This is a genomic window from Methylobacterium sp. Leaf88, assembly GCF_001422795.1.
Lineage (GTDB): Bacteria > Pseudomonadota > Alphaproteobacteria > Rhizobiales > Beijerinckiaceae > Methylobacterium.
Genome location: NZ_LMMK01000045.1, coordinates 125,285 through 182,087, shown reverse-complemented (window position 1 = coordinate 182,087; position 56,803 = coordinate 125,285). Strand labels below are relative to the sequence as shown.

General features: G+C 71.1%; 47 protein-coding genes (1 of these 47 only partly in view). 33 read left to right on the top strand and 14 right to left on the bottom strand.

Features of this window, described 5'->3' with window-relative positions; genetic code table 11:
• Nucleotides 1–884: the 5' portion of an EamA family transporter gene (locus ASF20_RS17345; RefSeq protein WP_056276145.1), read on the bottom strand. The gene continues 7 nt to the left of window position 1, outside the view; the window shows 884 of its 891 coding nt (coding positions 1–884); its start codon is at nucleotides 882–884; the stop codon falls past the left edge of the window.
• A 254-nt stretch (nucleotides 885–1,138) separates the two neighbouring features.
• Between ASF20_RS17345 and ASF20_RS17340 the strand changes: the two genes are divergently transcribed.
• Complete coding sequence (locus ASF20_RS17340; protein WP_056276142.1) at nucleotides 1,139–1,699, top strand: c-type cytochrome, methanol metabolism-related; 561 nt, start codon at nucleotides 1,139–1,141, stop codon at nucleotides 1,697–1,699.
• Between the two features lie 91 nt (nucleotides 1,700–1,790).
• Here ASF20_RS17340 and phbB read toward each other — a convergent pair whose 3' ends face one another.
• Entirely contained in the window at nucleotides 1,791–2,519 is a 729-nt protein-coding gene (gene phbB / locus ASF20_RS17335) for an acetoacetyl-CoA reductase (RefSeq protein ID WP_056276139.1), read from the bottom strand.
• A gap of 134 nt (nucleotides 2,520–2,653) precedes the next feature.
• Complete coding sequence (locus tag ASF20_RS17330; RefSeq protein ID WP_056276136.1) at nucleotides 2,654–3,835, bottom strand: acetyl-CoA C-acetyltransferase; 1,182 nt, start codon at nucleotides 3,833–3,835, stop codon at nucleotides 2,654–2,656.
• 317 nt (nucleotides 3,836–4,152) lie between these two features.
• Between ASF20_RS17330 and phaR the strand changes: the two genes are divergently transcribed.
• Nucleotides 4,153–4,776, top strand: a complete 624-nt coding sequence (gene phaR / locus ASF20_RS17325) for a polyhydroxyalkanoate synthesis repressor PhaR (protein WP_056211634.1) — start codon at nucleotides 4,153–4,155, stop codon at nucleotides 4,774–4,776.
• 157 nt (nucleotides 4,777–4,933) lie between these two features.
• Entirely contained in the window at nucleotides 4,934–5,182 is a 249-nt protein-coding gene (locus ASF20_RS17320; protein ID WP_056276131.1) for a hypothetical protein, read from the top strand.
• Between the two features lie 130 nt (nucleotides 5,183–5,312).
• Here ASF20_RS17320 and rpmF read toward each other — a convergent pair whose 3' ends face one another.
• Nucleotides 5,313–5,501 (bottom strand): 50S ribosomal protein L32, encoded by a 189-nt coding sequence (gene rpmF / locus ASF20_RS17315; protein WP_055946842.1) that lies wholly within the window; start codon nucleotides 5,499–5,501, stop codon nucleotides 5,313–5,315.
• A 388-nt stretch (nucleotides 5,502–5,889) separates the two neighbouring features.
• Here rpmF and ASF20_RS17310 point away from each other — a divergent pair, with 388 nt between their 5' ends.
• The 9 genes from ASF20_RS17310 (at nucleotide 5,890) to ASF20_RS17270 (ending at nucleotide 13,433) form a co-directional block, all read left to right on the top strand.
• Entirely contained in the window at nucleotides 5,890–6,252 is a 363-nt protein-coding gene (locus tag ASF20_RS17310; protein WP_056276128.1) for a helix-hairpin-helix domain-containing protein, read from the top strand.
• 166 nt (nucleotides 6,253–6,418) lie between these two features.
• Nucleotides 6,419–7,045: a ribonuclease D gene (locus ASF20_RS17305; RefSeq protein ID WP_056276125.1), complete on the top strand. Its 627-nt coding sequence runs from the start codon at nucleotides 6,419–6,421 to the stop codon at nucleotides 7,043–7,045.
• Nucleotides 7,046–7,287: 242 nt separating this feature from the next.
• On the top strand, nucleotides 7,288–8,085 hold the full coding sequence (locus ASF20_RS17300; RefSeq protein WP_056211642.1) for a hypothetical protein: 798 nt from the start codon (nucleotides 7,288–7,290) through the stop codon (nucleotides 8,083–8,085).
• Nucleotides 8,082–8,855 (top strand): LptA/OstA family protein, encoded by a 774-nt coding sequence (locus ASF20_RS17295; protein ID WP_244476468.1) that lies wholly within the window; start codon nucleotides 8,082–8,084, stop codon nucleotides 8,853–8,855. The genes ASF20_RS17300 and ASF20_RS17295 overlap by 4 nt, the downstream gene beginning before the upstream one ends.
• Nucleotides 8,856–8,938: 83 nt before the next feature.
• Nucleotides 8,939–9,727 carry an LPS export ABC transporter ATP-binding protein gene (gene lptB, locus ASF20_RS17290; protein ID WP_244476482.1) on the top strand — a complete coding sequence of 263 codons (789 nt, stop codon included), beginning with the start codon at nucleotides 8,939–8,941 and terminating at the stop codon, nucleotides 9,725–9,727.
• 368 nt (nucleotides 9,728–10,095) lie between these two features.
• Nucleotides 10,096–11,658 carry an RNA polymerase factor sigma-54 gene (gene rpoN / locus ASF20_RS17285; RefSeq protein WP_082487469.1) on the top strand — a complete coding sequence of 521 codons (1,563 nt, stop codon included), beginning with the start codon at nucleotides 10,096–10,098 and terminating at the stop codon, nucleotides 11,656–11,658.
• Between the two features lie 236 nt (nucleotides 11,659–11,894).
• Nucleotides 11,895–12,506: a ribosome-associated translation inhibitor RaiA gene (gene raiA, locus ASF20_RS17280; protein ID WP_056276123.1), complete on the top strand. Its 612-nt coding sequence runs from the start codon at nucleotides 11,895–11,897 to the stop codon at nucleotides 12,504–12,506.
• Between the two features lie 118 nt (nucleotides 12,507–12,624).
• The gene (gene ptsN / locus ASF20_RS17275; protein WP_055946855.1) at nucleotides 12,625–13,092 is read left to right on the top strand and encodes a PTS IIA-like nitrogen regulatory protein PtsN; all 468 of its coding nucleotides are present in this window, start codon (nucleotides 12,625–12,627) and stop codon (nucleotides 13,090–13,092) included.
• A complete protein-coding gene (locus ASF20_RS17270) occupies nucleotides 13,089–13,433 on the top strand; it encodes a hypothetical protein (protein ID WP_056276120.1) in 345 nt (114 codons plus the stop codon). Before ptsN ends, ASF20_RS17270 begins: the two co-directional genes overlap by 4 nt.
• A gap of 27 nt (nucleotides 13,434–13,460) precedes the next feature.
• Here ASF20_RS17270 and ASF20_RS17265 read toward each other — a convergent pair whose 3' ends face one another.
• The 3 genes from ASF20_RS17265 to ftsE form a co-directional block, all read right to left on the bottom strand.
• The gene (locus tag ASF20_RS17265) at nucleotides 13,461–14,270 is read right to left on the bottom strand and encodes a YdcF family protein (RefSeq protein WP_244472687.1); all 810 of its coding nucleotides are present in this window, start codon (nucleotides 14,268–14,270) and stop codon (nucleotides 13,461–13,463) included.
• A gap of 142 nt (nucleotides 14,271–14,412) precedes the next feature.
• Nucleotides 14,413–15,426, bottom strand: coding sequence for an ABC transporter permease (locus ASF20_RS17260; RefSeq protein WP_082487473.1), 1,014 nt, complete (start codon nucleotides 15,424–15,426; stop codon nucleotides 14,413–14,415).
• Nucleotides 15,426–16,124, bottom strand: coding sequence for a cell division ATP-binding protein FtsE (gene ftsE / locus ASF20_RS17255; protein WP_156394047.1), 699 nt, complete (start codon nucleotides 16,122–16,124; stop codon nucleotides 15,426–15,428). Before ftsE ends, ASF20_RS17260 begins: the two co-directional genes overlap by 1 nt.
• 225 nt (nucleotides 16,125–16,349) lie before the next feature.
• On the opposite strand from ftsE, the gene ASF20_RS17250 reads away from it, so the two are divergent.
• The 5 genes from ASF20_RS17250 to ASF20_RS24230 all read left to right on the top strand — a co-directional run bounded on the left by ASF20_RS17250 (nucleotide 16,350) and on the right by ASF20_RS24230 (nucleotide 19,638).
• Complete coding sequence (locus tag ASF20_RS17250) at nucleotides 16,350–17,156, top strand: zinc-ribbon domain-containing protein (protein WP_056276117.1); 807 nt, start codon at nucleotides 16,350–16,352, stop codon at nucleotides 17,154–17,156.
• Between the two features lie 12 nt (nucleotides 17,157–17,168).
• Nucleotides 17,169–17,738: a hypoxanthine phosphoribosyltransferase gene (hpt, locus tag ASF20_RS17245; protein ID WP_056211657.1), complete on the top strand. Its 570-nt coding sequence runs from the start codon at nucleotides 17,169–17,171 to the stop codon at nucleotides 17,736–17,738.
• 158 nt (nucleotides 17,739–17,896) lie between these two features.
• Nucleotides 17,897–18,262 (top strand): response regulator, encoded by a 366-nt coding sequence (locus ASF20_RS17240; protein WP_055946868.1) that lies wholly within the window; start codon nucleotides 17,897–17,899, stop codon nucleotides 18,260–18,262.
• A gap of 40 nt (nucleotides 18,263–18,302) precedes the next feature.
• A complete protein-coding gene (locus ASF20_RS17235; RefSeq protein WP_056276115.1) occupies nucleotides 18,303–19,352 on the top strand; it encodes a cysteine synthase A in 1,050 nt (349 codons plus the stop codon).
• Between the two features lie 130 nt (nucleotides 19,353–19,482).
• Nucleotides 19,483–19,638, top strand: a complete 156-nt coding sequence (locus ASF20_RS24230; RefSeq protein ID WP_156389751.1) for a DUF3309 domain-containing protein — start codon at nucleotides 19,483–19,485, stop codon at nucleotides 19,636–19,638.
• Between the two features lie 9 nt (nucleotides 19,639–19,647).
• Here the strand turns inward: ASF20_RS24230 and ASF20_RS17230 are convergent, their stop codons facing one another.
• Nucleotides 19,648–20,994 (bottom strand): serine protease, encoded by a 1,347-nt coding sequence (locus ASF20_RS17230; protein ID WP_082501413.1) that lies wholly within the window; start codon nucleotides 20,992–20,994, stop codon nucleotides 19,648–19,650.
• A 300-nt stretch (nucleotides 20,995–21,294) separates the two neighbouring features.
• On the opposite strand from ASF20_RS17230, the gene ASF20_RS17225 reads away from it, so the two are divergent.
• From ASF20_RS17225 to ASF20_RS17210, 4 genes are all read left to right on the top strand, one after another.
• On the top strand, nucleotides 21,295–26,670 hold the full coding sequence (locus ASF20_RS17225) for an alpha-2-macroglobulin (protein WP_082501412.1): 5,376 nt from the start codon (nucleotides 21,295–21,297) through the stop codon (nucleotides 26,668–26,670).
• A gap of 208 nt (nucleotides 26,671–26,878) precedes the next feature.
• Complete coding sequence (gene pbpC / locus ASF20_RS17220; protein WP_244476481.1) at nucleotides 26,879–28,897, top strand: penicillin-binding protein 1C; 2,019 nt, start codon at nucleotides 26,879–26,881, stop codon at nucleotides 28,895–28,897.
• A 164-nt stretch (nucleotides 28,898–29,061) separates the two neighbouring features.
• On the top strand, nucleotides 29,062–30,912 hold the full coding sequence (locus ASF20_RS17215) for a KUP/HAK/KT family potassium transporter (RefSeq protein WP_156389770.1): 1,851 nt from the start codon (nucleotides 29,062–29,064) through the stop codon (nucleotides 30,910–30,912).
• A gap of 132 nt (nucleotides 30,913–31,044) precedes the next feature.
• Complete coding sequence (locus tag ASF20_RS17210) at nucleotides 31,045–32,196, top strand: histidine kinase dimerization/phosphoacceptor domain -containing protein (RefSeq protein ID WP_056211660.1); 1,152 nt, start codon at nucleotides 31,045–31,047, stop codon at nucleotides 32,194–32,196.
• A 36-nt stretch (nucleotides 32,197–32,232) separates the two neighbouring features.
• Here the strand turns inward: ASF20_RS17210 and ASF20_RS17205 are convergent, their stop codons facing one another.
• Together ASF20_RS17205 and ASF20_RS17200 are read right to left on the bottom strand one after the other, a co-directional pair.
• Complete coding sequence (locus ASF20_RS17205) at nucleotides 32,233–33,777, bottom strand: sodium:proton antiporter (RefSeq protein WP_056211663.1); 1,545 nt, start codon at nucleotides 33,775–33,777, stop codon at nucleotides 32,233–32,235.
• A 66-nt stretch (nucleotides 33,778–33,843) separates the two neighbouring features.
• Complete coding sequence (locus ASF20_RS17200) at nucleotides 33,844–34,353, bottom strand: OsmC family protein (RefSeq protein ID WP_056211665.1); 510 nt, start codon at nucleotides 34,351–34,353, stop codon at nucleotides 33,844–33,846.
• A gap of 216 nt (nucleotides 34,354–34,569) precedes the next feature.
• Between ASF20_RS17200 and ASF20_RS17195 the strand changes: the two genes are divergently transcribed.
• From ASF20_RS17195 to ASF20_RS17185, 3 genes are all read left to right on the top strand, one after another.
• Nucleotides 34,570–35,403 (top strand): cell envelope integrity EipB family protein, encoded by an 834-nt coding sequence (locus ASF20_RS17195; protein WP_056276113.1) that lies wholly within the window; start codon nucleotides 34,570–34,572, stop codon nucleotides 35,401–35,403.
• Between the two features lie 186 nt (nucleotides 35,404–35,589).
• Nucleotides 35,590–36,165 carry a PilZ domain-containing protein gene (locus ASF20_RS17190; protein WP_056211668.1) on the top strand — a complete coding sequence of 192 codons (576 nt, stop codon included), beginning with the start codon at nucleotides 35,590–35,592 and terminating at the stop codon, nucleotides 36,163–36,165.
• Nucleotides 36,166–36,470: 305 nt separating this feature from the next.
• The gene (locus ASF20_RS17185) at nucleotides 36,471–38,990 is read left to right on the top strand and encodes an EAL domain-containing protein (RefSeq protein ID WP_082501440.1); all 2,520 of its coding nucleotides are present in this window, start codon (nucleotides 36,471–36,473) and stop codon (nucleotides 38,988–38,990) included.
• A gap of 7 nt (nucleotides 38,991–38,997) precedes the next feature.
• Here ASF20_RS17185 and ASF20_RS17180 read toward each other — a convergent pair whose 3' ends face one another.
• Nucleotides 38,998–40,302, bottom strand: a complete 1,305-nt coding sequence (locus tag ASF20_RS17180) for an NAD(P)/FAD-dependent oxidoreductase (protein ID WP_056276108.1) — start codon at nucleotides 40,300–40,302, stop codon at nucleotides 38,998–39,000.
• A 292-nt stretch (nucleotides 40,303–40,594) separates the two neighbouring features.
• On the opposite strand from ASF20_RS17180, the gene ASF20_RS17175 reads away from it, so the two are divergent.
• The 4 genes from ASF20_RS17175 to ASF20_RS17160 all read left to right on the top strand — a co-directional run bounded on the left by ASF20_RS17175 (nucleotide 40,595) and on the right by ASF20_RS17160 (nucleotide 46,096).
• Nucleotides 40,595–41,311 (top strand): sulfate transporter family protein, encoded by a 717-nt coding sequence (locus ASF20_RS17175; protein ID WP_056211675.1) that lies wholly within the window; start codon nucleotides 40,595–40,597, stop codon nucleotides 41,309–41,311.
• A gap of 159 nt (nucleotides 41,312–41,470) precedes the next feature.
• Nucleotides 41,471–42,610, top strand: coding sequence for a complex I NDUFA9 subunit family protein (locus tag ASF20_RS17170; protein ID WP_056276105.1), 1,140 nt, complete (start codon nucleotides 41,471–41,473; stop codon nucleotides 42,608–42,610).
• Between the two features lie 57 nt (nucleotides 42,611–42,667).
• Nucleotides 42,668–44,050, top strand: coding sequence for a glutamate--tRNA ligase (gltX, locus tag ASF20_RS17165; RefSeq protein WP_056276102.1), 1,383 nt, complete (start codon nucleotides 42,668–42,670; stop codon nucleotides 44,048–44,050).
• A 117-nt stretch (nucleotides 44,051–44,167) separates the two neighbouring features.
• On the top strand, nucleotides 44,168–46,096 hold the full coding sequence (locus tag ASF20_RS17160; protein ID WP_056276100.1) for an ABC transporter ATP-binding protein/permease: 1,929 nt from the start codon (nucleotides 44,168–44,170) through the stop codon (nucleotides 46,094–46,096).
• Nucleotides 46,097–46,107: 11 nt separating this feature from the next.
• Here ASF20_RS17160 and ASF20_RS17155 read toward each other — a convergent pair whose 3' ends face one another.
• Nucleotides 46,108–47,964, bottom strand: coding sequence for a LysM peptidoglycan-binding domain-containing protein (locus ASF20_RS17155; protein WP_056276098.1), 1,857 nt, complete (start codon nucleotides 47,962–47,964; stop codon nucleotides 46,108–46,110).
• A 221-nt stretch (nucleotides 47,965–48,185) separates the two neighbouring features.
• Here ASF20_RS17155 and ASF20_RS17150 point away from each other — a divergent pair, with 221 nt between their 5' ends.
• Entirely contained in the window at nucleotides 48,186–48,788 is a 603-nt protein-coding gene (locus ASF20_RS17150; protein ID WP_056211684.1) for a TIGR00730 family Rossman fold protein, read from the top strand.
• A gap of 28 nt (nucleotides 48,789–48,816) precedes the next feature.
• Here the strand turns inward: ASF20_RS17150 and cysS are convergent, their stop codons facing one another.
• A complete protein-coding gene (gene cysS / locus ASF20_RS17145; RefSeq protein ID WP_056276096.1) occupies nucleotides 48,817–50,196 on the bottom strand; it encodes a cysteine--tRNA ligase in 1,380 nt (459 codons plus the stop codon).
• 329 nt (nucleotides 50,197–50,525) lie between these two features.
• Between cysS and ASF20_RS17140 the strand changes: the two genes are divergently transcribed.
• Nucleotides 50,526–50,864 (top strand): hypothetical protein, encoded by a 339-nt coding sequence (locus ASF20_RS17140; RefSeq protein ID WP_056276093.1) that lies wholly within the window; start codon nucleotides 50,526–50,528, stop codon nucleotides 50,862–50,864.
• A gap of 79 nt (nucleotides 50,865–50,943) precedes the next feature.
• Here ASF20_RS17140 and ASF20_RS17135 read toward each other — a convergent pair whose 3' ends face one another.
• Complete coding sequence (locus ASF20_RS17135) at nucleotides 50,944–51,459, bottom strand: CreA family protein (RefSeq protein WP_156389772.1); 516 nt, start codon at nucleotides 51,457–51,459, stop codon at nucleotides 50,944–50,946.
• A gap of 166 nt (nucleotides 51,460–51,625) precedes the next feature.
• Here ASF20_RS17135 and ASF20_RS17130 point away from each other — a divergent pair, with 166 nt between their 5' ends.
• The 3 genes from ASF20_RS17130 to ASF20_RS23570 all read left to right on the top strand — a co-directional run.
• The gene (locus ASF20_RS17130) at nucleotides 51,626–52,636 is read left to right on the top strand and encodes a DUF2865 domain-containing protein (RefSeq protein WP_056276647.1); all 1,011 of its coding nucleotides are present in this window, start codon (nucleotides 51,626–51,628) and stop codon (nucleotides 52,634–52,636) included.
• A gap of 93 nt (nucleotides 52,637–52,729) precedes the next feature.
• Nucleotides 52,730–55,003 (top strand): OmpA family protein, encoded by a 2,274-nt coding sequence (locus ASF20_RS17125; protein ID WP_056276091.1) that lies wholly within the window; start codon nucleotides 52,730–52,732, stop codon nucleotides 55,001–55,003.
• Between the two features lie 639 nt (nucleotides 55,004–55,642).
• The coding region (locus tag ASF20_RS23570; protein ID WP_244476467.1) for an MCP four helix bundle domain-containing protein at nucleotides 55,643–56,803 on the top strand (1,161 nt) is incomplete at its 3' end.

The window sequence follows — 56,803 nt, the reverse complement described above, 5'->3', positions numbered from 1 at the left end:
CTGTTGCGGAGGCGCTCGCGCGCCCCGGCCCGGGAGGCCCGCACCGCCACCCCGGCGCCGAGGACGATGAGGAGGCAGGCGAACGCCAGGGCCGGGCTCGGCTCGGCATAGCCGGCGAGCACCAGGGTCAGGGTCGACAGGATCGGGGCGGCGTAGGCCGCGACCCCGAGAAGGCGCAGGTCGCCCCGCTTCACCCCAATGTCCCAGAGATAGAACGCGGCGCCTACCGGCCCCAGGCCGAGGGCGACGACCGCCCCCCACTGCACCGTGCCCGCCGGCCACAGCGTCGTCTCGAAGGCGCGATGGCAGGCGAAGCTAAGAGCCGCTGTGGCGAGGCAGAAGCCCGCCACCGCATCGGTCGGCACCGCCCCGACCCGGGACGAGAGCACGGAATAGCCCGACCAGACGAAGGCGGCCGCCAGGGCCGCGAGATAGCCGGGCAGGGCTCCGGCGGCGAAGTCGATCCCGCCGCGGCCGGCGAACAGCACCATGACGCCGGCGAGTCCGAGGGCGGCCCCGCCGAGATGGCCGGCGTGCAGGCCCGCCGCCCCGGGAAGCCGGGCCGACAGCAGCACGATCAGGAGGGGCCAAAGATAATTAAGCAGGCCCGCCTCCGCCGGTGGGGCGAGGCGCAGGGCGGCGAAGTACAGGGCGTGGTATCCGAACAGGCCGCCGACGCCGAGAAGCCAGACCGGCCAGGGCTGGCGCAGGGTTCGGAGCCCCTCGCGCCTCAGGGGCCAGCTCGTGCAGCCCACCAGGCCGCCCACCGCGAAGGTCATGGCGGCGAGCTGGAACGGCGGTATCGCACCGGACAATGCGGTCAGCAGCGCGAGTTGCGACCACAGCAGGATCGCGCCGAAACCGAGGAGGGTCGGGGTGGGCATGGGGGGACCGAAGCGGATGGCAGGGGGCTCCTGTCCCATGGAGACCCGCCGGATGGCAACCGGGGACGATCCCGGATCCGACACGAGGCGCACCGACGCGCGGACCAGGGGCGATACGGACCGGTATCGCGGCGCGACGCACCCGATGGCGAGGCGCTGGCGCGCATGATCTCACAACTAGAGGATGTTTTCCCTTGCGGACGGTTGTTTCAGGGCGTTTCTACCCTCGTCGCCCCAGACCCGGAGTCTTCAGGATGCGTCGGTCCCGTTCGTCCACTGCTACGCTGTTCGCCTCGACCCTGCTCGTCCTCGGTGCCAGTCCCGGCCGGGCGGATCCGACCCCGCCCTCGCCCGATCCGACCCTGAAGAGCGAGGGGCCGACCCAACCGGCCAAGGTCGACGACGGAAGTTACGTCGACAAGGACGGCACGCCGACCTACCACGTGACCCAGGGCGGCAAGATGGTCGATTGGCCGGCCATGTCCGGTTACGTGCGATACAATGCCAACTGCATCGTCTGCCACGGCCCCGACGGGGCCGGTTCGACCTATGCGCCATCGCTGGTCGAGGCCCTGAAGCGCGACGATTACGCGACCTTCGTGGGCATCGTCGCGGGCGGCAAGAAGGACGTCAATTCCGCGCAGCAGCTGGTGATGCCGGCCTTCGGCGACAACCGGAACGTGATGTGCTACATCGACGACGTCTACGTCTACCTGCGGGCGCGGGCAGACGGCGTCATCGGTCGCGGCCGGCCGGCCGAGCACGAACCGAAATCCGAATCGTTCAAGAAGCGCGAGGACGCCTGCATGGGCTGAAGCGCATCCTCGGATGGAGCGGTATCCCCCGAGAGGGACCCAATCCCGCCGCAGCGGGGGCGACGCGCGCCGCCCTCGCTGGTTCTAGAGATCAGGCGATGTACTGGGCGCCGTTGATCGTCAGAGTCGAGCCGGTGATGAAGCCGGAATCGTCGGCGGCGAGATACTCCACCGCGCGGGCGATCTCCTCGGCCTCGCCGAGGCGACCCACCGGGATCGTCGAGATGATCTTGTTGCGCACGTCCTCCGGCACCGCCATGACCATGTCGGTGGCGATGTAACCCGGCGCGATCACGTTGACGGTGATGCCCTTCGAGGCGCTCTCCTGGGCCAGGGCCTTGGCGAAGCCGATCACGCCGGCCTTGGCGGCCGAGTAGTTGGTCTGGCCGACCTGGCCCTTCTGGCCGTTGATCGACGAGATCAGGATGATGCGGCCGAAGCCCCGGTTGCGCATGCCCTCGATCACCGGCCGGGTGACCGTGAAGGCGGAGTCGAGGTTGGTCTTGATGACCGCCTGCCACTTCTCGAAGGTCATCTTGTGGAACAGGCCGTCACGGGTGATGCCGGCATTGTTGACCAGGATGTCGACCGGGCCGACCTCGGCCTCGACCGCCTTAATGCCGGCCTCGCAGGCCGCGTAGTCGCCGACGTCGAACTTGAAGACCGGGATGCCGGTCTCGTCCTTGAAGGCATTGGCCGCCTCGTCGTTGCCACCGTAATTGGCCGCGACCTTGTAGCCCTTGGCCTTCAGGCCCTTCGCGATGGCGGCGCCGATGCCGCGGGTGCCGCCGGTGACGAGGGCGACGCGTTCCTGAGCCATGGTTTCCTCCGAGATCTGGTTTCTTGTGATTGTCTTTGGCCGGTCGCGCTTTAGCGGAGGGTCCACGTCGGGCGCGACCGATTTAAATTTGCGGCGCCGTCAAGAATTCATGCGGCGCCCCTCAGGGCTCAGGCTCAGACGCGCTCGACGCAGAGGGCGACGCCCATGCCGCCGCCGATGCACAGGGTGGCGAGGCCGCGCTTGGCGTCACGGCGCTTCAGCTCGTGCAGGAGGGTGACGAGGACGCGGGCGCCCGAGGCCCCGATCGGGTGGCCGATGGCGATGGCGCCGCCATTGACATTCACCTTGTCGGTGTCCCAGCCCATGTCCTTGTTCACGGCGAGCGCCTGGGCGGCGAAGGCCTCGTTGGCCTCGATCAGGTCGAGGTCGGAAGCCTTCCAGCCGGCCTTGTCCAGGGCCTTGCGCGAGGCCGGGATCGGGCCGGTGCCCATCACCTTGGGGTCGACGCCGGCCGTGGCCCAGGAGACGATCCGGGCCAGGGGCTTGATGCCCCGGCGCTCGGCCTCGGAAGCCGACATCAGCACGATGGCGGCCGCGCCGTCGTTGAGGCCGGAGGCGTTGGCGGCGGTGACGGTGCCGTCCTTGGCGAAGGCGGGCTTGAGCTTGGCCATGGCCTCGACGGTGGCACCGTCGCGGATGTACTCGTCGGTATCGACCACGACGTCGCCCTTGCGGCCCGGCACGGTGACGGCGGCGATCTCCTCCTTGAAGCGGCCCTCCTTGCGGGCGGCCTCGGCCTTATTCTGCGAGGCGGTGGCGAACTGGTCCTGCTGCTCGCGGGTCAGCTGGAAGGCCTGTGCCACGTTCTCAGCCGTCTGGCCCATGTGGTAGCCGTTGAAGGCGTCCCAGAGGCCGTCCTTGATCATGGTGTCGACGAGCTTGACGTCGCCCATCTTCTGGCCGCCGCGCAGGTACTGCGCGTGGGGGGAGAGCGACATCGATTCCTGGCCGCCGGCCACGATCACGGTGGCGTCGCCGTTGGCAATCTGCTGCATGCCGATGGCGACCGTGCGCAGGCCCGAGCCGCAGACCTGATTGACGCCCCAGGCGGTGGCCTTCTCGGGGATGCCAGCCTTGATGGCGGCTTGGCGGGCGGGGTTCTGGCCGGCGCCGGCGGTGAGGACCTGGCCGAAGATCACCTCGTCCACGTCGTCGGCCGGGACGCCGGCGCGCTCGAGGGCGGCCTTGATCGCCACGGCGCCGAGATCGTGCGCGGGGACGGTGTTGAATACGCCGCCGAATGAACCCACCGCGGTGCGCGCCGCACCGACGATGACGATATCTTCTGCTGCCATGGTGACGTTCTCCTCATTCCGGCGGGCGCTCCCTTGACGCTCTGAATGCAATCGAGCGTGGGCGCCTTTGTGCCGTTCCCTCGGATGAAAGCCGTCGACCCTGCGAAGTCAAGGCATCCGAAGGTTGTTTGCGGCCCCGCCCGTGACAGGACGCGCTCCCTTGCGTGGTATTCCGCGGGATGGGCGATAAATTGCTGTTTTCGTCGGCACAGGAACGTCTTAAGGTGCACTTGTGCGGCGCGGGATCGAGCAGCGGTCCTTGGCGCCGCGGTAAGAAGATCGCGCGGCTACGAACGCGCCGGGAGAGGCCCCCAGAAATGGCGGATAACGGTAAGTCCACCCACACCGTCATCAAGAAATACGCCAACCGGCGCCTCTATCACACCGGGACGTCGACCTACGTCACCCTCGAGGACTTGGCGACGATGGTGCAGAACGGCGAGGACTTCCTCGTCTACGACGCGCGCTCGGGCGACGACATCACCCGGTCGGTGCTGACGCAGATCATCTTCGAGCAGGAGAACAAGGCCGGCGAGGACAACCTGCTGCCGGTGGCTTTCCTGCGCCAGCTGATCCGCTTCTACGGTGACAGCATGCGCACCATGGTTCCGAGCTTCCTGGAATTCTCGATGGCGAACTTCGCCCGGGACCAGGAGGGCCTGCGCGAGAAGATGACGCAGAGCTTCGCGCCTACCGCGTTCCAGAGTGCGATGGAGGAGCAGGTCCGGGCGAACATGAGCTTCTTCGGCGACGCAATGAAGATGTTCACCACCTTCGGCACCGGCCCGCTCTCCGGCATGGGGGCGCATCCCTCCTCGGCGGGCAAGTCCGCCGGCGTTCCCGCCCCGGTCCAGCACGGCCCGGCCGGAAGCGACCTCGACGACCTCAAGCGCCAGATGGCCGAGATGCAGTCTCGCCTCGAGGACCTGGCCAAGAAGTAGGTCCGCGGCGTCGGTGGAAATCTCCCGTGTGCGGGAATCGCCCGAGACCCTCAACGAGTAACCTTGCTGCGCGAGAGGCGCCGGATCAAAGGTTGACGAACCGTTAACGTGGGCCAATTCTGTTCCTGCGGGCCATCCGGGCGCGGGGAGCGGGGGCATGGAGCGTGCCGAGACGGAGCGGGACGACCCGGGAGGCGCACCGCCTGAAGCGGTTTCCCTCGCGCGCCATGACCTCGTGGTCATTTCCGGCGGCGGGGCGTCCGGGTTTCGGCCGGTTCCGGCCCGCCCCCTGTCCGGCTTCCTGGCCCAGCTCATCGTCAGCACCGAGCCGACCCTGCGGCCGTCCCGCATCGAGCGCACGCGCTCGGCCGCGGCGCGCTACGCCGAGGCTGCGCGCCGCGCCTGACGGACGCTGACATCACCCTCGGATGGTGGCGATCGGCCAACGAAAAAAGCCGGGCCCCTGCGGGGCCTCGGCTCGGAATCTCGGGCGTGCGGTGCCGTCCGGGGCGGCCGTACGGCGCCCCCGCGAGGACTCAGGCCTCGGTCGACTTCACCTTGAGGACCTGGCGGCCCCGGTACATGCCGGTCTTGAGATCGATGTGGTGGGGACGACGCAGCTCGCCCGAATCCTTGTCGGTGACGTAGGTCGGGGCCTTGAGAGCGTCGGCGGAGCGGCGCATGCCGCGACGCGAGGGGGAGGTCTTTCGCTTCGGAACGGCCATCGGAAGAGTCCTGCTACGGCAAAAAAGGCACCGTGGGCGCGACTTCCAGGGAAGGCCGCCTCGGTACCGTGGTCAAACGGAGATTCGCTGGCGGCTCTATAACGCCACCCGCAGGTTCTGGCTAGAGCGTCCCGCGCAGGAGGTTCGAAGAGGCGGGGCCGACAGGTCCGGCGCGGATCGGGCCTCGGCGCGGCAAGGATCCCCGGCCCTCGCCGTGCCGGCCAGGATCCCGCCCTGGACCCGCGGAGGATTCGCTCCCCGCCGCACGGCATCAATCCCGGCGCGGAGACGCGCGAGGACTTTAATCTGCGGTTCAAGTTGGAACTTCTACTCAGGGGACAGGCTCGCCGCCGCATTACGCGGAGGGCGATGCTTTCGGGAGACATCCATGTCCTCATCCCTGCTGCGTACCCTCGCCGTTCTGACCTGCATCGCCGCCGGCCCCGCTCTGGCCCAGGCGCCGAGCCCGGCCGCCCCCACGCCCTCGACGGCTCCCAAGACCGTGGCGCCGACCGCGCCCGCGGCGCCCAAGGCGCCGACGGTCGAGCCGGCCGCGAAGACGGCCCTGGTCGACATCAACAGCGCCACCGCCGCCGAGCTCGACGCCCTGCCGGGCATCGGTGCCGCCCGCGCCGCCGCGATCATCAAGGGGCGCCCCTATCGAGGAAAGGACGAGCTTCTGTCCAAGAAGATCATCCCGCAGAACGCCTATGACGGCATCAAGGACAAGGTCATCGCCAAGCAGAAATAAGGCTGTGCCAGCAGACGTCAGGCCTGACGCGGCGCGCGGGGTGTCCCTGCGCGCCGCGCGGTCTGCCACCCTTGCGGGGGTCCGGGCCGGGTGATAGGCGCCGGGGATCACACGAGAAACGCCGTTCGTGGCCCGTCGTCGATCCCAGCGCGAAAACTCCCCGTCCATGCCGCCGCCCCCCGCCATCCGCCTGCATCGCGGCGACCTGCCCGCCGATTACGTCGCCGGCCCTGCCATCGCCATCGACACCGAGACCCTCGGGCTCAACCCGCATCGCGACCGCCTCTGCGTCGTGCAGATCTCGCGTGGCGACGGCGCTGCCGACGTGGTCCAGATCATCCCTGGCGGACCGGCTCCCGAGACGCTGATGCGCGTGCTGGCCGATCCGGCCACCCTGAAGATCTTCCACTTCGCGCGCTTCGACCTCGCGGTGCTGTTCCAGGGCCTCGGGGTCATGCCGGCGCCGGTCTACTGCACCAAGGTGGCCTCGAAGCTGGCTCGCACCTACACCGACCGGCACGGGCTGAAGGACGTGGTCCGGGAACTCGTGGGCATCGACCTTTCCAAGCAGCAGCAATCCTCGGATTGGGGCGCCGATACCCTGAGCCAGGCCCAGGTCGATTACGCCGCCTCCGATGTGCTCTACCTGCATGCCGCGCGCGCGCGGCTCGACGCGATGCTGGAGCGGGAGGGCCGCACGGATCTCGCGCGGAACTGCTTCGACTTCCTTCCGACCCGCGCCCGGCTCGACCTCGCCGGCTGGCCGGACACCGACATCTTCGCGCATGCCTAGGGGCGGCCTCCCTCGCATGGGCCCCCGTCACGCCAGCCTTCCTGTCCCCGGCCTCCGTGCGCCGTCGCACATCCCCGCGCCCGCGCCTGCGCCATTCCGCCCTCGGGTGAACCGGAGGCTTGATGCTTTCTCAAGCTTCCCGTCATAACTTCGCCACTGCCCCCGGCCATCCGGCGGTCGACCCAGCCGTGGCGCGCTCCTCGCGTGCGCCGCCGCCGCCGGGGCACGATGTTGGAAAGATCATGCACCTGGGCGCGGCGATCGAGACGGGGCAGACGAGCGACGGCCGCGTCGATGCGCGCCGGACCCGCGCCCATGCGCGGGCGCGCAACCACAGCAGCCACGTGCGCGCCCTGCGCCGGCTGATCCCCCTCGCTGCCGGAACCGCCGTCATCGCACTCGCGGTCGTGACCCTGTTCAATCCCTTCGGAGCCGGCCTCCCCGACGTGTCGGTGGGCCAGCTCAGCCTGTCGGGCAGCAGGGTGAAGATGGAGAATCCCCGCCTGTCCGGCTTTCGGAAGGGCGACCGGGGCTACGAGGTCACCGCCATCGCCGCTTTCCAGGACGTTCGCAAGCCGAGCGTGATCGAATTGCAGGCCATGAAGGGCCAGCTCAACACCGACGACAAGGGCGGCCTCGTCCACCTCGAAGCCGCCTCCGGCGTGTTCGATTCCGCGCGCGAATCCCTGAACCTCGACCGCGACATCCGGCTCTGGACGGACAAGGGGGAGGAGGTCCGCCTGAAGACGGCCGCCGTCGACTTCAAGGCCGGCAGCGTCCGGTCGAGCGAGACTGTCGCCGTCTCCATGCCGAGCGGCACCATCGTGGCCGACACCCTGGAGGTGATCGACAGCGGCCACGTCATCTCCTTCGTCGGCAACGTCCATACGGTCCTGCACGGTCGGGATCCGTCGGGAGGGGATCCGCAGGACAAGTCCGAGGCCGGGGCCGACAAGGCTCAGGTCGCCGGGCTGACCGACAAGCCGACGCGCATCCGGACCACGGCGGCCGAGCCCGAGGACGGGGAGCGCCGCCGGTGACGCGGCCCACGGTGAAGGACGTCGTCCCGCATCGGTGCCTGACGGCCCTCGTTCTCGCGCTGGCGAGCGTGATCGCGGCCGGGCCCGCCGCGGCACAGACCGCGCCCGCGGCCCCGCGCAAGGAGAAGGCCGCTTCGCCCCTGGGCAACCTCGGCGGCGGCGGCAAGGAGCCGATCAAGATCGACGCCGATCGTCTCGACGTGTTCGACCGCGAGAACAAGGCCGTCTTCGCCGGCAACGTCGTCGCCGTGCAGGGCGACAGCACGATCCGCTGCTCCAGCATGACGGTGCGCTACAAGCGCGGCAAGGACAAGAAAGAGTCAGCGGCGGGCGGCGAGCCGGCCAGCCAGGCGGAGCGGGCCGCCGGCCTGAACGAGAACGGCATCCAGCGCGTGGAATGTGCCGGCCCGGTTACCGTGGTGCAGAAGGACCAGATCGCCACCGGCGACAACGCCGTGTTCGATCAGGAGGCCAAGCGCATCGTGGTCACCGGCAACGTCATCCTGAGCCAGTGCCAGAACGTCACCCGCGGCTCCCGCCTCGTCTACGACATGAACACCGGCCGGGCGAACATGGACCCGGTGGCGGGCGGGCGCGTCTCCGCCCTCCTCGTGCCGCAGAAGGAGGACGGGGCCAAGGGCAAGGGCTGCACGCCGGCGTCCATCGCCGGACGCGCGGCCAAGCCGCCGGCCGACAAGCCCGCAGCGGACAAGCCCACCGAAGCCTCCGCCGAGAAGCCTGCCGGCAAGACCCGGGCCCAGACGAATTGAGTGCCGCAGCGCCGGCGCCCGCCCTGGCGGAGCGCTCCTCCGATCGTGCCGGCGCGCCGCCTGCGCCCTCCCTGCTCCGGCGGTTGTTCGGAGGGCGCGCCCGTCGTCGCGCGGCCGAGGCGGCCGCCATCGTCGAGGAGGGCGGCGGGCCGGGCATCCTCTGCGTGCGCGGCCTGCGCAAGAGTTACGGCGCCCGCACCGTCGTGCACGAGGCCGGCCTCACTGTGCGCAACGGCGAGGCGGTCGGTCTCCTCGGCCCCAACGGCGCCGGCAAGACCACCATCTTCTACATGATCACCGGCCTCGTCACGGCCGATCGCGGGACCATCACCCTCGACGGCCTGCCGATCACCCAACTGCCGATGTACCAGCGGGCCCGCCTCGGCATCGGCTACCTGCCGCAGGAGGCCTCGATCTTCCGTGGCCTCACTGTGGAGGACAACATCCGTGCGGTGCTCGAGGTGGCCGAGCCCGACCGCAAGGAGCGCGCCCGCAAGCTCGAATCGCTGCTCGATGAGTTCGATATCGCGCGCCTGCGCAAGTCGCCGTCCATCGCCCTCTCCGGAGGCGAGCGCCGTCGCTGCGAGATCGCCCGGGCGCTCGCTTCCTCGCCAAGCTTCATGCTTCTCGACGAGCCCTTCGCGGGGATCGACCCCATCGCGGTCGGCGACATCCAAGACCTGGTGAAGCACCTGAAGCAGCGCGGGATCGGCGTGCTCATCACCGACCACAACGTGCGCGAGACCCTTGGGCTCATCGATCGCGCCTACATCGCCCATTCGGGTCGCATCCTCACCGAGGGAACGCCCGAGGAGATCGTGGCCAATCCGGAGGCCCGCCGCCTCTATCTCGGCGAGGATTTCCGCCTCTAGGGGCCGGTCTCGTTCGAACCCTGCAGCGTCAGCTCTGCATCCGGGTCACAGCCCACGGATTTTTTCAGCCGGCGTCCAGTACGATCCGAACCGCACGCCAATGGTGCAATGCGGGAATTTTGGCTGATTTTCCAAGCTTTTGTTAGCGTCCAAGATGCGACGCAGGGGTCTCCGCGGGAGTGCCCGCCCCCGTGCTGCTTTCATGGCCTGCTCAATTTGCGTGCAAGCCCGGTCCGCCACGCTTTGACGCGGGATCGGGTTGGCGTTAGACCTGGGGGCAGACGACAGGAAGCAAGATTTGTGCCGAGGTTCGGTTCACGGCGACGTGGGCCGCTGATCCGAGGTGCGACTCACCCGGGGCGACAACCATGAGTCTGCTGCAACGGCTGGAAATGCGCCAGGGCCAAGCCCTGGTGATGACGCCTCAGCTTCTCCAGGCGATCAAGCTCCTCCAGCTCTCCCAGCTCGACCTCGCCGCCTACGTCGATGCCGAACTCGAGCGCAATCCGTTGCTGGAGCGCGCCGACGGCGAGAGCGAGATCGAGCGCGCGCCGGCCGAGACACCTTCCGAATCCTCGGTCGATCGCGACGGGGACGGCGAGGGGGGCGACTACGACGGGAGCGACGAGCCCTGGATCGCCACCACGCTGACGGCGAGCGGCGCAGACATGGAGAGCGCCCTCGACACGCGCCTCGACAACGTGTTCTCGGACGAGAACCCGACCCATGCCCGCGAGGCGGCTTCCGGGGACATGCTCTCGCTGACGCCGGCGCCCTACGGCAATACCGGCGGCAGCTTCGACGGCGAGGCCCCGGACTTCGAGGCGAGCCTCACCGCCGAGGTTTCCCTGCGCGAGCATCTCGGCGCCCAGCTCGACCTCGCCACCCGCGATCCCCTGGACCGGCTGATCGGCGGCTTCCTCATCGATGCCGTCGACGATGCCGGTTACCTGCGCGAATCGATCGACGCGGTGGCCGAGCGCCTCGGCGCCTCCCTCGACCGGGTCGCCCGGGTGCTGAAGCTTGTCCAGAGCTTCGAGCCCGCTGGCATCGCCGCGCGCGACCTCGCCGAGTGCCTCGCCCTGCAACTGCGCGACCGAGACCGGTTCGATCCGGCCATGCAGGCCCTGGTGTCGCGCCTCGACCTCGTGGCCAAGCGCGATTTCGCGGCGCTGCGCCGGCTCTGCGGCGTCGACGACGAGGATCTCGTCGACATGCTGGCCGAGCTGCGCCGGCTCGATCCGAAACCCGGCCGCGCCTTCGGAACCCGTGCCGTCGAGGTGCTGATCCCCGACGTGTTCGTGCGCGCGGCGCCCGACGGCTCGTGGCTGGTGGAGCTCAACGCCGAGGCCCTGCCGCGGGTGCTGGTCAATCAGAGCTACTATGCCCGCGTCTCCCGCGGCGCGGCGGCCGAAGGCGACAAGGCCTTCCTGTCGGAATGCCTGCAGACCGCCAACTGGCTCACCCGCAGCCTGGAGCAGCGGGCCCGCACCATCCTCAAGGTCGCCTCCGAGATCGTGCGCCAGCAGGACGCCTTCTTCCTGCACGGCGTCGCTCACCTGCGCCCGCTCAACCTGAAGACCGTGGCCGAGGCGATCGGCATGCATGAATCCACCGTCTCGCGGGTCACCTCGAACAAGTCGATCGGCACCAGCCGCGGCACGCTGGAGATGAAGTACTTCTTCACCGCCGCGATCCCGGGCGCCGCCGGCACCGCCTCGCATTCGTCCGAGGCCGTCCGCCACCGCATCAAGCAGCTCGTCGACGGCGAGGCGCCGAGCGACGTGCTCTCCGACGACGCCCTGGTGCAGCGCCTGCGTGACGAGGGCATCGACATCGCACGCCGCACCGTCGCCAAGTATCGGGAATCCCTGCGCATTCCCTCCTCGATCGAGCGCCGTCGCGAGCATTTCGCCTATGCGGGGCGGTGAGACCCCTCGGCGGGGCGTCCCCTTCGGCGACGAACGGGGCGGGCCGGCAAGATCCACAGCGGCCCGCCTTCCGCAGCCCCAGGGGCTCGCGCGAGGCCAGGGGCCGGGCTGCGAATGACGGATCGGCGGCCGGGACAAGGCCTCGGCCCGGCCTCGCGTTGACTTCTCCGAGAGAGGCTCCTTAACTCAGGTTGCGCCTTACCCAGGGCGTGTCCACAACGAAAATCGGAGGGATCATGGGGTCATTGCGCGTGACGGGCCACGGCCTGGACCTTGGCGAAGCCCTTCGGGGGCGGGTCGAGGAGCGAATGGCTGCCACGCTCTCGAAATATCTCGACAGCCACATGAGCGGGACCTGCTCCGGCCACGTCACCCTCCGGCGGGACGGGACCGCCTACCGCACCGATTGCGTGCTCCACCTCGTCTCCGGCCTGACCCTGGAGGCCTCCGGCGCCGCCCACGACGCCCATGCGAGCTTCGAGCAGACGGCGGACCGCCTGGAAAAGCGCCTTCGGCGCTACAAGCACAGGCTGAAGGACCATGGCGCGGCCGGCCATGACGGCGCGACGGTGCAAGCGGCCTACGCGGTGTTCGCCGCCCCGAGCGAGGCCGACGCCATCGACCTCGACGAGGATGGCGACGACGGGGAGGCGGCGCATCCGCCGGTGGTGGCGGAGAGCACCAAGACCCTGAAGCGCCACTCGGTCAGCGAGGCGGTCACCGCCCTCGACCTCACGGGCGCGCCGGTCATCGTGTTCGTTCACGCTGGCACCGGACGCATCAACGTCGTATACCGCCGCACGGACGGGGCCATCGGCTGGGTCGATCCGGCCGAGACAGCCTCGTAGGCGCGGGTCGGGAACAGAGCCTGAACCCGCTCGATTGAGTTCAAGGGCCGCCTGGGTGGCCCGACCTTTCATGGAGTGGCGGCCGGATCGGCCGCCGCCGACGGGGCGACGGTCCTTCATGCCAGTGCTGGAATTCCTCTCTCCGGATTCCGTGGTGCCGTCCCTGCGTGTCCGCGCCAAGAAATCGATGCTGCAGGAGCTCAGCGCGCACGCGGTGCGTCAGCTTCCGGCCCTGGACGAGCGCGAGGTGTTCGAGACCCTGCTGCAGCGCGAGCGCCTGGGGTCCACCGGCATCGGCGACGGCGTCGCCATCCCGCATGGCAAGCTGCCCGGCCTCGACCGGCTGTTCGGCCTCGTCGCCCGGCTGGAGAAGCCGGTGGATTTCGATGCCCTCGACGGCCAACCCGTCGACATCGCCTTCCTGCTCCTGGCCCCCGAGGGCGCCGGTGCCGACCACCTGAAGGCCCTGGCCCAGGTCGCACGCCTTCTGCGCGAGCCCGGCATCCTCGAGCGCATCCGCGCCGCCCGCGACGCCAGTGCCCTCTACGCGCTGCTCACTCACACCTCGGCCTCGCAGGCCGCATGATCATGCGAATCCTGCCCTGCGCGCCCGTGGTGGTCGCGCTCCTGCTCGCCGCCGCGCCTGCCCGCACACAACAGCGTGGCGCCACCGATACCGCTTGCGCCCGCGATGTCCTCGTGGCGAATTCCATGCAGCGACAGGCGATCGACCAGCTCGAACAGGCCGGCAGCGAGGCGGCCGACCAGTGTCGCGTCTGGCGCCGGCACGTGGAGACCATGCGCCGAGTAGCCAGCGTCTATGGCCGCTGCCTCTCGGGGGCCGAGCGCACGGATCGTCTCAACCAGGTCCAGATATCCGAGAAGGAATTCGCCGGGATGATCCGGAGCCAGTGCAAGGGGTTGTGAGGCCTCGGGCTCCAGGCGGGGCTCGACCTATTCCTGACCGCGCAGCAGCAGCGGTTCGGCGACCATCTTGATCGGCTTGCCGCGTCCGATCAGGATGGCGGCCCGTGAACGCTCCGGATCGTGCTCGAAGCGGGTCCGGACCCAGGCCACGAGGAATTTCAGGTATTCCGAGGCAAGCAGCTTGGCGGAGGAGGGGTGATGCCACCAGCGGTCGGCATCGAAGCCCTCCGCGATCACCGGATGAGGCACGACGCGGTCGGCACCCATGAGGGCGTGGTCGAGTTCCACCATCGTGCGGGGCATGTGGTAGTTCGAGGTCACCACCGTCACCGTGCTGAAGCGGTGCTGGCGCATCCAGCGCCGGGTCTCGATGGCGTTGCCGATGGTGTTGCGCGCCCGATAGTCGAGGTCGACGCAGCAGTCGATCCAGTGGCGCTGCGTCGGGTTGAGGCGGGCGATCTCGTCGCGACTGGTGCGCTCGTTGACGCCGGTGATCAGCAGGCGCCGGCCATAGCCGTTGGCCAGGAGGTCGATGGCGTCGCCGATGCGCTGCGCCCCGCCCGTGAGCGCCACGATGCCGTCGGCCCGACCCTGCGGCACGCGCTCGTCCCGCTCCAGGCAGGCCACGAATGTCAGGAAGCCGCAGAAGAGTGCGACGGTGCCGGTGGCCGCGAGGCCGATGGTGGCCTTGGCGGTCGGGCCGAGCCCACTTCGCGCCCTGGTTCCAGGAGCGGCCGAATCCGGCTGCCGGCGTGCCGGGGCGGGCGCGCGGGATGCGGCGTCGGTCCAGGCCCATCCGAAAGCCTCGGAGGGCCTCATGGTGCCGCTGGCTGACATCCGCCTCGTCATTCCCCCAGAGAGTAGCCCCGATTGGGGCGTTCACGAGGCAAGTATCTCCGCCCGGAAAGGTTCATGGAGGGTTAACGGGATCGTCGGCTTCGGTGACAGGGCGTGCGCGCCTGTCGCCGGCCCACGCCCCTCAGGCCAGGAACCGTCGCACGGTGAGACGCGAGACGATACCGGTCACCACCGATGCGATCACGCCGATGAGGAGCACGGCGGCGTAGCCGCGCCAGCCGATATGGAAGGTGCCGAACAGGGCCTCGATCTCCTCGCCGGCCGGGCCGGAGCGCCAGTTGCGCGCCACCAGCCCGGCCAGCGCGAAGGCCGCGATGGCCGCCCCCGAGCCGATGATGCCGCCGCGCAGGCCGAGGCCGAAGAACCGGCGCTGGAAGGCCCGGGCGATGAAGTCGTCGTTGGCGCCGACGAAGTGCAGGACCTCCACCACCTCCCGGTTGCCCGCCATGGCGCCGCGGGTCGCGAAGACCACGGCGAGGCCCGTCGCCACCAGCACCAGCAGGACGATGCCGATCCCGACGCCCACGAAGGTGTTGGCCGCCGTGGAGAGCCGGCGCAGCCAGAGGGCGTGGTCGTCGAGGCTCGCCACCCCGGGCAGCGCCTCGCTGAGGGAACTGCGCAGCGGCTTGAGGTCCGGGGACGTCTCCGCGAGCTTCAGGGTCACGAGCCGTGGCACCGGCAGGTCCGAGAGGTCGAGGCCGCTGCCGAGCCAGGGCTCGAGCAGCCGCTCGGCATCGGCCTTCGAGAACACCCGCACGGCGGCGATGCCGGGGGTGGCCTTGGCGAGGCCCTCGGCGCGGGCGACGTCGGCATCGATGTCGCGCCCGGGGCTCGGACGCACCTGGATCGTCACCTCCTGGGCCACCGTGTCCTGCCATTGGACGGCGCTGGAGGCCACGATCTCGGCCGCTCCCGCGCAGAGCGCGGCGAGGAAGGTCAGGATCGCGATGACGGCGGCCAGGGCCCGGCTCGCCGCCGAGTCGGTCGGCACCAGGGGAGCATTGCGGCGCAGGGTCGGGGGCAGGGGGGCGGTCCGCGATTCGGGCGGCGCCGGCGGCTTCACCGGTGGCCGGTCGTCGGTGCGGGGCGGCGCACGGTGCGCCGGCGCGGGGGACGGAGTGTCGGTCTCGTCCATCATGCCTCGACCGTCAGGCGCCCTTCGCCGAGGACGAAGCGCCGGGCATCGACGAGGTCCATCAGGGCGAAGTCGTGGGTGGCGATGAGCACCGAGGTGCCCAGCCGGTTGAGCTCGATGAACAATCGCAGCAGGCGGCGGCCGAGGCCGGGGTCGACGTTGCCCGTGGGCTCATCGGCCAGGAGCAGTTCCGGCCGGGCGATGAGCGCCCGGGCGATGGCGGCCCGCTGCTTCTCTCCGCCCGAGAGCAGGGGCGGCAGCACGTGCATGCGCTCGCCGAGACCGACCCAGCGCAGGAGCTCCACGACCTCGGCCCGATAACTCGTTTCCGAGCGCCCCTGGACACGCAGGGGCAGCGCGACGTTCTCGTAGGTGGTGAGGTGGTCGAGCAGGCGGAAATCCTGGAAGACCACGCCCATGCGCCGCCGCAGGCCGGTCAGCGCCTCGCTGGAGATGTCGCTGACCTCCTCGCCGAAGACCGAGACGAGGCCGCGGGTGGGGCGCACCGACAGGAGGATCAGGCGCAGCAGGGTGGTCTTGCCCGCACCGGACGGCCCCGTGAGGAACTGGAACGAGCGCGGCGCGATCTGGAAGCTGACATCGCTCAGCACCTCCGGCCCGAGACCGTAGCGCATGCCGACGCTCTCGAACTGGACCACCGGCTCCTCGGCTCCTGAGAGGAGCGACTGCGTGTTCACCCGATCCGCCACGATCCCCCCAAGGTCCTGCCTAACCGAGGTCCTGCCTGACCAAGTCTGCCTGACCAGGCCTGCCCAACACAGTCGGCCCTTTTGCGACGGCCCCGCGCATCCGGGTTATAGGCCGTCCGCTTCACGGACGGTTAACCGTGTTGGCCGAGAACCGTTTGAGTCTTTTTGCCCCCGTCGGCAACCGTCCATCGAGATCCGAGGCCCACGGACGCCATGCTGATCGTCTGCCCGTCCTGTGCCAGCGAGTACGAGATCGACGTGGACCGCGTCGGCGCGGACGGACGCTCGGTGCGCTGCGCGGCCTGCCGCGAGACCTGGTTCATCTCCCCCGACGACGTCTCCGCCGCCCTCGAGGCCGAGATGACCGCCGCCATGATGGCCGCCTCCGAGCTCGGCCCCGACGCGGCGCAGAGCCGCGCCTCGGCCCAAGCCGATCTCGATGCCTGGGAATCGGCCCTGGCCGCCGAACCCGAGCCCGTTCCATCGCCGCCCGAGACGCCGCGCCCGCGGGCGCGGGCCAAGCCCGTGAAGCCGAAGCGCACGGGCTTCCCCCTGGCGTCGCCTGGGGCCGCCCTCGGGCTCGCCGTGGTGGGCGGACTCGGCCTCGCCGTTCTCGGACGCGCCACGGTGGTGCGGGCGATGCCCCAGAGCGCCGGGCTCTATGCCCGCGTCGGTTTCCCGGTGAACCTGCGCGGCGTCGAATTCCGCGACGTCGTGGCGTTCCAGAGCCCGGGAGAGGGCGCGCAGGGCCAACTCGTGGTGGAGGGCGATCTCGTCGGCGTCGCCGCCGAGGCCACGGTGCCGCCGATCGAGGTGGAGGTCCGGGACGGCCGTGACCAGCCGCTCTATCGCTGGCGCATCGCGCCCCCGCGCACGACGCTCGAGAAGAGCGAGACCGCGCGCTTTCGTGCGAGCCTGTCGGCGCCGCCGGCGCAGGGCCGCTTGGTCCGCGTGCATTTTGCCGCCGCCGAGGCGGGCGAGACCATGCCGAAGGCCGGTGCCAGCGCTCCGGCCCCGTGATAAGGAACGCGGATGACCAGCGCTTCCCGACGCGTCCGCGTCCTCTTCGACGAAACCGCCATCGCCCGGCGCACCGAGGAACTTGCAGCGGCCATCGCCGCCGCCAACCCCGAGAACCTGCTCGTGGTGGCTGTGCTCAAGGGCAGCTTCATGTTCGCCGCCGACCTCCTGCGCGCCCTGCACCGGGTCGGGCTGGAGCCGCAGGCCGAGTTCGTCCACCTGTCGAGCTACCGCACCGCAACGGTCTCCTCGGGGCAGGTCGAGATCCTGCGCGACGTGGAGAGCGAGGTGCGCGGACGCGACGTCCTCCTGGTGGACGACATCCTCGAATCCGGCCGCACCATCGTGTTCGCCAAGGACCTGCTGATGGCGCGGGGCGCCAAGCGGGTGCTCACCGCCGTGCTCCTGGAGAAGCCCGGCAAGCGGGCCGTGACCATCGACGCGGATTTCGTCGGCTTCACCTGCCCGGACGTGTTCGTGGTCGGCTACGGCATGGATGTCGCCCATGCCTACCGCCAGCTGCCCTTCGTCGGCCTCGTCGACTACGACAGCCGCGAGCCCGACCTGTTCGGCGGCACCTGAGGCGCGACCGCCCACGATCCGCGGAATTTCTCTGGCGCGCCAGAGAATATGAAACGATTTGGCCCTTAAAGGGCTTGCTGTGTCCGACGATCCCTTGACAGGGCGCCTCAGCGCTTGCGTGACTGAGCGCCCGGACCCGAGAGAGACACAGACGAACGATGGCCCGCATCCTCCTGGTGGATGACGAAGAGACGGTGCGGGGCTTCCTCAAGCGGGGCCTTGAGATCGACGGCCACGCCGTGGTCACGGCCACGGACGGCAGCGACGGGCTCGACCGGCTGACCGAGGCGGATGGCGCGTTCGACCTCATGCTCACCGACATCCGCATGCCGCTGATGGATGGGATCGCCCTGGCGCTCGCGGCCAAGCGCGACTTTCCCAATCTCACGATCCTGCTGATGACCGGCTTCGCCGACCAGCGCGAGCGCGCGCGGGGCCTCGATGCCATCGTGACCGACGTCCTGACGAAGCCGTTCTCGCTGGCCGACCTGCGTTCCACGGTGAATCGGGCCCTCGCCGCCTGACACGCGCCGGGTCCGCCGCCTTGCCCTCGGAATCCCGCGCATGATCCTCCATTCTGATCGTCCTCTGCCGGACATCCTCTCGGCCATCGGCGCCACGCCTCTGATTCGCCTGGCGCGCGCCTCGGAGGAGACCGGCTGCACCATCCTGGGCAAGGCGGAGTTCCTGAATCCCGGCCTCTCGGTAAAGGACCGGGCGGCGCTCTCCATCGTGCGCGACGCTGAGGCCCGGGGCGCCATCCGGCCCGGCGGCACGATCGTGGAGGGCACGGCCGGCAACACCGGCATCGGGCTGGCGCTCGTCGCAGCGGTGCGCGGCTACCGCACGGTCATCGTGATCCCGGAGACGCAGTCGGCCGAGAAGAAGGAAACCCTGCGCCTGGCCGGCGCCCGCCTGGTCGAGGTGCCGGCGGTGCCGTTCGCCAACCCGAACAACTACGTCCACGCCGCGCGCCGCCTGGCCGAGCGCCTGGCCGAGACCGAACCGGGCGGCGCCTTCTTCGCCGACCAGTTCGACAACGTCGCCAACCGGCAGGCGCACGTGGAAACCACGGGCCCGGAGATCCTGGTGGCGACCGGTGGGGCGGTCGATGGTTTCATCTGTGCGGCCGGGACCGGCGGCACCCTGGCGGGGACCGCCGAGGCCCTGCGCGCGGCGCGGCCCGGCGTGCGGATCGGCCTCGCCGACCCTGAAGGATCCGCACTGCACGCCCATTACACCACCGGTACCCTGAGGGCGGAGGGCTCCTCGATCACGGAGGGCATCGGCCAAGGCCGGATCACCCGCAACCTCGCGGGCTTCACCCCGGACGTCTCCTTCCGGATTCCCGACGCCGAAGCCCTCCATATTGTCTTCCGGCTGATGCGGGAGGAGGGCCTCAGCCTCGGCGGATCGTCGGGCATCAACGTCGCCGGGGCGATCCGGCTCGCCCGGGATCTCGGGCCGGGCCACACCATCGTGACCATCCTGTGCGATGGTGCCTCGCGCTACGCCTCGAAGCTGTTCAACCTCGCCTTCTTGGCCGAGCGGGGCCTGCCGGTGCCGGATTGGCTTGGAACCGCATCGGATTCCCTGCCGGAGTGGCAAGCCTGACGTCGAACCGGCGAAAAACCCCGCCTTCGTGGGATTATGCCGCACGGACCGTTGAACGGAATCGCCACGGCGACGTTTGTACGGTCAAGCTCAAGCAATTCCGGTTGGGCGCGTGACGGAGTTCCCATCCATGACCCTGACCACCATTCTCCTCATCGTCCTGATCCTGATCGTTCTTGGCGGCGGCAACTTCCTCGGCGGCGGCGCTTACCGCGGACCGAGCTTCGGTCTCGGCGGCCTGCTGGTGATCATCTTGATCGTGCTGCTCGTCACCGGACGAATCTGACGGCCCCGCTCACGGCTGGCACGTGATGGCCACCACCGCGCCCACCAGGGTCGCGGCGGCTGCGCCCAGCGTGCCGGCCGCCTTCGGCGCAGGCGCTGTCCGCAAGCCCGCAGCGCCGAGGAAGGCCGCGAGCGCGTCGGCCGGGACGAGCCTGTAGCTCGCAGGCGGCATGACCCCCGCGATCAGGCGGGGCTGTTTCTGAACCGTCGCGACGAGGCCCGCGAGCGCACCGGCGCGGTTCAGAACCGGAGCGCCGCCGGCGCCGGGCTGCAGCGGCGCGGCGACGCGCGCCCCGCCCGGCTCGGAGCGGCCCGGCGCCACCACGACGCCCCCCTCGGCATCGACGGCCAACGCCACCACGGCCTCGCCCTCGGTGAGGGCGCCGGCGTGCAGGGCCGGCGTGCGTTCCGTCCGGCCGGGGAGCAGAGCCGTTTCCAGCAGCATCAGATCGGCGGTGCTGCCAGGGCTCGCCCGCGTCGGCAGGCCCGCGACCACCGGTGCCCGGCAGTCCACCAGCGCCGCTGCGCTGGTAAGCACCCGTCCCGGCGCCACGACCAGGCCCGTCGCGACTGGGGCCGGCCGGCTGCCTGCGACGGGCGGCAGGCTCGATGACGGAACGGCCGTCGCGGCCGGAGCCGGTGCCGAGGCGGGGGCCGTTTCGGGGAAGGGCACGAAGCTGTTGGCGATGGCGATGGCGAGGCGGTCGACCTCCCCGGACAAGGCCTTGTCGTAGCCGAGGGTGAGGCCGCGCAGGCCCGCCTCGCCGGCGGCGTAGCGGATGTAGGATTTGCCGGTCCCGGTCTCGGCGGTCACCACCAGGAAGTCGGGTCTCAGGAGCTTGTAGGTGACCCGCCGGTCGGGCCCTGGGGCGGTGATGCGGGCGAAGACCGCCTCCAGCCCGGTCTCGCCGGGCGGATAGGATTTCGTCTCCAGCGTGATGCGCCCGTCGGCGCTCTGCCAGCGGGTGCCCCCGGGCTGGGGCGTGCGCTTCGACAGGATGCGCTCGGGCACGCCGAGCACGACGCCGCTGGCCGGGTCCGGCTTCACGGCGAATCGGGCGGCCGCGCGCGCCGCGGCCCCCTCCTTGAGCAGAGCGGCGCGTCCGGCCGCGTCCGGCAGCCCCGCTCCGCCGGTTCGTCGGGCATGCGCCTGAAGCGCCTCGTAGCTGCGCCGCCCGAACGTGCCGTTGACCAGGCTGTTGTAGTCGCCGGTCCAGACCAGGGCGTCCTGCAGCCCCTTGCGCTCGGCCTCCGGCAGGGCCTCGAACAGGCTCCGTGCCGCCTCGAAGGCGGGATCGGGCGCAGCCGGCTTCGCCCGCGCGGGCGCCGATGCGGCGGGCGTCGACGGGATCGGCATCGGTATGGCGGGTCTCGGTATGGCGGGTCTCGGTATGGCGGATCTCGATGCGCCGGGGCTCGGTGCCGGCGGCGTCTGGGCGGAGGCCGCGCTCGCCGCCAGGGCCAGCACGAACCCGGTCAGGCCCCGGGTGGTCCGATCGCGTCGCATCATGGCCGAGTCGCGTCTCCCCCGCGAGAACCCGTCCGGTGTGGCAGAGCCCACGCCCGAATTCCAGGCCGTTGCGGCCGATGCGCGAAGTGCTACGGTTCCGCGCGGGACCGGTGCGACGGGCCGGCCTCCAGAGAACGGGGTGGAAGCATGGCGGGATCATCCGGATACGGGCGCTCGCCCCGATCTGTGGTCGGACTCTCTGGCCTCTTGCAGGTCCTCACGATCGCCGGGCTTCTGGCCCTCCCCGTCCAGGCGCAGGGGCAGGCCCAAGGGCAAGCCCAGTCGCCGACGACGCGCCCCGCTGCCAAGGTCTCGCCCAGGCCGTCCGCCGCCAAGAGCTTCGTGCGCGAAGACCTCGCCAGCGACGGTGTCCGCCTCGAAGCGACCCTGAAGGCCGAGGTGGGGAATCCCCGGCCCGATACCCGATCCGCCGCGAAGGCGCGGGCCGAGGGCGAGGCCCTGGTGGAAGCCGAGAAGCCGGCGGATGCCCTGAAGCCCCTCGGCCTCGCCGTGGTGAGCGAACCCGGCGAGCCGGCGAACTGGCTGGCCTATGCGCGCGCCGCCAGCGCGGTCGGCAGCGACGAGCAGACCGGTGACTACGCAGGCCGTCTGCGCCTGCGCCGCAACGCGCGGGCCGCTGCCTACCAGGGCTATCTGCGGGCGAGTGCCGGAGCGGTCGAGGCCGAGGCGCTCGCGACGCTGGGCGAGGTCTATGCCGCCGAATCGGAGTGGCGCCCGTCGCTCGAGGCCTACCGCGCCAGCCTGGCGCTCGCCGACGACGCGGACGTGCGTGCGACCTACGAGGGCCTTCGCGCCGAGCACGGCTTCCGCATCCTCAACTACACCGTCGATTCGGACGCTGCCGCGCCGCGCGTCTGCTTCCAGTTCTCGGAAGGCGTCGCGGCCAAGACCGACTTCACGCCCTTCATCGCCGTCTCCGGCGCAGCCAACGCCGCCGTCACCGGCACCGGCCAGCAGATCTGCGTCGACGGGCTCAAGCACGGCGAGCGCTACGCCTTCGTGGTCCGCTCCGGGCTGCCCTCCGGCGCTGGGGAGACCCTGCTCAAGGCATCCGATTACGAGATCTATGTCCGGGACCGCTCGCCCCAGGTCCGCTTTACCGGGCGCAACTACGTCCTGCCCCGCACCGGTCAGGCCGGCGTGCCTCTGGTTTCGATCAACGCGGCCAAGATCGACGTTGAGGTCTTGCGCGTCGGTGACCGGGGGCTGCTGCCGTCGCTGCGGGCCGAGGACTTCCTGTCCCAGCTCAACGGGACGACGGCGCGGACCATCGCCGACCAGAAGGGTCGGCGCGTCTGGAAGGGCGTCCTCGACACGGCCAAGGCCGAGCTGAACCAGGAGGCCGTCACCGCCTTCCCGGTGCTCCAGGCGGTCGGCAAGCTGGAAGCCGGCATCTACATCATGGTTGCCCAACCCGCGGGAGCCACGGCGTCCACCGACGAGGAGGGCGGCTACGAGCAGCAGGCGACGCAATGGTTCGTGGTCTCGGATCTCGGCCTCACCGCCTTCAAGGGCCGCGACGGCGTCCACGTCTTCGCCCGCTCGCTGGCCTCGGCCGACGTGCTGACCGGTGCCGAGATCCGGCTGGTGGCGCGCAACAACGAGGTCCTGGCCACGGCGAAGACCGACGGCCAAGGCCACGCCGCCTTCGCGTCGGGCCTCGCCCGCGGGGAGGGGGGCACCGCACCGGGCCTCGTGGTGGCGCAGATCGGCGACGATTACGGCTTCCTCGATCTCGGCCAGTCGGCCTTCGACCTCACGGATCGCGGCGTGAAGGGCCGGCCCCAGCCAGGCGCCGTCGAGGCCTACGTGTTTCCCGAGCGCGGGGTCTACCGCTCGGGCGAGACCGTGAACCTCACCGGCCTGCTGCGCGATGCACAGGGCGCCGCCGTGCCGGAAATTCCTCTGACCCTGGTGGTCAAGCGTCCCGACGGCGTCGAGTACCGCCGCGCCCAGGTGGCGGATGCGGGCCTCGGCGGACGCGCCCTGGCGCTGCCCCTTCTGGCCGGCGCGCAGCACGGCACCTGGCGGGTGGCGGCCTACACAGACCCCAAGGCGCCGGCCATCGGCGAGGCGAGCTTCCTCGTGGAGGATTACGTCCCCGAGCGCCTCGACGTGACGCTCTCGAGCGCGACGCCGAGCCTGACCAGGGGTGCGCCCGCCACCATCGACGTGGCGGCGCGCTACCTCTACGGCGCGCCGGGCGCCGGGCTCGAGGTTTCCGGTACCGTCCTGGTCCAACAGGCGGCGGGCAGCGGGATCCAGGGCCTGGAGGGCTTCTCGGTCGGCCTCGACGACGAGCGGGTGGAGGCCGCCTCGGCGGAGATCGACGCCCGTGCCACCACCGATGCGGCCGGCAGGGCCCGGCTCGTCGTCCCGGTCCAGGCGCTCGCCGCCCCGCGCCCCGTCGAGGCGAAGATCACCCTGCAGGTGGGCGAGCCCGGCGGGCGGGCGCTGAGCCGCAGCCTGACCCTGCCGATCCTGCCCGACGCGCCGGTGCTCGCCATCCGCAAGGGCTTTGCCGGCGACCTCACCGAGGGCGGCGTCGCCGGCTTCGACGTGGTCATGGCCGCTCCCGACGGCCGGCGCCTGGCGCAGGGGAACGTGGCCTGGACGCTCCAGCGCGTCGAGAAGAACTATCAATGGTACCGCGAGGGGGGGCGCTGGTCCTACGAGCCGGTGACCAGCACCCGCCGCGTCGCCGATGGCCGTCTCGACCTGACCCCCGCCGCGCCGGGCCGCGTCAGCGCCACAGTGAGCTACGGCACCTACCGGCTGGAGGCGAGCGTGCCCGGTCGCCCGGCCGCCACCGCGAGCGTAACCTTCACAGTGGGCTGGAGCGGGGGCGAGACGGCGGACGTGCCGGACCTCCTCGACCTGCGCCTGGACAAGGCGGCCTACGCCACCGGCGAGACGCTGCACGCGCGGCTGCAGCCGACGTTCAAGGGACAGGCGACGCTGGCCGTCGTCAGCGACAAGCTGCACGCGCTCCTCACCGTCGACGTGCCGGCCGCCGGTGCCACCATCGACATCCCCGTGAAGGCCGAGTGGGGCTCGGGCGCCTACCTCGTGGCCACCGCCTACCGGCCCCTGGACCAGGCGGCCAAGCGCCTGCCGGGCCGTGCGCTCGGTGTCGCGTGGTTCGGGGTCGACCGGGACAGCCGCAATCTCGGCGTCACGCTCGACGCGCCGGCGAAGGTCCGTCCGCGCGAGACCCTGACCCTGCCGATCCAGCTCGCCGGCCTGCGAGCCGGCGAGGAGGCGCGGGTCACCGTCGCGCTGGTGGATGTCGGCATCCTCAACCTCACCCGCTACGAGGCACCGAACCCGTTCGGCTACTTCTTCGGCCAGAAGGCCCTCGGCCCGGAGATCCGCGACCTCTACGGATACCTGATCGACGGCATGCAGGGGACGCTCGGCGCCATCCGCTCCGGCGGCGACGGGGCTGCAGCCGAACTCGCCGATTCGCCGCCGACCCAGGCGCCGCTGGCGCTCTATTCCGGGCCGATCGCCGTCGGACCCGACGGCCGTGCCAGCGTCAGCTTCCCCCTGCCGTCCTTCAACGGCACCGGCCGGGTGATGGTCACCGCCTGGAGTCGCGCGAAGGTGGGCGCCGCCCAGGCCGACGTGATCATCCGCGATCCCGTGATCGTCACCGGCACCCTGCCGCGTTTCCTCAATGTCGGCGATCGCTCGCGCGTCCACGTCGCCATCGACAATGTCGAGGGGCCGGCCGGCGACTACACCGTGGATCTCGACCTGACCGGCTCCGTGCTGGTCGGTGCCGAGGCCCTGCACAAGACCCTGCGGCTGGAGGCGGGCGCCAGGGGGGCCCTCGTCATTCCCATCACCGCTGCCGGGCCGGGCCCGTCGCGGATCGACCTCACGCTCAGCGGCCCCGGACTGCCCGAGGGCGTCGGCCAGAGTTTCGCCCTGACCATCGGTCCCGGCACGGGGGCGCTCGCCCGCCGCTCCGTGGAGACCCTCGAACCCGGCGCGGCGTTGCACCTCTCCGACGAGCTCCTGGCCGACATCCTGCCCGGCACCGGCACGGTCTCGCTCTCCGCCTCGAATCTCGCCGCCATCGACGTGCCGGCGCTCCTCCAGTCCCTCGACCGCTATCCCTACGGCTGCTCCGAGCAGACGGTGAGCCGGGCGATGCCGCTCCTCTACGTCCACCGCCTCGCGGCTCAAGATCAGCTCGGTCAGGATCCGCTCGGCCTCGACAAGGCCGACGAGCGCGTGCGCCAGGCGATCGAGCGGGTGCTCGGCCGCCAGAACGCGGCCGGCGATTTCGGCCTGTGGTCCACGGATGGCGCCAGCGACACCTGGCTCAACGCCTACGTCACCGACTTCCTGACCCGGGCCCGGGAGCGCGGGTTCGCCGTGCCCCAGACCGCCTTCGCCAATGCCCTCGACCGCCTGCGCAACGCGGTGGCCAACACCACCGAGGTCGGCGACGGCGGCATGGACATCGCCTACGCCGCCTACGTGCTCGCCCGCAACGGCCGCCCGGTGATGGGCGACCTGCGCTACCTCGTCGACACCAAGCTAGCCGCGTTCGCGACGCCCCTCGCGCGCGGACAGATCGCGGCGGCCCTGGCGTTGTTGGGGGACCGGGGCCGGGCGGCGAAAGCCTTCGCCTCGGCGCTGGCCGGTTTCCGCGAGGCGGCTTCCACGACCTCGGCCTACCGGCCGGATTACGGCTCGCGCCTGCGCGACAGCGCGGGCTTGCTGGCGCTGGCCGCCGAGACGGGGCTTGCCCGCGACAGCGTCAAGCCGCTCGGTGCCATCATCGCGGCCGAGCGGGCCGCCGGCCGGCCGACCAGCACGCAGGAGGAGGCCTGGATGGTGCTGGCCGCCGAGGGCCTGAGCGCGGATTCCGACAACCTCCGCTTCACCCTGGACGGTAAACCGCAGAGCGGTGCTCTGGCGCGCCGCTACCGCGCCGCCGCCCTGAAGGGGAAACCCGTCACCCTGGTCAATGCCGGCACCCAGCCCGTGCAGGCGGTGGTCAGCGTCAGCGGCAATCCGATCGCTCCCGAGCCGGCCGAGGCGCGCGGCTACACCATCGAGCGACGCTATCACCGTCTCGACGGCGCCCCGGTGGATCTCGCGCAAGGAATCCACCAGAACGACCGCCTCGTGGTGGTGCTCACCGTGACCGAGGCCAAGGCCAGCGCCGGTCGCCTCCTCCTGGTCGACCGGCTGCCCGCCGGCCTGGAGATCGACAACCCGAAGCTCCTCGATGCCGATGCGCTCACCGGTCTCGCCTTCGCCAAGTCCGACGTGGCGCCGGTGCACACCGAGTTCCGCGACGACCGCTTCGTGGCCGCCTACGAGCGCACCCCCGAGCAATCGGCCTTCTTCCGGATCGCCTACACCGTGCGGGCGGTCTCGCCCGGCACCTACGTTCACCCGGCCGCCACCATCGAGGACATGTACCGGCCGGAGCGCTTCGGGCGTACGGGGTTCGGTTCGATGACGGTGAGCGCGAAGTAGGGCCGTGGATACGGGCCGCGACCCTCCTCTCCGGTCCGATCGGGCGCGCACGGCATGGCGCACCGCGTCCCCCTCGTGGAGGGGGGGACGCGGTGCGCGTGACCGTGAAACTCCGAGTGCCCCCGGAACGGGGCGGGGACTTCGGCGCCTCGCGCTCGCAGCCCTTGGCGTTGTCTGTCTCGGCCCGACCCTCGCCTTCTGGCACTTCATCCAAACCCTGCCGCCCCTCGACCTGATCCCGGCCGGGCTCCGCTCGACGGTGGTGCTCGACCGCGACGGGCGGCTGCTGCGCCCCTTCGCCACCGCCGACGGGCGCTGGCGTCTGCCGGTGACCGGGTCCCAGGTCGATCCGCGCTTCCGCGCCATGCTCACGGCCTACGAGGACCGGCGCTTCGCGAGCCATCCAGGCGTCGATCCGGCGGCGACCCTCCGGGCCGCGGGGCAATGGCTGGGGGCGGGCCGCATCGTCTCGGGCGGCTCGACCCTGTCGATGCAGGTGGCCCGCCTCGTCGAGCCGCGGGCCCGGCGCTCCCTGGCCGCCAAGCTGCGCCAGATGGTGCGGGCGGTGCAGCTGGAGCGTCGCCTCGGCAAGGATGGGGTGCTCGACCTCTACCTGGCGCTCGCTCCCTATGGCGGCCCGGTCGAGGGCCTGCGTGCCGCCAGCCTCGCGTATTTCGGCCGCGAGCCGGCCCGGCTCACCTTCGCCGAGAGCGCGCTCCTCGTGGCTCTGCCGCAGGCGCCGGAAGCCCGGCGACCCGACCGCTTCCCCGAGGCGGCCCGGCGCGCCCGCGACCGGGTCCTCGCCATCGCCGCCGCTCAGGGCGTCGTCACGGCGGCCGAGGCGGAGGCCGCCCGCGCCGAGCCGGTGCCATCCGCGCGAAAACCCTTCCCGATGCTCGCCGCCCACGCGGCGGAGGCGGCCCATGCCGCCGACCCGGGCGCCCAGGCGATCCGCCTCACCCTGGACGGCCGCCTGCAGGCGAGTCTCGAAACCCTGGCCGCCGAGCGCGCGGCCGCCCAGGGACCCGGGATCTCGGCCGCCATCCTGGTGCTGGACAACCGCACGGGCGCGGTTCTGGCCCAGGTCGGCAGCCCCGGCTACCTCGATGCGAGTCGCGCCGGCGCCATCGACATGACGGGCGCGATCCGCTCGCCGGGCTCCGCCCTCAAGCCGTTCATCTACGCGCTCGCCTTCGAGACCGGGCTGGCGCATCCCGAGACGCAGCTCGACGACCGGCCGGTGCGCTTTGCCGGGGCCTACGCCCCCGAGAACTTCGACCTCGGCTACCAGGGCAGCGTGACGGCGCGACGCGCCCTCCAACTCTCCCTGAACGTGCCGGCGGTGGACCTGCTGGAAGGGGTCGGCCCCGCCCGCTTCATCGCCCGCCTGCGGGCCGCCGGCGCCCGCATCGACCTGCCCCGCGACACCGCGCCGGGCCTGCCGGTGGCGCTCGGCGGCCTCGGGATCACCCTCACCGACCTCGCCCGCCTGTTCTCCGGACTCGCCCGGCAGGGGCTGGTACCGAACCTGACCCGTCGCGTCGGGGAGGCGTCGGGCGGAGGGGCCGGCGCGCCGCCGCAGGAGGCCCGCATCACGGACGCCGTCGCCGCCTGGTACGTCGCCGACATCCTTCGGGGTGCGCCGCCGCCTGAGAATGCCCTGGCGGGCCGGTTCGCCTACAAGACGGGCACCTCCTACGGCTACCGGGATGCCCTGGCGGTGGGGGTCGACCGGCGCATCACCCTCGCGGTCTGGGTCGGACGGCCGGACGGCAATGCCGTGCCGGGCCTCGTCGGCCGGGTGGTGGCGGCCCCGATCTTGTTCGATGCCTTCGCCCGTTTCGGCGGCGAGCCCGACTCCGTGCCGATGCCGCGCGACGCCCTGGTGACCACCACGGCCGGCCTGCCGCCGCCCCTGCGCCACATCCGGCGCGACATCCCCAAGACCCTGTCGGCGGCGCTGGGGGGCGCCCTGAAGATCGCCTACCCGCCGGACGGCGCCCGCATCGATCTGGGCCTGTCGGAGCCCGATCCCGCATCGTCGGCGCGTCTCGCCCTGAAGGCGCTGGGCGGCGTGCCGCCCCTGACCTGGATGGTCGACGGCCTGCCGGTGGCGGGGGGCGCGCGCCGACAATCGGCTTGGGCTCCGGACGGTGCCGGCTTCGCGCGGATCTCCGTGATGGACGCCACGGGCGCCAGCGACAGCGTCGTGGTCCGGCTCGAGTGACGTCCCCGCCCGGGGTTTCACGCCGGAGGGCGGCCCGGCCCCTGGTCGGGCGGACAGCCGCCCCTACCTGCGAGCGGCAGAGCGAACCTTCGCCGTTGCCGGAGAGCGTGCCCGTGGTCCACGAGGAATCCCGTTCGGGACGGCCGGCCCTGCGCCCGGCGGTGATGCTGGGGGCGCTCGGCATCGTCTACGGCGATATCGGCACGTCCCCCCTCTACGCCTTCAAGGAGGCGGTCCGCGCCGCGAGTGCCGGGGCGCCCCCGACTCCGATCGCGGTGACGGGGGCCGTCTCGCTGATCCTGTGGTCCCTGATCCTCATCGTCTCGATCAAGTACGCCGTGCTGATCCTGCGCGCCGACAACCGCGGCGAGGGCGGCATCGTCGCCATGCTGGCGCTGCTCGGAGCCCGGAACGCCAAGCCCGGCTCCTGGGCCGGCCTTCTCCTCGTGGTCGGCCTCATCGGCGCCGCGCTCCTCTACGGCGACGGCGCGATCACGCCGGCGATCTCGGTGCTCAGCGCGGTGGAGGGCCTGAAGGTCGAGGCACCGGCCTTGTCGCGCTTCGTCGTGCCGATCACGGTGCTGATCCTGGTCGGGCTGTTCCTGGTCCAGAGCCGAGGCGTGGCCTTCATCGGCCGCATCTTCGGCCCGGTGATGTTCGTCTGGTTCGTCGTGTTGGCGCTGCTCGGTCTCGGCGGCATCTGGCATGCGCCGCAGATCCTGACCGCTCTCAACCCGCTCAAAGCCGTCGAATTCCTGACGCATGCGGGCTGGCACGTCAGCTTCGCCATGCTGGGCGCGGCCTTCCTCGCGGTCACCGGCGGCGAGGCGATGTATGCCGATCTCGGGCATTTCGGAGCCGGCCCGATCCGCGCCTCGTGGTTCGGCCTCGTGCTGCCGGCCCTGGTGATCCACTATTTCGGACAGGGCGCGCTGCTCCTGGTCGAGCCCGACGCCATCGAGAACCCGTTCTACCGCCTCAGCCCGGACTGGGCGCATTATCCTCTCATAGGCCTCGCCACGGTCGCCACCGTGATCGCCTCGCAATCGATCATCTCGGGGGCCTTCTCGCTCACCCAGCAGTCGATTCAGCTCGGCTTCCTGCCGCCGATGCGGGTGGTCCACACCGCCCGGCACGAGCGCGGACAGATCTACGTGCCGATGGTGAACTGGCTGCTCGCCGCCGCCACCCTGAGCGCGGTCCTGGTCTTCGGCTCCTCGGATGCCCTGGCCGGCGCCTACGGCATCGCCGTCGCCTCCCTGATGGCGATCACCACCCTGCTCGCCGCCCTCGTGGCGCTGAAATGGGGCTACAACCCCGTGGCCGTGCTGGCGGTAAACGGGTTCTTCCTGGCGATCGACTTCGTGTTCCTTGGGGCCAACAGCGTGAAGCTGTTCGAGGGCGGCTGGTTTCCGCTGATGCTGGCGGCCGTGGTGGCGTTCCTGATGCTCACCTGGCGCAAAGGAAACCAGCTCGTCGAGTCGGCCCGGGTCGCCCTGCGCCAGCCCGAGGTCGAATTCCTGGAGCAGCTCCGGCGCGATCCGCCGATCGTCCTGCCGGGCAACGCCGCTTTCCTGTCCTCCGCCACCAGCGCCATTCCGCTGCACCTGTCCCGCTTCGTCGCGCGCAGCCACGCCCTGCACGAGCGCATCCTCATCGTGACCGCCCGCTACGAGGAGGAGCCGGCCGTCGCTCGCGATCAGCGCGCCGAGGTCATCCCGATCACGCCCGACATCACCCGCGTGATCCTGCGCTACGGCTTCATGGAGGATGCCTCGGTGCCCGACGGCCTCCGCTGCGCCGTGGATGCCAAGCGCCTGCCGGCAGAGTGCCTCGAGGATCTGACGATTTTCATCGGGCACGAGACCATCATCCCGAAGAGCGACCAGCGCGGCATGGCGACCTGGCGGGAGGAGATCTACGCCTTCCTCCTGCGCAACGCCGAGCGCACCGGCGCGCATTTCTGCGTGCCGACCCGGCAATTGGTCGAGGTCGGCACCGAGATCGAGATCTGAGCCGGGCGCGGGCCATCAACTCTCGTGCGGACCGTGCTGTATGACCTTGCGGGCAGCGCTCCGGGTGTCGCACAAGGAGGCCATGCGGACGGGCGGCCCGGCCGCGCCGAAACCGGGACGTGTAGCGTAGCGATGACCGAACTGGCGCCGAAGGCCCTGGCGATCCGCCTGCGGCAGCAGGCGATCCTCTCCGATTTCGGGGTCGAAGCCCTGCGGGCCACCGAGCTGCTGCCCCTGCTCCAGCGCGCCACCGAACTCTGTGCCGAGGGCATGGAGGCGCAATTCTGCAAGGCGCTGGAATACAAACCGCACCAGGATTGCCTCCTCGTCTGTGCCGGTGTGGGCTGGGCCGAGGACGCGGTGGGCACCACCATCATCGGTGCCGACCTCGCCTCGCCGGCGGGCTATGCCCTGAAGACCGGCCGGCCCGTGATCTCGAACCATCTCGAGAACGAGACGCGCTTCCGCACGCCGAAGCTGATGGCCGACCACGGCATCCGCCGCGCGATCAACGTGCTGATCGCCAACCGCGACGGCAATTACGGCGTGCTGGAGGTGGACGACACCCGCGAGGGCCAGTTCGAGGAGGCCGACATCGCCTTCATGCAGGGGTTCGCCAACCTCGTCGGCGGTGCCATCGAGCGCCAGCGGGCCGAGGCACGGCTGAAGGCGGCCCTGGAGCGCCAGGAGCTCCTATCCCGGGAAATGAGCCACCGGGTGAAGAACAGCCTCGCGGTGGTGGCGGGCTTTCTTGGGCTCCAGGCCCGGGGCTCCGACAACGACGACGTGAAGAGCGCCCTCGCCGATGCCCGCACCCGGGTCGAGGCGGTGGCCCAGGTCCACGACCAGCTCTGGCGCCAGCCGAGCCTCGAGGCGATCGACGTCGCGGGCTTCCTCGAGGCCCTCTGCGCCAAGCTGCAGGAGAGCGCGCCGCGCCACCGCCTCGTCTGCCGCGCGGCGCGGATGAACATCCCCGCCGACCTCGCGATCCCCCTCGGCCTCTTCGTCAACGAACTCGTCACCAACGCGATCAAGTACGCCTACGCGGACGGCGAGGGCGAGATCAGGGTCGAGGCCCGGCCCGACGGGGCGGCCGGCCTGATCCTCGCGGTGGAGGATGACGGCGCCGGGCTTCCGGACGGATTCGATCCCACGGCGGCGCGCAGCGCCAGCCTCGGCATGCGCATCATCAACAGCCTCGCCCGCCAGCTCGGGGGCGCCCTCGCGGTCGCCCCGGACGTGCAGGGCGCACACTTCTCCCTGCGGGTGGCGCCCGTGGCCTGAGGCGTCGGGGTCGAGATGCGACTCCGCGCCCGCGTGTCAGGTCTCGGCCCGGGGCGTCGCATTCATCTCGGCCCAGTCGAACTCCTCCTCCAGCACGTAGTAGGCGTCGTCGCCGATCGTGCCGGAGCGGCGCAGGGCCAGCACCCGGTCGCGGGCCGCCTCGATGGCGCGCCGACGGGCGGCATCGGCGGGCAGCGCCTCGGAGGCGAAGCCCGTGTCGCGGGCCTCGGCCTGCTCCAGGGCGATGCGGAACTCCTCGCGCAAGGCCTCGGAGGGGGCATCCTCGGCATTCTCCAGGCTCTCCAGGGCGGCTCGGTAGGCTTCGGTGCGGCCGTGCCCGACCTCGCGCCCGACCGGGTCGTTGTCCTCCAACCCGAGCCGGCCGAGCAGGAGACGCAGGGTCAGGCCCTGGATCGTGAGCGTGCCGATGATGACGCAGAACGCGGTGAGTACGATGAGGTCGCGGTAGGGAAAGCCTGGATCGCCGTCGGGCAGGGCCAGGGCCGTGGCGATGGTGACGATGCCCCGCATGCCCGCCCAGGACACCGCGATCCCGGCCGAGAGCCCGCGGTCGCGGGTCTCGGTCCCGTCGGCTCCCAGGCGGGCGAGGTGGGCCGTGGGCAGGACCCAGAGGAAGCGCACCACCACCACGGTGAGGAACACCGCCGCGCCGACCAGCGCGTAGGAGATCTGCTGCTCCCGGGTCAGGCGCTCCAGGATCGGGCCGATCTGCAGGCCGATCAGCACGAAGGCGAGGACGTTCAGCACGAACACCGCCGTGTCCCAGACCGCGTAGGAGACGATGCGGGTGCGCGGCGGGGTGTGGCCCGGCGCGATGCGCGCCACCGTGATGGCGAAGGTGACCACGGTGAGCACCCCGGACAGGTGCACGTGCTCCGCTCCGATCCAGATTCCGAAGGCGGCCACGAACTGCAGGACGATGACGCTCGGCGCGTCGGTGGCCGGGCGCGTGGCGGCGCTGTAGAGGAGGGCGAGGACCGGCCCGGCGACGAGGCTGCCGAGGATGCCCACGAGGAAGGCCGGGCCGATCTGGCTCACCGAGAAGGTGCCGGTGACAGCCGCCGTGACCCCGAGGCGGTAGATCATCAGCGAGCCCGCGTCGTTGAGGAGGCTCTCGCCGCGCAGGATCGTCGTGAGGCGGTGGGGCAGCGAGACGTGGCGCAGCACCGACAGCGCGGCCACGGCGTCGGGGGGCGCCACCACCGCGCCGAGCACGATGCAGGCCGCCCAGGGCATGTCCGGCACGAGCCACTTCACCACCACGGCCACGGCGGCCGTGGTCGCGACCACCGCCCCGAAGGCGAGGCCGGCGATCGGGCGCCAGTGGGTGCGCAGGTCCCGCACCGAGGTGTCGTAGCCCGCATCGAGCAGGACGGGCGCCAGGAAGAGGGCCAGCGCCAGCTCCGGGTCGAGCACCAGGTTGGGCACGGCCGGGATGAAGGCGAGGCCGATGCCCCCCAGGGCCAGGAAGACGGGATAAGGGGCACCCACCCGGCGGGCGAGCCCCGCCAGGAGCACGGCGCCGAGAAGGACGCCGACTGTCCATTGAAAAATCATCATGTCGAGGGGAACGCGCCAGCACGGCCCCGGGATCATTCGCCCCGGCGCGAAACCCGGCGCTGCCGGTCAGCCCTGCGCGAGGGTGACGGCCAGCTCCGGCTTGTGGTTCAGGGTCTGGAACACGACGCAGTAGCGCTCTGTCAGCTTGAGGAGCTGGTCGAGCTTGTCCGGGGGGGCGTCCGTGTCGAGGGCGAAGGTGAGGCGGATCGCGCGGAAGCCCACGGGCGCCGCCTTGTCGACCCCGAGGGTGCCGCGGAAATCGAGGTCGCCCTCGGCGCTCACCGTGCCGGACCGGAGCGCGACGCCGATCGCGGTGGCCACCGCCTTCAGGGTCACGCCGGCGCAGGCCACCAGGGCTTCGAGCAGCATGTCGCCCGAGCAGAGCTCGGCGCCGGAGCCGCCGGTGGCCGGGTGCAGGCCCGCCACCGCGAGGGCGCGCCCGGTCTCGACCTTGCAAGCGATGGCCGTGTCGTCGAGGCTGCCCCGGGCCCGCAGGGTCACCACGGCCGAGTCCGGGGCGTTGCGGTAGCGGTCCTTGATCGGGGCCTGGAGCGAGCGCAGGGTATCGGCGTCCATGGGCGTTTCCTTCTCCCGTCTTCCGGTTCTTCTTCTCCGATCCGATCTAGGGCGCCCCGTCGGCGCGGCGAATGCGGACGGGGGGGGCGAGCCTCGCGCGGGCCCGCGGGGTGCCCTATCTGAGGGGCGTCGGCGGGGCCCCTGTCCTCCGGCCCCGTCCTGTCAGGAGAGTCCATGCGTCGTCCCAGCGTGAGTGCAGCCGTCCCGAGGGCGCGGATGGCTGTCCCCGGCATCGCCGTCGGTCTCGTCCTGTTCGCGACCGGGGCAGGGGCCGCCGCGCCGATCACCCTCGCCAACCATCGGGCCGTCTACGATCTCTCCCTCGCCGAGAGCAGCGGCACGCGGGCGGTGGAGAGCGCGCGGGGGCGCATCGTCATCGATTTCACCGGGGATGCCTGCAAGGGCTACACGATGCAGACCCGCCAGGTGACCGTTCTGGAGAGTGGCGAGACCGGCAGCCGCACCTCGGACCTGCGCAACAGCACGTTCGAGAGCGGGGACGGGCGCAGCTACCGCTTCAAGACCAGCACGGTACTCAACGGCACGCCCGGTCAGGCTGTGGACGGCACCGCCGAATCGAGTTCCGATCTCCTGAAGGTCAAGCTGAAGGAGCCCAAGCGCGACCAGTTCCAGGATGCGGGCGAGGTCCTCTTCCCCACGGTGCACATGCGGCGCCTGATCCAGGCGGCCCGCGACGGGCAGAGCACCGTCTCCGTCAAGGTCTTCGACGGCTCCGACGATGGGCGCAAGGTTTACGACACCCTCGCGGTCATCGGCCGTCAGGTCCCGGCGCCGGCGGCCTCCGACAAGGCGGCCGAGCGCGACAAGCCCCTGCGGGAGGGGCCGATGGCGACCGTGCCGCGCTGGCCCGTCACCCTGAGCTATTACATTCCCGGCGAGGGCGAGCGCACGCCGATCTACGTCCTCAGCTTCGACCTCTACGAGAACGGCGTCAGCGGCGCGCTGCGGCTCAACTACGGCGAATTCGCGGTGGTCGGCGACCTCACCCGCCTCGACACCCTGGCGTCGAGCAGCGACTGCCATCCCTAGCCCGTCCGACCGGGTGAGGGGCGGGTCCGCACCGATGCGGCGTGCGAGGATTCCGAGCAGGGCCTTTTGCACGGAAATCGTGCATGGCCGGCCTTCCCGGGCCCGGTTGGATCAAATTTTCGGCGTTCGGGTAAAGGAATGTCGGGGGGCGCCCCGTCTTATGGCCTCCGCAACCTCAGGATGGCCATGGGCGAGACCCTCACAGCAACGCAGACGAGAGTGATCCTGCCTGCACTCTGCTGGAATCGGTATCGTGCCGATTTCTACGCCGTCACCGCCGATCTCTCCGTCACGGGTCTTCGTTTCCGTTCGTCCGTCGTGCCGTCCCTGGGCGAGATCTTGTCCTGCAGCATCCGGCACGCGGGCGCGATGGAAGCCCAGGTCATCGAGGGCGGCAAGGAGCAGTTCGTCACCCGGGTGATCCGCGCCGAGGCTCCGCTGCCCGTCATCGTGCGTCGCCTGCTCGACCTCGCCGCCGAGCAGAACGGCGGCGAGGTGCCCCAGCGCGTCCATCCGCGCTTCGTGCCGGATTCGCCCGACATCCTCGTCACGATGTCCTGCGGCACCCGGATCCCGGGCCGCCTCCTCAACGTCTCGGCCTCGGGCGCGGCCGTGCGGATCGACATCCGCTTGGAGCCCGGCACGCAGATCACCCTGGGCCGAACGCCGGCCACGGTCGCGCGCTGCTTCGAGGACGGCATCGGCGCGGCGTTCCTCCAGCCCCTTCCGGCGAAGGATCTCGGGCCCCACGTCCTGTTGTGACGCGCGATCTCTTCTCGTGACGCGGGAGTGCCTCCGGCCCGTCCGAGGCCGGTCCGGTTTCTGAGGCGATCAGGAGGGGGCGATCCGGGACGGGATAACCGGCGACGCAACCGCTGCGGGACCGCGCGAAAGGCTACAATTAAGTTTCTATCAAATGATCGGGACTAGCCTGTGGCCTCGCCCTCCAGTCGGAGACTTGACGATGCGGTACGCGGACGATGCGACCCCGATTCCGTCAAGTCATGTCCGGTCGGGTCGATCCGGCAGGCCCCACTGCTGGCGATAACCTGAAGATCGCTCAGCTGATGCCGCGTCCACCTGCCCCCGTCCTCGCCTGCCCCTCCCTCGCCTCCGGGCCGCTCGTCTCCCCCGCCGCCGGGGCGCGGGTGCGCGAGGCCACGTGGGGACGCCGGGCGGGTGATCGCGTTCGCGCCTCGGCACCGGGGAGCCCGGAGCCGGCGGCCGAGGGGGCGCCGTCCCGCGCCGCGAGCCTTCGGACCAATCGCTACGATCTGGAGGCCCGCGCCGGCCATCTCGACGAGGTGCTGCAATTCGCACCCTACCTGGCCTTGACCCATACGGTGGTCGTCGGTGCCGTGCTGCTGCTCTTCTGGAGCGAGGCGCACCGGACCTACCTGCTGATCCTGTTCGGCAGCGTCGCCGGTCCCATCACCCTCGCGGCGATCGGGGCGCGGCGCTACCGCCGGCGGCGCCTGGGGGAGCGCGACGTCGTCACCGGGCATCGGCTCGCCGCCCTGTTCTCGCTGATCCTGGGGCTGGCCTGGGCCAGCATGCCGCTGATGATCCTCCCCACCGCGGGCACCCAGGACCAGACCTTCGTGGTGGCCATCGGGGCCGGCCTGATGGCCACCACCTACACCTTCGGCTCGCTCGCGCATCTCGGCCTAGTCTACTCCGCGCCGATCGCCCTGGGCAGCCTCGCCGCTCTGTTCCTTGTCGGAGGGGCCGCCAACGGGTGGCTGGCGATGCTGATGGGCGTCTATTCGGCCTTCGTCGCCTTCACCGCCGGGCGGATGGGACGTCTCTCGGAACAGCGGATCATCGATCGCGTCCGGGTCGGCGAGCAGAACGAGACGATCAGCCTGCTGCTCCATGACTTCGAGGCGAGCACCAGCGACTGGCTCTGGGAGACCGACCCGATGGGACGCCTCCAGCACGTGTCCGAGCGCATCGGCCAGGTGGCGGGCGAGGACCCGGCGATCCTGCACGAGGCGCCGTTCGCGGCACTCTTTCTCAGCGTTCGCAAGCCCCGTCAGATGACCCCGGAGATCGCCGAGATTCTGGCCCTCGTCGCCGAGCGCAAGGCCTTTCGCGAGCGCGTCGTCGAGGTCACCATCGGCGGATTGACGCGGTGGTGGCGCCTCAGCGGCAGGCCCATCACCGACGGCGGCGAGACCTTCCTGGGCTTTCGCGGGGTCGGTTCGGACATCACCGACACCCGCCAGTCCGAGGCGCGGATCGCCTATCTGGCGAGCTACGACCCGCTGACGGGCCTGGCCAACCGGACCCAGTTCCAGGGCGTGGCGACCCAGCTCTGCGCCCGTGCGCAGACCGGGGGCGAGGCCTGCGCGCTGCTCTATCTCGACCTCGACGGCTTCAAGTTCGTCAACGACACCTTCGGCCATGCCCTCGGCGATGTTCTGCTGGTCCGGGTGGCCCAGCGCCTGACCGGTACGGTCCCGCCCCAGGGGCTGGTCTCGCGCCTCGGCGGCGACGAGTTCGCCATCCTCATGCCCGGCGGCGACGAGGATGCCCTGACCGAACTGGCCCGGCGCCTCATCGCGGCCCTGAGCACACCCTACACTCTCGACGGGGTTCAGGTGGAGATCGGCGCCAGCGTCGGCCTCGCCCTGGCGCCGCGCGATGCGCACAGCCCCGAAGGCCTCCTCAGCAAGGCCGATCTCGCCCTCTACCGGGCCAAGGCCACCGGCCGCGGCAAGGTCCGGGTGTTCTCGCCCGACCTCGAGGCGACGATGCGCCTGCGGCGCGAGCTCGAGGTCGATCTCAAGCGGGCGGTGGCGCAGGGCGAATTCAGCCTGCACTACCAGCCCCTGGTGGGTCTGGAGGACGGTCGGGTCCGTACCTTCGAGGCCCTGCTGCGCTGGACCCGCGGCGCCGGCGGCCCGGTCTCCCCCGCCGATTTCGTGCCCGTCGCCGAGGCCTCGGGCCTGATCACCGAGATCGGCCGCTGGGTCCTGATGCAGGCCTGCCGGGAGGCCGCGCGCTGGCCCGACGACATCCGGCTGGCGGTGAACCTCTCGCCGATCCAGTTCCGGAACACCGACCTCGTCGCCGACGTGACCCAGGCGCTGGAGGTCAGCGGGCTGAGGCCGGAGCGCCTGGAGATCGAGGTCACCGAGTCGGTGTTCTTCGAGATGAACGCGACGACCATCGCCAACCTCAACGAGTTGCGCGCCCTGGGCATCCGCGTGGCGCTCGACGATTTCGGCACCGGCTACTCGTCGCTGAGCTACCTGATCCGGTTCCCGGTGGACAAGATCAAGATCGACCGCTCCTTCATCAAGGACATGGACAGCCGACCCGAATGCCTGGCGATCATCGAGGCGATCCTGACCCTCGCGCGCAAGCTCTCGATCACCGTCACCGCGGAGGGCGTCGAGACGAGGGAGCAGGCGCAGATGCTCAGGGCGAGCCGCTGCGACGACATCCAGGGCTTCCTCTTCAGCCCGGCCCGACCGGCCGACGAAATCCCCCACCTCATCGCATCCCTGCCGGTGCGCTTCGGCGAGATTTTCCCCCTCCTGCCCCTCCTGCCCCTGATGTTCCGCCGGGCGCCGGCCTGAGGCCGTCCTAAGCGCGCAGGCGCTCGGCCACCGCCGCGGCGGCCCGCGCGCCCTCCGCGTAGGCGCCCCCCGCCGTGCCCCATTGCAGGCGCGACAAGGCCTCGCCGGCAAACCAGATCCGGTCCGCCACGGGCGCCTGCAGGCGGACCCGGGCATCGGCATGGCCCGGCGGCACCACGGCCCAGGATCCGCGCGCCCAGGGGTCGTGGCGCCACGCGCTCACCGCCGGGATGCTCAGGTCGTGCAGGGCGCGGGCGCCGACATGTGCGGCGAGCGTCGCCCGCACCAGGCGGCGGACCCCGTCCGGCCCGACCCCACGGGCGTCGAGGGCGGCGGCCATCGGCGCATCGAGCTCGAAGAAGTGGAACGGCGTGCCGTCGATCCGGGTGAGGAGGCCCGGGCTCGCCTCGCGCCCGCCGACGAGGCTCGCGAGCCGGTCCGCCCCCCGAAACGGGCAGGAGGGCCAGTGCAGCACCGCATGCTCGTAGATGCCGGTGGCGAATCCCGTGATCGCGTCCGCGACCTCCGGGGGAAGGACGGGGGTGAAGAGAGGCGCGGCCCGCAGCACCATGGTGGGAATCGTGACGATGACGGCCCGGGCCGCGAAGCTCCCGGATCCCGTGTGCACCCGTACGCCCGCGCCCGACCAGTCGATGCCGGTGACCGGCGTCCCAAGGGCGATGGGCAGCCCCTGGGCGAGGCGGGCGAGATAACCGCCGTAGCCCCCGGCGATGAAGCGGTTGTCGCCGTACTCCATGCTGGGAAAGTCCTGGAGCGAGACGCGGGCGAGGGACTGCCCGGAGACCAGGCCGTGGACGCGCTCGACCCGCCGGCCCCAGGGTCCGAGGCCCGGCGGCAGGGCGGTGGCCGCCGGCCGGTCCGGCCCCGCCCAGCCCGCCTGGGTGCTCATCGCCCGGTCGGCCACCGCGAAGGCACGGCCGAGGGCCGCCGCCTCCGCCGGCCGGCCGCGCCGGCGCCCGACCCAGAGATGGCTCTCCTGGGCCGCTACCCGCAGGGGCTCCCCCCGCTGGGTTCCGAGCCGCACCAGCGGGTTGATCGGCCCCGCATGCAGCCAGTGCCCGCCGAGGTCGACGGCGTGACCCCGCAGGGAGACCGTGACGAGGCGCCCGCCGACCCGGTCGCGCGCCTCCAGGACCGCCACCCGGACGCCCAGGGCCGCGAGGCCGCGCGCCGCCGCGACGCCGGCGGCGCCCGCCCCGACGACGATGACCTCCGGATCGTCGGGCAGGGGGGCCAGGCGCGGCGCGATGCTCGGGCGCCAGCGTTCGTGCTCGGGGCGGGACGTCCGCATGGATGACGGTCTCGTTCCTGTCGGCGAAGGATGGCGATGGGCCTAGCAGAGGGCGGTGCCGGGCGACACCGTGCGACCGGTCGCACGCCGGTCGTACGCCAGAAAACTCGGACGTCCAGGGTGGGCGCCGCGAATCGCCCGTCCGCCGCCCGGCGGGACGGGTGGTGCAGCGATGGCCCGCACTTGCGCCTGCGCACGGCCATCGCCAGAACCTCGGGACACGGCGCGCGCGGGGGCGACGCAGGCCGGGACCTCACGAACGGATCGATCCACGACCACGGGATACCCAGGTATGCTCATCCAGGCCGCCTTCGCCGCCGTCCGGCAGGTGTTCTCAGCCCCCTTGCGCGCGATCCTATGGAAGTCCCTCGGGCTCACGGTGGGCATCCTCGTGCTCGTCTGGTTCGGACTGACGCGGGCGATCAACTGGTTCCTGTCCCAGCACCATCTCTCGGTGGATTATCCCTTCCTCGATACCCTGGCGGTGTTCTTCGCCGGGGCCGGCCTGTTCGTGGGCCTCGCCTACGTTATGCCGGCGGTGTCGATCCTGGTGGCGGGCTACTTCCTCGACGACGCGGCCGAGATCGTCGAGCGCACGGACTTTCCGGGCGAGCCGCCCGGCCTCGCCCTGCCCCTCGGCACCGCCATGTTCTACGCCGTCCGCTTCGCCGGCCTCGCCCTGCTGGTGAACCTCGTGGCGCTGATCCTGTTCTTCGTGCCGGGGGTGAATCTCGTCGCGTTCTTCGGGGCCAATGCCTACCTGCTGTCGCGGGAGTATTTCGAGCTCGCCGCCGGACGCTTCCGGCCGATGGCGGAGGCCGGCGCCATGCGCCGCCACTACGGCGGCACCACGCTCCTCGCCGGCGTGCTGTTGGCCGGCCTGATGGTGGTGCCGGTGCTCAACCTCGTCACCCCGCTCTTCGGCATCGCCCTGATGGTGCATGTCCACAAGGGCCTCAGCCGGCGCACCCCGGTCGCCGGACCGCAGCCCCAGCCGCGCCTGCGCTGAGGCTCCCCCGGAGCTGCCGAGGGCCGAATTTCATCGTTCGGCCTCCCGTCTGGCCTGGAAGTGGTCTAGATACGCTGCACCAGGCTCAAGGACCGGCGCCGATCCAAGCCCCGCAGGGGCCGGACCGGCGTGGGGGCCGCTTTTCGAGACGCACGAGCGATGACCGGCTTCGAGACCCTCCCCCTGACCCGCCCCGCCTCGCAGCTCGTCACCGTGTTCGGCGGATCGGGCTTCCTCGGGCGCCACGTGGTGCGGGCGCTGGCCAAGCGCGGCTACCGGATCCGGGTGGCCGTGCGCCGGCCCGACCTCGCCCTGTTCCTGCAGCCCCTCGGCAAGGTCGGCCAGATCGTCGCCGTCCAGGCCAACCTGCGCTACCCCGACTCGATCGCCCGGGCGGTCCAGGGCGCCGACATCGTCGTCAACCTCGTGGGCATCCTCCAGGAGACCGGCAAGCAGACCTTTTCGCAGCTGCAGGCGGAAGGTGCGGGCGAGATCGCCCGGGCGGCGGCCGCCGTCGGCGCGCCCCTGGTCCACGTCTCGGCCATCGGCGCCGATGCACACTCGCCCTCGCAATACGCCCGCACCAAGGCCCTCGGCGAGGCCCGGGTCGCCGAAGCCGGCGGTCCGCACGTGATCCTGCGGCCCTCGCTGGTGTTCGGCCCCGGCGACAGCTTCTTCAACCGCTTCGCCGCCCTGGCCCGTGCCCTGCCGGTGTTGCCGCTGGCCGGCGCCGCGTCGCGCTTCCAGCCCGTCTACGTGGCCGACGTGGCCGAGGCGGTGGCCCGTGCCGTGGAGGGCCACGTGCCCGCCGGCAAGGTCTACGAACTCGGCGGCCCGGAGGTCGAGACCCTGGAATCGCTGGTGCGCTACATGCTCAAGGTCACGATGCGCAAGCGCGTGGTCCTCGGCCTGCCGCAGCCGGCCGCGATGTTCCAGGCCCGCGCCCTCGAGGTGGTCGACACCCTCACCCTCGGCCTCCTGCCGGACAGCCTCAAGCTCACCCGCGACCAGGTCGTCCTGCTCCAGAACGACAACGTCGTCTCCGAGACGGCCAAGGCCGAGGGCCGTACCCTGGAGGGCATCGGCCTGCAGCCCACCGCCATGGAGGCGGTGGTGCCGGGCTACCTCTGGCGCTTCCGCAAGGCGGGCCAATTCGCCAAGATGCAGGAGTTCGAGAGCGCCATCCCCGAGACTCTGACGCCGAAGCCCTTCGTGCCGCGCAGCGGCAGCGGACCAGCCCTCGGGCCGGATTCGAATGCCCCGAGCCGGATGGGCGTGAGATGGGGCACCCGGGGCTGAGGCTTTCGCCCGCCACCGGAGTCCTCAGGGCCGGCGAAATGGTCTAGAGGGCGCCTCATGACTCACGCCACCTCGCCCCAGGCCGACACGCCCCGCGCCGGCGCGCCCCTCGTGCGCTTCGCGCCCTCGCCCACCGGCTACCTGCACATCGGCAACGCCCGGCCGGCGCTCCTCAACGCGCTCTTCGCGCGGGCGCGGGGCGGGCGCTTCCTGCTGCGCCTCGACGACACCGACCGGGAGCGCTCGACGCAGGCCTTCGCCGACGCGGTCTCCGAGGACCTCGCCTGGCTCGGGATCGTGCCCGACCTGTTCGCGCGGCAATCCGACCGGGTGGCGGTCCACGATGCGGCCGCCGAACGCCTGAAGGCGATGGGCCGGCTCTATCCCTGCTACGAGACGCCGGAGGAGCTGGAGCGCCGGCGCCGGCGCCAGCTCGGGCGCGGCCAGCCGCCGATCTACGACCGGGCCGCCCTGACCCTGACGGAGGCCGAGCGGGCTGCCCTGGAGTCGGAGGGTCGCACGCCGCACTGGCGCTTCAAGCTCGACGCCCGCTCGGTGGCTTGGGACGACCTCGTGCGCGGCCCCGCCCATGTCGACTGCGCCTCGCTCTCCGATCCGGTGCTGATCCGGGCCGACGGCAGCTACCTCTACACCCTGCCCTCCGTGGTCGACGACGCCGAGATGGGCGTCACCCACGTCATCCGGGGCGAGGACCACGTCACCAACACCGGCGTGCAGGTGCAGATCTTCGAAGCCTTGGGCAGCACGATCCCGGTCTTCGGCCATCACAACCTCCTGACCACCGCGGACGGGGAGGGGCTCTCGAAGCGCCTCGGCCACCTCTCGCTGCGCGGCCTGCGCGAGGCCGGCTACGAGCCGGGCGCCGTGCGCTCGCTGGCCGTGCTCACCGGGTCGGCCGAATCGGTCCGCGCCGTGGCGGGCCTGGACGAGCTCGCCGGCCTCGTTGACCTTGCGCAGATCTCGCGGGCTCCGGCGAAGTTCGACCCGCACGAACTCGACGGGCTCAACGCCCGCCTCGTCCACGTCATGCCCTATGCGGAGGTCGCCGACCGCCTCGCGGCGCAGGGGGTCGCGTCCGAGCGCGCCGCGGCGTTCTGGGAGGCCGTGCGGCCCAACCTCGCCAAGGTCTCGGAGGCGGGCGACTGGTGGCGCGTGGTCACGGGCCCGGTGAGCCCCGTCATCGCCGACCCGGCCTTCATCGGGGCCGCCGCCGCGCTCCTCCCGGCCGAGCCCTGGGACGGGGAGACCTGGAAGGCCTGGACGGGGGCCGTGAAGGCCACCACGGGGGCCAAGGGCAAGGCGCTGTTCATGCCGCTGCGCCTCGCCATCACCGGGCTGGAGCACGGGCCGGATCTCGCCGGCCTGCTGCCGCTGATCGGGCGGGACGTGGTGCTCCACCGGCTGGCGGGAGAGGGCTGACGGCGGGTCCCTGCGGTGCATGCAGGCCCGACCCGCCGGCACCCGTGACTGTCGCTGGCCGGGCGGGGCGCCTATATCCGGGCCCGACGCCCTCTTCATCCCGAGTTCCTGACCCGAATGAGCACCGATCCCGCCTCGGCGGCACCGGCCACGGCCGCGCCGCCCGCGCGCCCCGGCCTCGTCGCCACCTATCGCCGTCTCTGGCCCTATCTCTGGCCCCACGGCCGGCCCGACCTGCAGCGACGCGTCTTCCTCGCCTTCGGCCTGCTGATCATCGCCAAGTTCGTGACGATGGTGACGCCCTTCACCTTCAAATGGGCCACCGACGCCCTGGTGGCGCTGACCGACCCCAAGCCGGGTGCGGCCATCCCCACCGGGCTGTTTGCCGCCCCGATGCTGCTGATCGGCCTCTACGGCCTGTCGCGCATCCTCATGGCGGGTCTGACGCAGGTGCGCGACGGGCTGTTCGCCAAGGTGGCGATGCATGCGGTGCGCCGCCTCGCGCTCCAGACCTTCGAGCACATGCACCGGCTCTCTCTGCGCTTCCATCTGGAGCGCAAGACCGGCGGCCTGACCCGCGTGCTGGAGCGCGGGCGCGGCGGCATCGAGGAACTCTCGCGCCTGATGGTGCTGACGCTGGTGCCGACCATCGTCGAGTTCCTGCTCGTGATCGGCGTCCTCGCCTACGAGTTCGACTGGATCTACTCGGTGGTCGTGTTCGTGATGGTGGCGGCCTACCTCGCTTTCACCTGGAAGGCGACGCAGTGGCGCATCGAGATCCGGCGCCGGATGAACAATTCCGACACCGACGCCAACACCAAGGCAGTGGATTCGCTGCTGAACTTCGAGACCGTGAAGTACTTCGGCGCCGAGCGGCGAGAGGCGGAACGCTACGACGTCTCGATGGCCAAGTACGAGAAGGCCTCGACGCAGACCTACGTCTCGCTCGCGGTGCTCAACGCCGGCCAGGCAGTGATCTTCACCGTGGGCATGACCATCGTGATGTGGCTGGCAGCGCGCGACATCATGGCGGGGCGTACCACCCTCGGCGGCTTCGTGCTGGTCAACACCATGCTGGTGCAGCTCTCCATGCCGCTCAACTTCATGGGCATGATCTATCGCGAGATCAAACAGGCGCTGATCGACATCGACGACATGTTCCAGATCCTGCACCGCAACCCGGAGATCGCCGACCGGCCGGACGCGCTGCCGCTCGCCGTCTCGGACGGCGTGGTGCGGTTCGAGGACGTGCGCTTCGCCTACGACCCGGCCCGGCCCATCCTCAAGGGTGTCAGCTTCGCGGTGCCCGCGGGCAAGACGGTGGCGATCGTCGGCCCTTCGGGGGCCGGCAAGTCGACCCTGTCGCGCCTGCTGTTCCGGTTCTACGAGCCGCAGGGCGGCCGCATCCTCATCGACGGCCAGGATATTTCGCGGGTCCGGCAGGCCAGCCTGCGGGTGGCCATCGGCATGGTTCCGCAGGACACGGTGCTGTTCAACGACACCATCGGCTACAACATCCGCTACGGCCGCTGGGACGCCACCCCGGCGGAGGTGCGCGCCGCCGCCGCCCTGGCGCAGATCGACCGCTTCATCTCCGCCCTGCCGGAGGGCTACGACACGCCCGTGGGCGAGCGTGGCCTGAAGCTCTCGGGCGGCGAGAAGCAGCGCGTCGCCATCGCCCGGACCATCCTGAAGGGACCGCCGATCCTCGTCCTCGACGAGGCGACATCGGCCCTCGACTCCTTCACCGAGCGCGAGATCCAGGATGCCCTCGACACCGTGAGCCAGGGCCGCACCACCCTGGTCATTGCTCACCGTCTCTCCACGGTGGTCAATGCGGACGAGATCATCGTCCTCGACAAGGGGGTGATCGTCGAGCGCGGCGACCATGCCACCCTGCTGGAGCAGGACGGCGTCTATGCCTCCATGTGGAGCCGTCAGCGCGAGGCCGACGCCGCCCTGGAGATCCTCCAGCGCAGCGAGGCGGCGCTGCCGGTGCCCAAGGAGCGACCGGCCCTCGTGCCGGAGCCGGCGCCCGCCGCGTAGGGGCCGCGCCGTCAGCCCCGCTTGTCGGGTTGCGGAACCGCCGCGGTGCCGTCGGTGGGCAGGACGAAGATCTGGCCCGGATAGATCAGGTCGGGATTGCGGATCTGCGGCTGGTTGGCGTCGAAGATCACCGTGTAGCGCGTGCCCTTGCCATAGATGCGCCGGCTGATCTGCCACAGGCTGTCGCCCCGGATGATGGTCGCGGTCCCGATCTCCGGGACGAAGACCGTCGGGCTCCGTTCCGCCAGAGCAGGGGTCAGGGCCTGTCTCTGGGCGGGTGTCTGGGGCGGGGCCGGGACAGGGCTTCGCAGCGCGGGCGCCTCGGCCTGTGCGGTGGCGGGCGGCGTGACCGAAGCGGGGCGCGGCGGGACCTGCGGCGACGGCGGCTGCGGGGAAGCCTCTCGCGAGGGCGAATCTTGCGACGTCCGTGCTTGCTGCGCCGGGGTGCGCGCGGGGGCTGCGGACGGTGCCGGCGTCGGGGCCTGGGGCGTTCCGGTCCCGGAATTCGCGGGCGGGAGCGCGGCGGGCGCCTGGGGGGCCGCTGCCCGGGGCACGGCCGCCGGGGGCAGTGTCGCCGGGTTCTCCGGCGTCCCCAGGCGTGCGACCGGGCCCGGTGCCGGCGGATTGCCCGGCTGCGCGACGGCCGGCCCGCCCTCGGGCGGCCGGCCCGCCCCCGGTGCCGCCGGCTTGGTCACCGCCGCGGGCACGTTGAAGGCGACCTCGGAGCGGGTCTTCACCTTGCCGGAGACGGGATCGACCTGGTCTACCCGGACCTTGTAGTCGCCCGGCCGGACGCCGCGCCCGATGGTGAAGGCCACCCGGCCGTCGGCGCCGGCACTGCCGGGCGCCACCAGGGCGTCGTTCAGATAGAGCCGCACGGTGGCTCCGGGCGGGGCCTGGCTCGTGACGTAGAGCCGTCCGCCCTCTTCCGCCTCGACGCTGACGATCTTCACCGGCCCGGTGCGGTCCGCGTCGGCCTTGCCGGGGCGGGTCTGCGCCGTCGGGGCCGGATTCCGGGGCGCGCGGCCGTCGGGCATGGTCGTTGCGAGGGTGCCATCGGCCTTGCCGCTCCGGCCGGCCTCGGTCTTATCCGGGAGATTTTTGCCCGAGGCGCCCTTGCTCGAGTCCATCCTGTCCGGTTCGGTTTTGCCCGAGGCGGCTTTCCCCGTCTCGGTCCTGCCCGCATCGGCAAGGGTGGTCCCCGGCGTCGCCGGAGCCGGGTCCGGCTGCGAGAGCACGATGGTGGGCTTGTCGGGGGAGGTCAGGGCGATGAGGGGCTTGGCATTGCGATGGGGCGAGACCACCACCGCCACGCTGTCGCGCGAGATCCGGGCCTGACCGTCGGCACCGAGCACCCGCAGGGTGATCTCACTGCTGCCGGTGGGCAGGGCGGGGGGTACGATGGCGAACTGGCCGGAGGGGTCGACGAGCGCACGGGCAATCGGCTCGTTGTCGCGCAGAAGCTCGACGGTGGTGTTGGGCGCGGCCCGCCCGGCGATCACCGCCTCGCCATTGGGCTCGATCCGGATGATGTCGAAGGTCGGCGCCTCGCTGCCCGGCGAGGTGCCCGAGGCCTGCGCCGACGGCTGGCCCGGGCCCAGGGCCGCCAGGGGCTTTCCCGCCGGCGCCGCCCCCTCCCCGGGGCTCGCATCCCGCCGGACCGGCGGATTCGGCTCGGCCGCGCCGTCGGTCCGGGCGGGGGGCTTGCCGGTGGGGGGGGCGCTCTCCTCGGGGGCGCCGGAGCCCGCCGGGGATCCGAGGCCGCGTTTGAACAGGGTGCCTGCGCCGTAGAGGGTGACCACGAGGGCAAAGCCCGCCAGAAGCCCCACGCAGGCGAGGAAGATGCTCCGTCGCAACTCCGCCCTCATGACACGCCACTCCTTCGTCCACCGGCACGGCGGCCGAAATTCCATCGCCGCGGGATCGGGCCCGTCGACAAACCGGCGATTGATGGCGACATATTAGCGAACATGATCGGATCACCAAATCATACCCGCCGGATCACGGCCGGATCTTCCGTAAAATCAGCAGTTTGGCTCGTGGACCGCGGCGGACGGGCCCCGGCCGCTGCGCATCAGGGAGGTCCGGCATGGCTCCGGTAAGGACGGTCTGCGTCTATTGCGGCTCGGGCTTCGGCGGCGATCCGGCCTTCACGGCTGCGGCCGTGACCCTCGGCAAGGCCCTGGCGGAGGCCGGGATCGGCCTCGTCTACGGCGGCGGCAATGTCGGCCTGATGGGCACCGTCGCCCGGGCGGTCCTCGAGAACGGCGGCCACGTCACCGGCATCATCCCCGATTTCCTGAAATCGCGCGAGCGCATGCTCGACGAGATCCAGGAGACCATCGTCGTGGAGGACATGCACACCCGCAAGCGGCTGATGTTCGAGCGCTCGGACGCCTTCGTGGCCCTGCCCGGCGGCATCGGCACCCTGGAGGAGCTGGTGGAGCAGCTCACCTGGGCGCAGCTCGGCCAGCACAACAAGCCGATCCTGCTGCTCTCGGTGGCGGATTTCTGGACGCCCCTCCTGACGCTCCTCGACCACATGCGGGGGCAGGGCTTCATCCGGGAAGGGCTCGACCTGAGCTACCTCGTGGCCACCGAGGCGGCCGACGTGGTCGGCCTGCTGCGCGACGCGGCCGGATCGGTCGCGCCGGCCCCCGCCGCCGAAGCCCTGGTGGCGGAGCGGTTCTGAGGCGACGGCCCCGGCGCGGCGGCCCGGCTCAGGTCGCCACGCTCCAGGTCGTCCCGTCCTTGCCGTCCTTCACGGCGACGCCCATGCCCAGGAGTTCGTCGCGGATCCGGTCCGAAGCGGCCCAGTCCTTGGCGGCCCGGGCCGCGCGCCGGTCGGCGATCAGCGCCTCGACCCGGGCGACGTCGACGCCGGCCGCCCGGATGGTGCCCTGGTCGCGCGCTGACTTCGTCTGGGTGAGCAGGCCGAAGAGGTTCGCCCCGGCCTTCAGGGCCGCCGGCTCGTCGAGGCGGTGCAGCTCGGCGAGTGCCGCGGCGGTGTTGAGGTCGTCGAGGAGCGGCTCGCGCACGCCCTCCGGGATCGCCGCGGCCGCGGCCACGTCGCCGACGACCCCGTACCAGCGGTCGAGCATCCGGGCCGCCTCCTCGAGGCCGCGCAGGGTCCAGTCGATCGGCTGGCGATAATGCGTCTTGAGCATAGCGAGGCGCGCGACCTCGCCGGGCCAATCCTTCAGCACGTCCCGGATCGTGATGAAGTTGCCCAGCGACTTCGACATCTTCTCCCCCTCCACCTGGAGGAAGCCGTTGTGGAGCCAGACGTCGGCCATCACGTCGGTGCCGAAGCAGCAGCGCGACTGGGCGACCTCGTTCTCGTGGTGCGGGAAGATGAGGTCGATGCCGCCGGCATGGATGTCGAAGCGCTCGCCGAGATGCTTCCAGGACATCGCCGAGCACTCGATGTGCCAGCCCGGCCGGCCGGGCTCGGCGATCCCGCAGGGGGAGGGCCAGGACGGCTCGCCGGGCTTCGAGGGCTTCCACAGCACGAAGTCGAGGGGCGAGCGCTTGTAGGGCGCGACCTCGACGCGGGCTCCGGCTTCCATCTCGTCCAGGGGACGCTTCGAGAGGGCGCCGTAATCGGGCATCGAGGGCACGTCGAAGAGCACGTGGCCGTCCGCCACGTAGGCATGGCCGCGCGTCACCAGGTCGGCGATGATGGTGTGCATCTCGGCGATGTGGTCGGTGGCCCGCGGCTCGACGAAGCGCGGGCGCCCGCCCGGCACGTTGACGTCCTCCGGCATCAGCACGCCGAGTTCGCGGATGTCGGCGTGGAAGGCCTTCAGGGTGCCGTCGGTGAGTTCGCGGATGCTGATGCCGCGCTCGGCGGCCCGCGCGTTGATCTTGTCGTCCACGTCCGTGACGTTGCGGGCATAGGTGACGTGGGGCGCGCCGTAGAGGTGGCGCAGCAGGCGAAACAGCAGGTCGAAGACGATGATCGGCCGGGCGTTGCCGATATGGGCGGCGTCGTAGACGGTGGGGCCGCAGGCATACATCCGTACGTTCGTGGGATCGATCGGCGTGAAGGCGGCCTTCTCGCGGGTCAGCGTGTTGTAGAGCCGCAACATCGAGGCCATGAAACTTTCCTTACGTCCCGGGCCTCCATCCGGACCCGTCCGTCCCTGAAAACACCGCAGCGCGTTGGTTTCGCGCGGCTTTTGCCGCAGCGCACCCAAGCGCCCGCCACACCGTCGCCGCGTTCCGCCCGGGGCCCTGTTGCGCGAAGGCGACGGCCGGGCCGCCCGTCCTGCGCTACCCCAAAACCATGAGCAATTCGAGAACGACGCCGGACCGGCACGCCTTCGAAACGCCTGCCGCGAAAACGACGGCACGGCGAAAGGGTTTGTTAACCCGGTGCCGCGAAATTTTCGCCCCATACGCTTCCGACACCAGCAAGGTTCTGCCCATGCGCCGCGCGACCGCCAGTATCGGCGCTCTTCTCGCTCTCGTCCTCTCCGCCCACCCCGCCCTCGCCTCCGACGGGGAAAGCCCGGCCAAGGCACCCGGCACCGTCGAGAAGACGTTCCTGATCCCGTCGAGCGAGGGGTACGGCGTCGGCGACTGCCTCACCAATGGCGAGAGCGCCTGCGGCCAGGTGGTGGCCAATGCCTGGTGCGAGGCGCAGGGCTTCGCCTCTGCCGGCTCCTTCGGCGTCGCCGCCCAGGACGAATATACCGGCGCGATCCCGCCGGCCCCAGTGGCCAAGCCCGCCGAGCGCCCGATCCGGATCACCTGCCAGGATTGAATCCTCGGGCAGGATGGATCCCGCCCGAGCGTGGCAGGCAGCCGGGTCGCTCCGACGTGAGGCGATCCGGTCTCCCGGGCTACTTCTCCATGAACGCGTCGCAGCGTGGCGGCGGCTCGGTGCCCCAGGGCATCAGCGGCACGGCGGAGGTGGAATTCTTGGGCGAGCCCTGAATCACCTTGTCCGAGTAGACCATGTAGATCAGCGTGTTGCGTTTGGTGTCGCAACCGCGCACGATCTGCATCGACTTGAAGATCAGCGACCGGCGCTCGCTGAACACGACCGCGCCCTGCTTGAACTTCTCCTTGAACTGCACCGGGCCGACCTGACGGCAGGCGAGGGAGATGTCGGAGACATCCTCCGCGAGGCCGAGGGTGCCCTTGATGCCGCCCTTCTCCGGTTGGGTGTACCAGCAGGCCACCCCTGCCACCGACGGATCGTCGATCCCGTAGACCACGAGCTTGTCGTTGGGTGTCAGAGGTCGCCACACGGTCGACTTGTCGAAGATGCGGTCCGCATCGTCCGCGCGCGCCGGTTGTGCGGCGAGGCCGAGCCCCAGCGCCAGCGCGCAGCCTGTGAGACCCCGAAGCCACATCATCGTATCATTCCCCTCAGTTTGTTCCGAGCGGATGTGGGAAGGGTGTCGCGGTCGTGCGAGGGTCGCTAATAAACTTGTGTTGAGCCCGTTCGCCTCCGCTTCGTCGAAGTTTCCTTCGGGGGACGTCGCGCGGCGGCGTCCCGCCATCCATTGCAATCAGGCCATGCCGCTGATCCCCTCCCAGATCCGCACGCTCGTCCGAGTGCTCGCCGGCGTCCTCGCCGTCACCACCCTGACGGGTATCGCCGAGGCGCAGACCTCCGCCTGTCTGCGCTACCGCTCCGAACTCGCCGGCCTCAGCGACGGCGCCAGCACCGCGCGGGCCCTGCAGAACGAGATCGGCCGCCTGAATGCCTATTATCGCACCCTGAACTGCGAGGGGGGGCGGTTCCTCTTCTTCGATTCGCGCCCCCCGCAATGCGGCGCGGTGGAACAACGCATCCGCGCGCTCAACGCCGGCTACGGCGCCGAGAACGGCGAGGTGACGGCCGCCCGCCGGCAGCAGCTCACGGAGGCGATCGCCGCCGCCTGCACGGATGCGGCGAGCCGCAGCCTGATCAAGGCGGACGGCCCTCCGGGCGAGGCGCGCGCGCGCGGTGGCGCACAGGTGATCTGCGTGCGCACCTGCGACGGCGCCTACTTCCCGATGACCAACCTGCCCGACGGGCGCGAGGGCGCCGACGAGCTCTGCCAGGCCCTCTGCCCCGGCGCGGAAGCCGCCGCCTATTCGATGCCGCACGGCGACGAGGCCCTGAAACAGGCCGCCACCGTGAAGGGGAGCCGCGCCTACACGGCCCTGCCCAACGCCTTCAAGTTCCGCACCTCCTTCACGCCGAACTGCTCGTGCAAGCGCGAGGGGCAGAGCTGGGCCCAGTCCCTGGTCAAGGCCGAGAGCATGCTGGTCCGGCACAAGGGCGACATCTTCGTCACGCCGATGCAGGCCGAAGCCCTGTCGCGCCCGCCGAAGGTCCGCCTGACCCTGGTGGGACGGGCCGACAAGACCGCCGCGGGCCTCGCCGCCGACGCCGCCACGCGCAGTGCCGGCGTCGCCTCCGATGCGCCTGCGCTGACGGAGCCGGCCGCGGCCGTGCCGGGGACGGGCGAGGAGCGCCAGCCGGTGCGCATCATCGCCCCGAACCTGTTCTCGACCGCCCCCCGGCCGGGGAATCCCTGAAGGGGGACAGTCGGCGCCGCGCGGCCAAAAAACGGGAACCATCCCGCTCGCATTCTGTTCCGAAGGCCTCATCAACGACGTGAGTGACCTTCGATGCGGAGCATCCGCCACCTTCTCCTGACCGGCACGGTTCTGCCTGCCCTGCTCCTGTCCGGCCCCAGCCTGGCCCGGCCGGACTCCGCATCGGGTGGCACCATCCTGCTGGCCCAAGCCCTGCTGACCCAGGCCGGGCCGGGCGAGGGGCCGCGGGGCGAGGGCCCCCGGGGTGGGGGTGCCGAAGGTCCGCGGGGTGGTCCACCCGGCGGCGGACGTGAACGACCGGAGCCGCGGCAGGAGCGCCCCGAGCCGCGCCAGGAACGGCCGGCTCCCCGCCCCGAGCCCCGCCAGGAGCGGCCGGAGCCTCGCCAGGAGCGGCCCGAGCAGCGTCCGGAGCGGCCGGCCGCCCGCCCCGAGCTGCGCCAGGAGCGCCCTGAGCCCCGTCAAGAACGACCCGAGCCCCGTCCGGAGCGCCAGGAGCGTGTGCCGGCCGCGCCGCCGGCCGAGCGTCCCGCCGCCCGTCCGGATCGCCCGGAGCCGCGCCAGGAGCGTCCCGCCCGCGAGGAGCGTGGCCCCGGTCCGGACCGGGATCAGGCGCCGCAGCGTCGTGCCCCCGGTGCCGATGGGCCCACGGAGCGTCCGTCGCCCCCGCCGGCCGCCCGGGAGCGCACCCCCGACCGGCCGAACACGCCCGAGCGTCCCGCCGCGCCCGAGCCGAACCGTCCGGCGCCTGCGCAGCCGCGCCAAGCCCCGCCTGCTGCACAAGCCCCCGCTCCGGCGCAGGCCCCGGCGCCGAACGCACCCGAGATCCGCAACCCGGCCAACCCCGTCAATCCGAACGTGCCGGGCGCAGCCCAGCCGGGCCGTCCGAATGCCCCCGGCGAGCCGCGTGCCCCGGGCCAGCCCGCTCCCCCGACTCCGCAGCCCGGCCAGCCCGGCGCCGCGGCGCCCAATGCGCGGCCCGGCGTCCCGGGACGGCCGTTCGTCCCGCCCGGTGCCCCGAATCCGGACGCGCCACGTCCCGACGGCCGTCCAGGTGCGGGTGCCAACCCGGCCGACGCCCGGCCGGATCGGGACGGACCGATCCCGGGCGGTCGGGATGCGAGAGATCCGGCTGCCAGGGAGTCCGGGACCCGCGACCTGCGCCGCGACGGCCCTGATCGGAACGGCCCCGGCCGCGACGACGCGGGCCGACCTGATCTCCGGCCCGGCGATGCCCGCCGCGACGATCGCGGCATCGACGCCCGCCGCGACGATCGCGGCATCGACGCCCGCCGCGACGATCGCGGCATCGATGACCGTCGCGAGGACCGCGAGCGGCGTGACGCCTTCGAGCGCCGCGACGCGCGCAGCGGCTTCAATGCGCCGGGGCGGCCGGGTTACGTCCCGGGCGGCTTCCGGGACGATGACGATGTCCGCGACTACGATCAGGTGCGCCGCGACCGCCGCGAGTTCTCGGAAGGGGGCCGGACCTATATCCGCGAGCCCGGCCGCATCATCGTGCGTGACCGCGACACCTACTTCATCCGCCACGACGAGAACGAGCGCTTCCGCGATCTCGACCGGCGGGCCTATCGCAGCGAGCGTCGCGGCGGCGACACCATCACGTATCTCGACCGGCCGGGCGGCGAGCAGATCGTCACCATCGTGGACGATGACGGCCGTCTCGTGCGCCGGTCCCGCCGCTTCCGCGACGGGCGCGAGGTCGTCATCATCGACAACAGCTTCGGCGGCGGCGTTGCGCGGCCGATCTACGAGGATGTCGTCGAGTTGCCGCCGCCGGACATCCGCATCCCGCGCAATCGCTACGTGGTCGATTACGAGGGGGCGGACGAGGGCGCCGTCTACGAGGCCCTGTCGGCCCCGCCGGTGGTGGCGGTGGACCGGCGCTACACCCTCGATCAGGTCCGCTACAGCCCGCAGTTGCGCGCCCGCATGCGCAGCGTCGACATCGATACGATCAACTTCGACACCGGCTCGTTCACGGTGACGCCGGACCAGGCCGCCCGCCTCGCCACCATCGCGTCGGCGATGAACCGGGCGATCAAGGCCAATCCGCAGGAGGTGTTCCTGATCGAAGGCTACACCGACGCGGTGGGGGCCGACATCGACAACCTCTCGCTCTCCGACCGCCGCGCGCAGTCGGTGGCCACGGTGCTGACGCAGAACTTCCAGGTGCCGCCCGAGAACCTGACCACGCAGGGCTATGGCGAGCAGAACCTGAAGGTGAACACGCAGAGCGCCTCGCGCGAGAACCGGCGGGTGACCGTCCGCCGCATCACGCCGCTGATCCAGCAGCAAAGCGAGGCGCCGCCGCCGCCGCCGCGCTGAGGCGATAAGTTCGGCGACCGGCGGGCGACAAGCCGCCGGTTGCCCGCTGCGCGCCCGTCGCTTGCCGACCTTCGACGGACCGGTGACGGCGAGAAGGCTGCGTGGGTCGCCTGACGGGCCCGATCGACCCTGGTCGTCGATCGGTCAACGCAGACACCCGGGACGCATGGGTTCGTCCCGGCCTTCCTCTCCTGCGCGTGGCCGGCAGGATCGCATTCCCGATGCGCTCCCGCGTCGCTGCGACGGTCCACCGGTCACGATCCGGTCCGTCATGAGCCTGGGGCCCGGCGCGCGGGTCGCGTCACCGCCCCGTTGCACCGGCCGGACGTCGAACGGTCCTGCCCAGGCAGGCCGCGGGGGCACGGGACTGGAGCGGTTCCGCCCTGTCGCCGTTCGGCCGCTCGCCTGCCGGCGCGTTCCCCCCGGAAACGGCGCTCCGCGAGCCGACAGGACGGCGACACGGATCGCCTCGAACCGCCGCGTGGAATCCAGGCGGGCACCGGCCATGAATTTCGATCGTGACCGGGGTCCGGATTATCAAATCTTTAATCGATCAATCTACAGTCTAGATCGTCTTTCGGGCCTGTTGTGTTCTGATCGCCGCAGACACGACAGCATTTTAGGCGCTCTTATCAAGCAATGTCGATCAAGCTGAAGTGGATATTGATTTCGATCATCGGTTCTGTCATCGCCGCCCTGGTGGTTCAGGGCGGGATAGCGATGAAGAGCTTGGAGAAAATCCGGGCGAATTCCACGCAAATCTCTACGGTATGGATGCCGAGCGTGCGGAGCTTGGGCGAGATCAAGTTCACGTTGACGAATCTACGGCTTGTCGATGCGCGCTATGTCATGGGGCGGGATTCGGCGGCTTCGCTCGAAACGCTCAACGCGGCGCGCGAGAAAGCGGTCGAAACCGCCTTGAAGGCTCATCAGTCGTACATCGCCGCCCCTGAGGAACAGGTGATCGCCGAAGACATCGCCAAGCGCTACGCCGCGTATGACGAGGTCCGCGGCGGTTTTCTGGCCTCGTTCAGGGCCGGTGACCAGAGCGCGATGGTCGACGCGTTCGAGATGACGCGGCCGGCTTACATGGAACTGATGAAGGTCATCGACGACGATGTCGCCTACAACGACCGTGGGGCCGCCGCGGCGGAGGCCGCCTCGAAGATCGACTACGCGAACGCCTTCTGGCTCACGGTCGCGGTGGGCGGCGTCTCGCTCCTGATCGGCGTTTGCGGCGCGGTGTTCGTCCTCTTCGGCGTGACGCGTCCGATCGCTCGGATCACCGGTGCGATGCAGGCGGTCGCGGGGGGCGATCTGGCGCGGGACATCCCCTATTCCGGCCGCCGCAACGAGATCGGCGCGATGGCCTCGGCCCTTTCGGTCTTCCGCGACAACCTCCTGGAGACCGAGACCCTCCGCCAGCAGCAGAAGACAAGCGACTTGGCGGCGGAGGAGCGGCGCCGGCTGGGGATGCACCAGATGGCCGATCATTTCGAGACGGCCGTGAGCGGCATCATCACCCGGGTGACCAGCGCCGCCACGGAGCTTCAGGCCACGGCCCAGAGCATGGCCGGCACCGCGACCGAGACCGCCAGCCAATCCACCACCGTGGCCGCCGCCGCGGAGGAGGCCGCCTCCAACGTCAACACCGTGGCGGCGGCCACCGAGGAGCTCGGCTCGTCCGTGCAGGAGATCGGACGCCAGGTCGACGGCTCGGCCCAGCTCGCGCAACGCGCCGTGGTCGAAGCGGAGCGGACGGCCACCCTGGTGCAGGATCTCAGCACGGCCGCGACCAGG

Coding starts and splice junctions, on each gene's coding strand:
- ASF20_RS17210 (WP_056211660.1), top strand. CDS start 31,045: ATGACCGAACTGGCGCCGAAGGCCCTGGCGATCCGCCTGCGGCAGCAG.
- ASF20_RS17330 (WP_056276136.1), bottom strand. CDS start 3,835: ATGGCAGCAGAAGATATCGTCATCGTCGGTGCGGCGCGCACCGCGGTG.
- ASF20_RS17175 (WP_056211675.1), top strand. CDS start 40,595: ATGCTCATCCAGGCCGCCTTCGCCGCCGTCCGGCAGGTGTTCTCAGCC.
- ASF20_RS17200 (WP_056211665.1), bottom strand. CDS start 34,353: ATGGACGCCGATACCCTGCGCTCGCTCCAGGCCCCGATCAAGGACCGC.
- ASF20_RS17300 (WP_056211642.1), top strand. CDS start 7,288: ATGCACCTGGGCGCGGCGATCGAGACGGGGCAGACGAGCGACGGCCGC.
- ASF20_RS17230 (WP_082501413.1), bottom strand. CDS start 20,994: ATGCCGATCCCGTCGACGCCCGCCGCATCGGCGCCCGCGCGGGCGAAG.
- ASF20_RS17170 (WP_056276105.1), top strand. CDS start 41,471: ATGACCGGCTTCGAGACCCTCCCCCTGACCCGCCCCGCCTCGCAGCTC.
- ASF20_RS17160 (WP_056276100.1), top strand. CDS start 44,168: ATGAGCACCGATCCCGCCTCGGCGGCACCGGCCACGGCCGCGCCGCCC.
- ASF20_RS17205 (WP_056211663.1), bottom strand. CDS start 33,777: ATGATGATTTTTCAATGGACAGTCGGCGTCCTTCTCGGCGCCGTGCTC.
- ASF20_RS17195 (WP_056276113.1), top strand. CDS start 34,570: ATGGCTGTCCCCGGCATCGCCGTCGGTCTCGTCCTGTTCGCGACCGGG.
- ASF20_RS17235 (WP_056276115.1), top strand. CDS start 18,303: ATGATCCTCCATTCTGATCGTCCTCTGCCGGACATCCTCTCGGCCATC.
- ASF20_RS24230 (WP_156389751.1), top strand. CDS start 19,483: ATGACCCTGACCACCATTCTCCTCATCGTCCTGATCCTGATCGTTCTT.
- ASF20_RS17310 (WP_056276128.1), top strand. CDS start 5,890: ATGTCCTCATCCCTGCTGCGTACCCTCGCCGTTCTGACCTGCATCGCC.
- ASF20_RS17270 (WP_056276120.1), top strand. CDS start 13,089: ATGATCATGCGAATCCTGCCCTGCGCGCCCGTGGTGGTCGCGCTCCTG.
- ASF20_RS17125 (WP_056276091.1), top strand. CDS start 52,730: ATGCGGAGCATCCGCCACCTTCTCCTGACCGGCACGGTTCTGCCTGCC.
- rpmF (WP_055946842.1), bottom strand. CDS start 5,501: ATGGCCGTTCCGAAGCGAAAGACCTCCCCCTCGCGTCGCGGCATGCGC.
- ASF20_RS17140 (WP_056276093.1), top strand. CDS start 50,526: ATGCGCCGCGCGACCGCCAGTATCGGCGCTCTTCTCGCTCTCGTCCTC.
- ASF20_RS17240 (WP_055946868.1), top strand. CDS start 17,897: ATGGCCCGCATCCTCCTGGTGGATGACGAAGAGACGGTGCGGGGCTTC.
- ASF20_RS17135 (WP_156389772.1), bottom strand. CDS start 51,459: ATGTGGCTTCGGGGTCTCACAGGCTGCGCGCTGGCGCTGGGGCTCGGC.
- ASF20_RS17260 (WP_082487473.1), bottom strand. CDS start 15,426: ATGGACGAGACCGACACTCCGTCCCCCGCGCCGGCGCACCGTGCGCCG.
- ASF20_RS17215 (WP_156389770.1), top strand. CDS start 29,062: ATGCTGGGGGCGCTCGGCATCGTCTACGGCGATATCGGCACGTCCCCC.
- phaR (WP_056211634.1), top strand. CDS start 4,153: ATGGCGGATAACGGTAAGTCCACCCACACCGTCATCAAGAAATACGCC.
- ASF20_RS17130 (WP_056276647.1), top strand. CDS start 51,626: ATGCCGCTGATCCCCTCCCAGATCCGCACGCTCGTCCGAGTGCTCGCC.
- phbB (WP_056276139.1), bottom strand. CDS start 2,519: ATGGCTCAGGAACGCGTCGCCCTCGTCACCGGCGGCACCCGCGGCATC.
- ASF20_RS17150 (WP_056211684.1), top strand. CDS start 48,186: ATGGCTCCGGTAAGGACGGTCTGCGTCTATTGCGGCTCGGGCTTCGGC.
- ASF20_RS17155 (WP_056276098.1), bottom strand. CDS start 47,964: ATGAGGGCGGAGTTGCGACGGAGCATCTTCCTCGCCTGCGTGGGGCTT.
- rpoN (WP_082487469.1), top strand. CDS start 10,096: ATGAGTCTGCTGCAACGGCTGGAAATGCGCCAGGGCCAAGCCCTGGTG.
- raiA (WP_056276123.1), top strand. CDS start 11,895: ATGGGGTCATTGCGCGTGACGGGCCACGGCCTGGACCTTGGCGAAGCC.
- ASF20_RS17265 (WP_244472687.1), bottom strand. CDS start 14,270: ATGTCAGCCAGCGGCACCATGAGGCCCTCCGAGGCTTTCGGATGGGCC.
- ASF20_RS17250 (WP_056276117.1), top strand. CDS start 16,350: ATGCTGATCGTCTGCCCGTCCTGTGCCAGCGAGTACGAGATCGACGTG.
- gltX (WP_056276102.1), top strand. CDS start 42,668: ATGACTCACGCCACCTCGCCCCAGGCCGACACGCCCCGCGCCGGCGCG.
- ptsN (WP_055946855.1), top strand. CDS start 12,625: ATGCCAGTGCTGGAATTCCTCTCTCCGGATTCCGTGGTGCCGTCCCTG.
- hpt (WP_056211657.1), top strand. CDS start 17,169: ATGACCAGCGCTTCCCGACGCGTCCGCGTCCTCTTCGACGAAACCGCC.
- ASF20_RS17340 (WP_056276142.1), top strand. CDS start 1,139: ATGCGTCGGTCCCGTTCGTCCACTGCTACGCTGTTCGCCTCGACCCTG.
- ASF20_RS17180 (WP_056276108.1), bottom strand. CDS start 40,302: ATGCGGACGTCCCGCCCCGAGCACGAACGCTGGCGCCCGAGCATCGCG.
- ASF20_RS17320 (WP_056276131.1), top strand. CDS start 4,934: ATGGAGCGTGCCGAGACGGAGCGGGACGACCCGGGAGGCGCACCGCCT.
- cysS (WP_056276096.1), bottom strand. CDS start 50,196: ATGGCCTCGATGTTGCGGCTCTACAACACGCTGACCCGCGAGAAGGCC.
- ASF20_RS17190 (WP_056211668.1), top strand. CDS start 35,590: ATGGGCGAGACCCTCACAGCAACGCAGACGAGAGTGATCCTGCCTGCA.
- ASF20_RS17225 (WP_082501412.1), top strand. CDS start 21,295: ATGGCGGGATCATCCGGATACGGGCGCTCGCCCCGATCTGTGGTCGGA.
- ASF20_RS17305 (WP_056276125.1), top strand. CDS start 6,419: ATGCCGCCGCCCCCCGCCATCCGCCTGCATCGCGGCGACCTGCCCGCC.
- ASF20_RS17185 (WP_082501440.1), top strand. CDS start 36,471: ATGCCGCGTCCACCTGCCCCCGTCCTCGCCTGCCCCTCCCTCGCCTCC.